The organism is Sporosarcina aquimarina (assembly GCF_019748715.1).
GTDB classification, from domain to species: Bacteria; Bacillota; Bacilli; order Bacillales_A; family Planococcaceae; genus Sporosarcina; species Sporosarcina newyorkensis.
In genome coordinates, this window is record NZ_JACLBZ010000010.1 from 1 (window position 1) to 57671 (window position 57671).

At 38.6% G+C, this 57671-nt stretch carries 47 protein-coding genes and 1 pseudogene (1 of these 48 running past the window's edge); 36 read left to right on the forward strand and 12 right to left on the reverse strand.

Translation table 11 applies throughout. The features are described from left to right. The first annotated feature begins 438 nt into the window (after positions 1-438). The 3 genes from H7J92_RS05065 to H7J92_RS05075 all read left to right on the forward strand — a co-directional run bounded on the left by H7J92_RS05065 (position 439) and on the right by H7J92_RS05075 (position 4553). A complete protein-coding gene (locus tag H7J92_RS05065) occupies positions 439-1362 on the forward strand; it encodes a hypothetical protein (RefSeq protein ID WP_246602558.1) in 924 nt (307 codons plus the stop codon). 741 nt (positions 1363-2103) lie between these two features. Then, on the forward strand, positions 2104-3558 hold the full coding sequence (locus H7J92_RS05070) for an AAA family ATPase (RefSeq protein ID WP_221835694.1): 1455 nt from the start codon (positions 2104-2106) through the stop codon (positions 3556-3558). Beyond that, a complete protein-coding gene (locus tag H7J92_RS05075) occupies positions 3549-4553 on the forward strand; it encodes a DUF4435 domain-containing protein (RefSeq protein ID WP_221835696.1) in 1005 nt (334 codons plus the stop codon). The genes H7J92_RS05070 and H7J92_RS05075 overlap by 10 nt, the downstream gene beginning before the upstream one ends. Before the next feature lie 531 nt (positions 4554-5084). Here H7J92_RS05075 and H7J92_RS05080 read toward each other — a convergent pair. From H7J92_RS05080 to H7J92_RS05090, 3 genes are all read right to left on the reverse strand, one after another. Then, complete coding sequence (locus tag H7J92_RS05080) at positions 5085-6257, reverse strand: site-specific integrase (protein WP_221835698.1); 1173 nt, start codon at positions 6255-6257, stop codon at positions 5085-5087. A 329-nt stretch (positions 6258-6586) separates the two neighbouring features. After that, positions 6587-7753, reverse strand: coding sequence for a site-specific integrase (locus H7J92_RS05085; protein WP_221835700.1), 1167 nt, complete (start codon positions 7751-7753; stop codon positions 6587-6589). Positions 7754-7777: 24 nt separating this feature from the next. Further along, a complete protein-coding gene (locus H7J92_RS05090) occupies positions 7778-8047 on the reverse strand; it encodes a helix-turn-helix domain-containing protein (protein ID WP_221835702.1) in 270 nt (89 codons plus the stop codon). Between the two features lie 774 nt (positions 8048-8821). Here H7J92_RS05090 and H7J92_RS05095 point away from each other — a divergent pair. The 7 genes from H7J92_RS05095 (at position 8822) to H7J92_RS05125 (ending at position 18773) form a co-directional block, all read left to right on the forward strand. Continuing rightward, positions 8822-9808, forward strand: coding sequence for a hypothetical protein (locus tag H7J92_RS05095; RefSeq protein WP_221835704.1), 987 nt, complete (start codon positions 8822-8824; stop codon positions 9806-9808). A gap of 123 nt (positions 9809-9931) precedes the next feature. Continuing rightward, positions 9932-10678, forward strand: a complete 747-nt coding sequence (locus H7J92_RS05100; RefSeq protein WP_221835709.1) for a Fic family protein — start codon at positions 9932-9934, stop codon at positions 10676-10678. 1073 nt (positions 10679-11751) lie between these two features. Further along, a complete protein-coding gene (locus tag H7J92_RS05105; protein WP_221835711.1) occupies positions 11752-13761 on the forward strand; it encodes a type I restriction-modification system subunit M in 2010 nt (669 codons plus the stop codon). Further along, entirely contained in the window at positions 13758-15089 is a 1332-nt protein-coding gene (locus H7J92_RS05110; RefSeq protein WP_221835713.1) for a restriction endonuclease subunit S, read from the forward strand. Before H7J92_RS05105 ends, H7J92_RS05110 begins: the two co-directional genes overlap by 4 nt. 13 nt (positions 15090-15102) lie before the next feature. Then, the gene (locus tag H7J92_RS05115) at positions 15103-18087 is read left to right on the forward strand and encodes a type I restriction endonuclease subunit R (protein ID WP_221835715.1); all 2985 of its coding nucleotides are present in this window, start codon (positions 15103-15105) and stop codon (positions 18085-18087) included. A gap of 131 nt (positions 18088-18218) precedes the next feature. Then, positions 18219-18521 (forward strand): tyrosine-type recombinase/integrase, encoded by a 303-nt coding sequence (locus H7J92_RS05120; RefSeq protein WP_221835717.1) that lies wholly within the window; start codon positions 18219-18221, stop codon positions 18519-18521. Between the two features lie 78 nt (positions 18522-18599). Continuing rightward, positions 18600-18773 (forward strand): hypothetical protein, encoded by a 174-nt coding sequence (locus tag H7J92_RS05125; RefSeq protein ID WP_221835719.1) that lies wholly within the window; start codon positions 18600-18602, stop codon positions 18771-18773. A 231-nt stretch (positions 18774-19004) separates the two neighbouring features. Here the strand turns inward: H7J92_RS05125 and H7J92_RS05130 are convergent, their stop codons facing one another. Beyond that, a complete protein-coding gene (locus tag H7J92_RS05130) occupies positions 19005-20675 on the reverse strand; it encodes a hypothetical protein (RefSeq protein ID WP_221835720.1) in 1671 nt (556 codons plus the stop codon). A gap of 722 nt (positions 20676-21397) precedes the next feature. Between H7J92_RS05130 and H7J92_RS05135 the strand changes: the two genes are divergently transcribed. The 7 genes from H7J92_RS05135 to H7J92_RS05165 all read left to right on the forward strand — a co-directional run bounded on the left by H7J92_RS05135 (position 21398) and on the right by H7J92_RS05165 (position 31186). Beyond that, positions 21398-23008, forward strand: coding sequence for an ATP-dependent nuclease (locus H7J92_RS05135; protein WP_221835722.1), 1611 nt, complete (start codon positions 21398-21400; stop codon positions 23006-23008). After that, a complete protein-coding gene (locus H7J92_RS17935) occupies positions 22990-24102 on the forward strand; it encodes a UvrD-helicase domain-containing protein (protein WP_221835724.1) in 1113 nt (370 codons plus the stop codon). Before H7J92_RS05135 ends, H7J92_RS17935 begins: the two co-directional genes overlap by 19 nt. Positions 24103-24334: 232 nt before the next feature. Next, the gene (locus tag H7J92_RS05145) at positions 24335-25180 is read left to right on the forward strand and encodes a hypothetical protein (protein ID WP_221835726.1); all 846 of its coding nucleotides are present in this window, start codon (positions 24335-24337) and stop codon (positions 25178-25180) included. 631 nt (positions 25181-25811) lie between these two features. Continuing rightward, entirely contained in the window at positions 25812-26735 is a 924-nt protein-coding gene (locus H7J92_RS05150) for a S66 peptidase family protein (RefSeq protein ID WP_221835728.1), read from the forward strand. Between the two features lie 177 nt (positions 26736-26912). Further along, the gene (locus tag H7J92_RS05155; protein ID WP_221835730.1) at positions 26913-27062 is read left to right on the forward strand and encodes a hypothetical protein; all 150 of its coding nucleotides are present in this window, start codon (positions 26913-26915) and stop codon (positions 27060-27062) included. A gap of 837 nt (positions 27063-27899) precedes the next feature. Further along, a complete protein-coding gene (locus H7J92_RS05160) occupies positions 27900-29378 on the forward strand; it encodes a purine-cytosine permease family protein (protein WP_221835732.1) in 1479 nt (492 codons plus the stop codon). A 644-nt stretch (positions 29379-30022) separates the two neighbouring features. Then, positions 30023-31186, forward strand: coding sequence for an S-layer homology domain-containing protein (locus H7J92_RS05165; protein ID WP_221835734.1), 1164 nt, complete (start codon positions 30023-30025; stop codon positions 31184-31186). A gap of 322 nt (positions 31187-31508) precedes the next feature. On the opposite strand, the gene H7J92_RS05170 is transcribed toward H7J92_RS05165, so the two are convergent. Together H7J92_RS05170 and H7J92_RS18035 are read right to left on the reverse strand one after the other, a co-directional pair. Next, positions 31509-31685 (reverse strand): hypothetical protein, encoded by a 177-nt coding sequence (locus tag H7J92_RS05170; protein ID WP_221835737.1) that lies wholly within the window; start codon positions 31683-31685, stop codon positions 31509-31511. 67 nt (positions 31686-31752) lie between these two features. Then, entirely contained in the window at positions 31753-31911 is a 159-nt protein-coding gene (locus H7J92_RS18035; protein ID WP_221835739.1) for a DnaA N-terminal domain-containing protein, read from the reverse strand. Positions 31912-32242: 331 nt separating this feature from the next. Between H7J92_RS18035 and H7J92_RS05180 the strand changes: the two genes are divergently transcribed. The 4 genes from H7J92_RS05180 (at position 32243) to H7J92_RS05195 (ending at position 35642) form a co-directional block, all read left to right on the forward strand. Then, positions 32243-32983, forward strand: coding sequence for a YwqG family protein (locus H7J92_RS05180; protein ID WP_221835741.1), 741 nt, complete (start codon positions 32243-32245; stop codon positions 32981-32983). A gap of 127 nt (positions 32984-33110) precedes the next feature. Continuing rightward, on the forward strand, positions 33111-33530 hold the full coding sequence (locus tag H7J92_RS05185) for a DUF6678 family protein (protein ID WP_221835743.1): 420 nt from the start codon (positions 33111-33113) through the stop codon (positions 33528-33530). A 129-nt stretch (positions 33531-33659) separates the two neighbouring features. Continuing rightward, on the forward strand, positions 33660-34334 hold the full coding sequence (locus tag H7J92_RS05190; protein ID WP_221835744.1) for a hypothetical protein: 675 nt from the start codon (positions 33660-33662) through the stop codon (positions 34332-34334). Positions 34335-34352: 18 nt separating this feature from the next. Then, complete coding sequence (locus tag H7J92_RS05195; RefSeq protein WP_221835746.1) at positions 34353-35642, forward strand: DUF1963 domain-containing protein; 1290 nt, start codon at positions 34353-34355, stop codon at positions 35640-35642. A 119-nt stretch (positions 35643-35761) separates the two neighbouring features. Here H7J92_RS05195 and H7J92_RS05200 read toward each other — a convergent pair. Continuing rightward, a pseudogene (locus tag H7J92_RS05200) lies at positions 35762-36778 on the reverse strand (SMI1/KNR4 family protein); the annotation flags it as partial. Positions 36779-36988: 210 nt separating this feature from the next. Between H7J92_RS05200 and H7J92_RS05205 the strand changes: the two are divergent. Then, on the forward strand, positions 36989-38050 hold the full coding sequence (locus H7J92_RS05205) for a suppressor of fused domain protein (protein ID WP_221835750.1): 1062 nt from the start codon (positions 36989-36991) through the stop codon (positions 38048-38050). Between the two features lie 81 nt (positions 38051-38131). Then, the gene (locus H7J92_RS05210) at positions 38132-38509 is read left to right on the forward strand and encodes a PH domain-containing protein (RefSeq protein WP_221835752.1); all 378 of its coding nucleotides are present in this window, start codon (positions 38132-38134) and stop codon (positions 38507-38509) included. Positions 38510-38704: 195 nt separating this feature from the next. On the opposite strand, the gene H7J92_RS05215 is transcribed toward H7J92_RS05210, so the two are convergent. Next, complete coding sequence (locus H7J92_RS05215) at positions 38705-39478, reverse strand: SDR family NAD(P)-dependent oxidoreductase (RefSeq protein ID WP_221835754.1); 774 nt, start codon at positions 39476-39478, stop codon at positions 38705-38707. Positions 39479-39964: 486 nt separating this feature from the next. On the opposite strand from H7J92_RS05215, the gene H7J92_RS05220 reads away from it, so the two are divergent. Beyond that, positions 39965-40513: a 5,10-methylene tetrahydromethanopterin reductase gene (locus tag H7J92_RS05220; protein ID WP_221835756.1), complete on the forward strand. Its 549-nt coding sequence runs from the start codon at positions 39965-39967 to the stop codon at positions 40511-40513. Between the two features lie 196 nt (positions 40514-40709). Here the strand turns inward: H7J92_RS05220 and H7J92_RS05225 are convergent, their stop codons facing one another. Together H7J92_RS05225 and H7J92_RS05230 are read right to left on the reverse strand one after the other, a co-directional pair. Next, on the reverse strand, positions 40710-41561 hold the full coding sequence (locus H7J92_RS05225; protein WP_221835758.1) for a DegV family protein: 852 nt from the start codon (positions 41559-41561) through the stop codon (positions 40710-40712). A gap of 690 nt (positions 41562-42251) precedes the next feature. Next, entirely contained in the window at positions 42252-42887 is a 636-nt protein-coding gene (locus H7J92_RS05230; protein WP_221835759.1) for a 2OG-Fe(II) oxygenase, read from the reverse strand. Between the two features lie 390 nt (positions 42888-43277). Between H7J92_RS05230 and H7J92_RS05235 the strand changes: the two genes are divergently transcribed. Together H7J92_RS05235 and H7J92_RS05240 are read left to right on the forward strand one after the other, a co-directional pair. Further along, positions 43278-43541 (forward strand): hypothetical protein, encoded by a 264-nt coding sequence (locus H7J92_RS05235; protein ID WP_221835761.1) that lies wholly within the window; start codon positions 43278-43280, stop codon positions 43539-43541. Positions 43542-43780: 239 nt separating this feature from the next. Beyond that, complete coding sequence (locus H7J92_RS05240) at positions 43781-45163, forward strand: vWA domain-containing protein (RefSeq protein WP_078817976.1); 1383 nt, start codon at positions 43781-43783, stop codon at positions 45161-45163. A 579-nt stretch (positions 45164-45742) separates the two neighbouring features. Here H7J92_RS05240 and H7J92_RS05245 read toward each other — a convergent pair. Next, the gene (locus tag H7J92_RS05245) at positions 45743-46342 is read right to left on the reverse strand and encodes a TetR/AcrR family transcriptional regulator (RefSeq protein WP_078817977.1); all 600 of its coding nucleotides are present in this window, start codon (positions 46340-46342) and stop codon (positions 45743-45745) included. 83 nt (positions 46343-46425) lie between these two features. Here H7J92_RS05245 and H7J92_RS05250 point away from each other — a divergent pair, with 83 nt between their 5' ends. From H7J92_RS05250 to H7J92_RS05280, 7 genes are read left to right on the forward strand one after another with little or no spacing between them, the layout of a single operon-like run. Then, positions 46426-47127 (forward strand): CoA transferase subunit A, encoded by a 702-nt coding sequence (locus tag H7J92_RS05250; RefSeq protein ID WP_078817978.1) that lies wholly within the window; start codon positions 46426-46428, stop codon positions 47125-47127. Beyond that, positions 47114-47746, forward strand: a complete 633-nt coding sequence (locus H7J92_RS05255; protein WP_425441348.1) for a 3-oxoacid CoA-transferase subunit B — start codon at positions 47114-47116, stop codon at positions 47744-47746. Before H7J92_RS05250 ends, H7J92_RS05255 begins: the two co-directional genes overlap by 14 nt. A 22-nt stretch (positions 47747-47768) precedes the next feature. After that, the gene (locus H7J92_RS05260) at positions 47769-49079 is read left to right on the forward strand and encodes a GntP family permease (protein ID WP_221835763.1); all 1311 of its coding nucleotides are present in this window, start codon (positions 47769-47771) and stop codon (positions 49077-49079) included. A gap of 19 nt (positions 49080-49098) precedes the next feature. Further along, positions 49099-50055, forward strand: coding sequence for a 3-hydroxyacyl-CoA dehydrogenase family protein (locus H7J92_RS05265; protein ID WP_221835765.1), 957 nt, complete (start codon positions 49099-49101; stop codon positions 50053-50055). Beyond that, positions 50048-50794, forward strand: a complete 747-nt coding sequence (locus H7J92_RS05270) for a 3-hydroxybutyrate dehydrogenase (protein ID WP_078817982.1) — start codon at positions 50048-50050, stop codon at positions 50792-50794. Before H7J92_RS05265 ends, H7J92_RS05270 begins: the two co-directional genes overlap by 8 nt. A 19-nt stretch (positions 50795-50813) precedes the next feature. Then, on the forward strand, positions 50814-51998 hold the full coding sequence (locus tag H7J92_RS05275; protein WP_221835768.1) for a thiolase family protein: 1185 nt from the start codon (positions 50814-50816) through the stop codon (positions 51996-51998). A 38-nt stretch (positions 51999-52036) separates the two neighbouring features. Continuing rightward, complete coding sequence (locus H7J92_RS05280) at positions 52037-53365, forward strand: MFS transporter (protein ID WP_221835769.1); 1329 nt, start codon at positions 52037-52039, stop codon at positions 53363-53365. A 344-nt stretch (positions 53366-53709) separates the two neighbouring features. Here H7J92_RS05280 and H7J92_RS05285 read toward each other — a convergent pair whose 3' ends face one another. Continuing rightward, complete coding sequence (locus H7J92_RS05285) at positions 53710-54777, reverse strand: PTS sugar transporter subunit IIC (protein ID WP_221835771.1); 1068 nt, start codon at positions 54775-54777, stop codon at positions 53710-53712. Positions 54778-55624: 847 nt separating this feature from the next. Between H7J92_RS05285 and H7J92_RS05290 the strand changes: the two genes are divergently transcribed. The 3 genes in view from H7J92_RS05290 to H7J92_RS05300 are tightly spaced (at most 26 nt apart) and all read left to right on the forward strand, a layout consistent with a single transcriptional unit that may run on beyond the window. Further along, positions 55625-57202, forward strand: a complete 1578-nt coding sequence (locus H7J92_RS05290; protein WP_221835773.1) for a BCCT family transporter — start codon at positions 55625-55627, stop codon at positions 57200-57202. A 26-nt stretch (positions 57203-57228) separates the two neighbouring features. Further along, a complete protein-coding gene (locus H7J92_RS05295; RefSeq protein WP_176132560.1) occupies positions 57229-57378 on the forward strand; it encodes a hypothetical protein in 150 nt (49 codons plus the stop codon). After that, on the forward strand, positions 57365-57671 hold the 5' end (the start) of the coding sequence (locus tag H7J92_RS05300) for an alpha/beta hydrolase fold domain-containing protein (RefSeq protein ID WP_078817987.1). The gene runs 665 nt beyond the window's last position; only the first 307 of its 972 coding nucleotides appear in the window; it begins with the start codon at positions 57365-57367; its stop codon lies off the right edge, out of view. The genes H7J92_RS05295 and H7J92_RS05300 overlap by 14 nt, the downstream gene beginning before the upstream one ends.

Consider the following 57671-nt stretch of genomic DNA (forward strand, 5'->3'; position numbering starts at 1 on the left):
AAGTTTTGTTCAGTTTAGTGTTGACAATCCAAAGTACGTTTGTAGCGGGTGCTTACCTTCTAACATAATTGGTAAACGAAAGGACTAGGGGAATATGAAAAATCTTATTCGAAAGAGAAAGGGAATAACGGTTGTAGATTCGATAATGGGGAGTGGTAAAACGAGTTGGGCAATTCAATACATCAATCAAAGTTCGCCCTCGACAAAATTTATATTTATTACACCATATCTTACAGAAATTGAACGGATTATAGAAAAGACAACTAAGTTTTTGTACAGCCAAGCCAGAATGGAAAGCAAAATAAACTTGCTTCACTAAAACAGGCAATTGCAAATGGAGAAAACATTGTTTCTACACATGCTTTGTTCAAAAGGTGTGATTCAGAACTCATTCAGTTAATCGAAGCAGAAGACTATACTTTAATTTTAGATGAGGTATTGGACACGATTGATGAAATTAAGATATCCAAGGATGATATTAAGATTCTGCTGAATTCGTCTGATAATGAAGGTAACCCTATAATATCAGTTGGAAGTAAGGGGAGAGTGAAATGGAATAACCATGAGTATGATTCAGGTAACTACCAAACAATTCGTAATCTTGCTAAAGCGGGGAATTTAGTTCTGTTTGAAGATAGTAAATTATATTGGTTATTCCCAACAGACTTATTTAAAGCATTTAGTGATGTTTTCATTTTAACCTATATGTTTGAAGGTCAAATTCAATGCTACTACTATCGCTTGTTCAATATGAAGTTTATATACCGATCTATTGTAAATGATGCATATCTTGGCTACCATCTAACTGAATATCGTGGCAGAGTCGGTGAAGATCGGCAACGAATCAAATCACTAATAAATATCTACTATTCCTCTCTTAGCGACAATAGAGATATAAACAAGATTGGCGAAAAACATAACGCTTTCAGTAAAAGTTACCTGGCGGTGCATCTGAAAAATAGGCACTTTAAAGAGATGATAAAGAAAAACAGTTATAATTTTTACCGCCACAAAATGAATTGTTCGACAAAGCAGGTTATTTGGACAACCTTTAAGGATAATCAAAAGAGTTTAGCACCTATGGGATTAAAGAAGAGTTTTGTGCCTTTAAATGCAAGGGCAACAAATGAATACGCAGCGGCTACAACTTGTATTTATTTAGCTAACAGATACATGAACCCTATGATAAAACGATTTTTTCAATCACACGGTATTAAGGTAGATGAAGATTTATTTGCATTGGCGGAATTACTACAATGGTTGTTCCGTAGTGCTATCCGAAATGATGAAGAGATTGCTGTTTACATTCCATCTGAAAGAATGAGAACTTTATTAGAAATGTACCTAAATAACGAAATTTAGTTGCATAAAAAAACTAGCAAATAACTTTACAAACCTTGATATAACAACGTTTATAAAGCTTTTCCTTAAAGAAAGAAAAAAGATATACTATACACATTCCGAGGGATAACAACCTATCCCTCTCCATGTGATAGTGCTTGTATAGTAAAGATACTATATTGGCCATCTATAGTGGGAGTGAAACGACCACATGCGTAGCGTAGCGGAGTATGGAGAAAGGGGTAATCGAATGCAATTCAATAGTGATGTAGTGGATAGCAGACTTAGGTTAGCTATGAAGAATCAATCAAATATCGAAGGGAAACGAGTAAGTAAAGATGAAATAATAGTGATAGCTTTGAGGGATCTTATGGTAAAGCAAGAGAAGGTGATGAATAATCGCTATGCAAACTTGTGCAAGTAGAAAGTCAGAGGGTAAGGGTATACCATGGGGGGCGGGGGCTTATGCTGTCATCTACAGATGAAAGCACAATGTAGACGATAGCTTCAAAACTATTTAAGCACAAGCTTTGGCTAGATAGAAATATTGAATTGAACTACATTGTTTTAAAAAGTAATAAAATCGTATATTAGATAGCGTTCGTAGTAAAAGGAATTTATAAATTCCTCATAAAAAAATTCTATCTAATCTTTAAATTACATTGCTTTTTATTAGGTGACAGTTCATTTGAGGGTATGAAAGAACCACATTGATTATTTAGTTATATTGTTGTATCTTTAGTTAAGGGGAGTTGAGGTAATATGTATAATAAGTTGAGGTTTTTCACTATAGAGGGGTTATTTGGGAACTTGGAAGTTAACTTAAGTTTTGATGAGGTAGAAAATATTTATATTGGTGAGAATGGAATAGGTAAAACTACAATATTGTCATCAATCTTTTATACACTAAAAGGTAAATTTTTAGAACTAAGTAAAATTGAATTTAATTCCATTATAGTTGAATTTACTGATGGGAACACATATGGATTTACAAAAGATGATATTGAACAATACATTAATTACAATAAAAATAATAGAAGACGTATTAGCCCAAAGGCCGAAATGAAGATTGAAGAAATTTGTAAAGATAAGATAGAGATCTTGTTGAAATTAAAGGAAGAACTTTCGTTTGAAGAAGTTCGGAAGAATGAAATATTTATTAGCATAAGAGATGAAATTAACCAGGAATTAAGAATTCCTAGAATGCCAGCTGAAAGGGAACTTATTGATTACTTGAATAGAATTGATTTTAGTTCAAAACCTATTTTTATGCTGGTGGAAAGACTTAAAAGTTTTAATAAGGAAAATGAACTTTTATATTTTCCAACCTTTAGAAGAATAGAAGAGGATTTAAATAAATTATTAGCATTTTCATCTGAGGAAGAAGAAATAAAATACTCATATAGAGAAGTTGAAAGAAAGGACGATCTTTCAAGGTATGGCGAACTAATAAAATTTGGCATGGTGGATGTAGAAAATACTATTAAAGAATTATTAGAAAAGATTAGAGAAACTTCAATAAATAGTTTTAATCAGATGACAGCTATTTTACTAAAACAATATGTAAGTAACGATCTTAATTCAAATAGCACGAATTCCCATAAAGATATAAACGTGAAAGACTTAGAAATCTCTTTAAATCGTGTTGGTAGCGAAATCGAACAGAGTTATAAAGATAGAATCATCGAATTGGTAAATAGCAGAGAAATATATTTGGATGAGAATAACTACTTATTTAACTTTATAAACAATTTACTCTCAAGTCATGAACAATTACGAACTATTGATAAAAGGATCGAACTATTTGTGGATGTTTGTAACTCATATTTGGTGAATAAAAAATATGAATTTGATGCTAGTAATGTCACATTAAAAATTGTCAATACTAATAATAACAAAGTTATTTCTTTAACAAATTTGTCTTCAGGTGAAAAACAAATAATTTCAACATTTTCTAAGATATACTTGGAATATGAAAAAAATTACATAATTCTATTTGATGAACCCGAACTATCTTTATCGATTGAATGGCAAGAAAAATTCATACCAGATATCATAAATTCGGGTAACTGTAATCAACTAATTTGTGTAACTCACTCTCCATTTATTTTTAAAGAAGATAGGCTTTTCGAATTGGCTAAGGAAATTCTTGATGAAATAAAACCAACAGACACAGATTCTTTTTTTGATACAGAGGTGGAACTAGAATGGCAATAAGTAAACTCAGTATGAAAGAATCTCTAGAAGACAAATCAGTTGCATGGATGCAATTCTCTAGACTTGATTTTAGGAACTTGCAAGCCATACATTGTTTTTTTGAAGGTGAAGATAGAAAGTATTATATAAATAGGATAGAAGATATATCTATGAAACCATTAGAAGAAATAATAGGATATGATTGTAAGGGGAAAAGAAACGTAATAAGACTATGGAAAAAGATTAAAAATAATGTAAAGTATCAAAGTGTACTTTCATGTTTTTTTGTAGATAAAGACTATGGATTAAATCCTGAGGACTATGATACTAGCGTTTACGAAACGCCTTGTTATTCTATAGAAAACCTTTACGTAACACGGGATACTATTAAGCAAATTTTAGTAAAAGAGTTTGGTATAAACGCTATAAATTCAGATTATAATAAAACACTTCAAGATTATGATAATAGATTAAATGAATTTAGAAATATACTTGCAGGCTTAAATACATTTATAATTTGTTTTCAAAAGTTATCCGCTTCTTTAGATTTAGAGAAATTTAAATTGGGTGATTTTATACACATAGATATTAGGGAAATTAAAGTTTTAAAAGAAATGTCATTTGAAAATATAAATGTCTATTACCACACAAAGTTAAGCAATGAATGTAAGCAAGGTAAAAAGTATTCAGAAGAAAATCTACAAAGTTATTTAGATGTGATTGGTTCAGTGGAAAGTATATTTAAGATGGAGTTTGAGGTAGTAAATAAAAATCTAGAAAAACTTAGCCATGGAAAATTAGAACTTTACTTTTTAAAGAAGATTCTAGAAAATTTAAAGTTGCTTAATGACAAAAAGAATTACTTTTCATTAAAAAGAGATAATATTAGTTTAGACACAAATTCTAAGAATCTTTTGTCCAATTTATCAAAATATGCATATACTCCAAAGTGCTTGGTGGAATTTTTGACTGTGTATCAAAGTACTGAATCAGAATCTTTAATTACTTCTAAATAGATTTAAAAATACTATTGATACTTTTCAAGGTCATGCAAATTGTAGATGAATGCTGAGTTGAAATAGAAGGTCACTTTTCACTTGGAACACTAGAAAGCGTTTAAGACTTTATTATTTAAACTAACCTATATTAAATAATATGTACCAAATTATTAGAATACAGATCACAATGATAAATAAAAATGAATATTTATGTAATCAAGATTTGAAGAGTAAAGGACTTTTATTCTAGGTAGCAATTATACGATATACTCTAAATACAGAAGGTTTTTGAACCAAGTTCGTGAATATGTAATACTCCCTAATGAGTAAAACCTTGATATATCAATATTTGCAAGAAAATATATTTTATTACTCAAGCCTTTGGACGTGGGTTCGACTCCCACCGTCTCCATAGTTTAATTTCATGGAGTTTCAATGAGTGTCAAAACCCTTGATAATCAAGGGTTTTTTCTTTTACCCTGTTTCATCTGATTTCATATAGTATCAATCGAACGTAGTCAAAAACGTAGTCAAAGCGTAGTCATTTATCTACATCTCAATGTAGTTAGCAAACTTCAATATTGCTTCTTCTTTTGCCTTCTTCGTTACATGGGCATAGATGTTCATTGTCGTCTGAACATCACTATGTCCTAGTCGATCTTGCACTTCTTTCAAAGTAGCTCCCGCTTCAAATAACAATGAACAATGGGTATGGCGTAAACCATGCGTAGTTATTGTACCGATGCTAAATTTCTTCTGCACATGTACAATCCATTTGCGGGTTTTCGTAGGCTGCAAATACTCATTATGCTCATTGCTGAATACTAGCTGCTTTGGTTGTAGCGTATTGAAGACAAGCTTTAAATAATCCTGCTTCTGCTTTTTCTTCCACTCTTTTAGCACAACCATTGTTTTGTCGTCCATTTTGATTGTGCGGGATACGCCAGTTTTAGTGGATTTTACATATAGCTGATTATCTTTGCCACGTGAAAGTGCCTTATTGATGCGTAGTTCGTTATTTGTGAAGTTGAGGTCATTCCATGTAAGAGCTAAGGCTTCACCTTTACGCATGCCGCTGAAAGCTAGCAATCGGAATAGAGCATAGGCCTTGAAGTTACTTTCTTTCTCCAGGCATGATAGGAAGTTAATCAACTGCTCACGAGTATAGAAGTTCTCCTTCTCATTTTCATCATTTGCTATAGCCTTCTTGAAAGCGTTGGCGGGCATATCTACGTGTGCAAAGGGATTTGTTTGTATATAGCCACGTTTAATTGCAAAGTCTATCACCTTCGCTGCATAGGCTTTTACCATGCGAAAATTTTTTAACTTCGCCGCCCACTCATCCACATGTTTCTGACATACATCGACATGTATCTTTTCAATTTTATATGAAGCCATTGCAGGTAGAATGTGATTTCTAAAAATGCCTGCTGTTTTTACAAATGTACTTTCCTCAACAGTCTTTTCATATTGTATTACCCATAGGTCGTAAACTTCTTGATACGATTCGGCTCGGACCGTTTGGTAAGTTCCGTTTGCAACATCCAGCTTAATACGGGCTAATGCTAATTCCGCCTCCTTACGTGTTTTAAAGCCCCGTTTTTTTGTGCGAATCTGTTTTCCTGTAAGCGGATCAATACCTAGATAAGCTGGAAACTCATATCGTAATTCACCATTTTTCAGCTTGTAGTTTTTGATCGGTGATACTTTTTTCTTTGCCACAATAATTCCTCCCGTATCTTTTGCGGGGGCAAGATATAAAGAGGAGAGGGGTTACCTCTCTAATGACATTATAAACGACACGAAAGATAAATCCTCTCCATTTGGATAGTTAAAAATTATTAATGGCATTGTAGGTCAAGAAGACTGTCTAAAAAAAGTACATTTTTAGAATGAATTTTGTTCAAAATTAAAACCCAAGAATGCTTATATAGCAGCATTCTTGGGTTTTATTAATTCTATTCAGGCTGAGGATTTTTCGAACAGCCCCTATTTCTTTTGATTTATTACAACTATCAACTATTTGCATTCCAACTTAGTCAAAATTGAACCTAACTGTTGACATATCTTGCGAAATCCTCAACAGCTGCAACTTTTGCCTCCGTTGTTACATGTGTGTATACATTCATTGTTGTCCGAATATCGCTATGACCTAAACGCTCCTTTATTTCATTTGGTTTAACACCAGCTGCTGCGAGTAAAGTGCTGTGCGTATGACGTAAACCATGAGTTGTGATGCGACGTAGGTGGTATTTGTCTTGCACTCGTAGAATCCATGCTCTTGTATTAGAAGGCTGAATATATTTATTTTTAGTATTACTAAAAATTAGCTGTCCATGCTTTGATGTATCAAACCCTAAAATATCATAGTCCTTCTTTTGTATTTTATTCCACATTGCCAAAATTTTCATCGTGTCTTTGTCCATTTTAATAGTACGCGACTCTTCTGTTTTTGTAGGTTTTACGTACAGACGGTTGTCTTCTCCATGTGCAAGGGCCTTATTAATTCGAATCTCATTTGTGTTGAAATTCAAATCATTCCATCTAAGTGCTAGTGCCTCTCCTTTACGCATACCACTATAGGCTAGCAGTCGAAATAGTGCATACGATTTATAGTTAGTCTCATTTTCTAAGCACGATAAAAAATCAACTAGTTGTTCTTTTGTATAATAATTTTCTTCCTTGTCCTCAAAATCCCCAATGTTTTTCTTAATCACTGGCATGTCCACCAGTGCAAATGGATTTGCCTTGATATATTCGCGTTTGAGAGCGAAATCCATCACTCTAGCAGCATAGTCTTTGACTGTTCGAAAACTCTTTAGCTTAACTGCCCATTCATTAACATGTTGCTGGCACACATCTATATTTATCATATCAACTTTATATGCACCCATTGCTGGTAAAATATGATTTTTGAAAATTCGCTTCGTTTTGACAAAAGTGCTTTCTGCTACCGTTTTCTCGTACTGTATGATCCACAAATCATATAGGTTCTGATATGTCTCGGCGTGTTGCTTTTGAAATGTACCTTTAGCGATTTGCAATTTGATGCGTGCTAATGCCAATTCTGCTTCTTTAATAGTTTTAAATCCTCGTCGAGTTGTTCGCTTTTGTTTACCTGTCAATTGATTTACCCCAATATATACTTGAAACTTGTATCTCTTTTGTTCATTAGCAAGTGTATAGCTTTCAATGCCTAATCTTGTTTTCTTTGCCATTATGTTTCCTCCCTATCTCGTAAATTAATAACTATTACTCTCCAAAAACTTATCGATTTCTTTTCGTGATACACGTTGAACGCCATCCACCTGTGAAACTTTTAATCCCAGTACACGAAATTTCCTAAATGTATTATGTGAGACTCCGGCATACTTGGCACCATCTGCAAGTGACATCCATTCCCTAGTCGGTAAATCAGGTTTGGATGAATGAAGTGCTCTGTGTATCGCATTTTCAATAAATTCCTCGATTCGCTCCGCTTGTTCGATTATCAAAGTATTTTTTATGCTCATTAGAGCTCCCCCCTTATATCTTTTGAATTTGGCTATCTGGATGGGCTTAGACTTAACTGCAATCGATCATGCATCCACAGCAAATCAGGTAAAGCGATCGAGCAAGTAATCGAATCTTCTCTAGCCCGATCCTTTTAACCTCCTGATAAGCATTATTCGGAAATGCAAGTCCCTTAAGTGTGAAAAATGGACGAACCCCGTCTGACCCCTAGATCTCCATGAAAATCAAGCACTTCAATTCCCGCAAAACTAGCATACAAGAAGAGATTTGTTTTGTGTGTCTATTTTGGACGAACCCCGTCTGACCCCTAGATCTCCATGAAAATCAAGCACTTCAATTCCCTCAAGGCTAGCATACAAGAAGAGATTTGTTTTGTGTGTCTATTTTGGACGAACCCCGTCTGACCTCTTGATCTCTATGAAAGTAATGCTCTTCAACTCCCGCAAAGCTAGCATACAAGAATAGATTAGCCTTGCGTGCTCGTTATGGAAGAACCCCGTCCTACCTCTCCAAGTCCGCTGTAATAACGTTGTGCTAGAGTTGTTACTTCTCTAACCCCATTCATCGACCTACTACTTCCGATTAAAATGATTTCATCTGCATAAAAGGATAGCAATTGGAGTGATGTCGATTGCCGTTTATTCATAGCGAATGATTTAGGCGTTATCTGATTTCGAGAAGTAATAAATATAGGTCGGATAATCAAAGGGAGAAGCCACTTAGTCCAGTAATGACAAGGCTTAGAGGGAAATTAAGATAAGGAGATGAAGTATATGGTTCATACATTTCGCTTGGTTTTTAAATTGTGGAGAAAGCATGTTTGGTTTTTGCGTAATGCGTATGACATTGACGCGATGGAAGTAGGCAAGTATTTTGGCGACACTTTTAATGGAGTCACCCTTACCGTATATCGTAGACCGAATAAACAGGCCCTGTATCTTAGCCTGATTGTCGATGCACCATTGATGTTAGACAAGGGAGAAATAACTGAGGGTGATCTTCTAGAAATTGAGGGGAGGTTGATGGAGATTCTTACTGTCATGTTTGGAGATCAAAAACTGTATCATCAACATCAGTTAATGAGAATTGATTATCGCTTCGATTCTATCATTGAAGAAGCGTCTGTTCGGAAGGCATATGTTGATCTCTATAATAAATCGTATCGCAAAAAAGCTAGACGACTAAAGAAATCAGGAAGAATAAATGTTCAGGGATTCTACGAGGAATACGAAACGGGGGTAGAACACAAAAATGGTTCAGTAGAAACTGCAGTATATGATAAAATGGCCGAACGGAGAGCTAAAAAAAAGCCAATCAAGGCTTATGAGAAAGATGTTCTTCGTTTTGAAGTAAGATTAAAAGAAAAATTTATGTCGTATCAAAAAGGGGAATATGAAGTTCCCCGTGAACTCAAAGTCTACTTTTCCAAGGAGAAATACCGACAAATGATGTATCAATACATCCTTGGAACTTATTTAACAAAGGATTTCGTACGTTACTCATTGGCAGTGGGTTATGTAGAGAGGAGTCAATTTGGAAAACAGGTGCAGAAGGCGATCACAAAGTTTCTGAGAACCGTTTCTCGGGGCGACCTTTCAAGTCCGCAAAACTCCATGGCTGCTGCGACATTTAACAGAAGGTTAGCAGAATGCACGGAGTTAGGATTCCATCCAATAACTATACCAAATTCATGGAAGCATTTACCTGACTTTCTTGAGAATCCATTGTCAGTATTGGAAAGTATCATTAATAGCAGCTAACAACGAACATAAAGACAGGAATACCTTGTACATTCCGATGTCTGCCCATCGTTCTTCCTTTGCAAGTGATAGTATGTATTACATATGGGCCTGTTAGCAAATGATAAATGGGAGATGAAGATTATGGGGCATCTAATCGAAAATATGACACCAGAGTATCTGGAGGACGTTATGGTGCGTTTAGCTCATCATTCATGTGCGATTGAGGGAAACACTATTACGCTATCAAAAACGGTATCAATTTTACTCAATGGTACTTTACCGGGTAGCGGTAACATCACGAGAAGAGAGTTTTTTGAGGTCGATAATCATCAACTAGCATTTGAATATGTTATAAGTTCAATATTAAATAATGAACAACTATCATTCTCTATTATAAGGAACATACATGAAAAACTAACGGATCGCTTGCAATACGATAAGGGGCAATTTAAAAAAGTGGAAAATCACATAAAAGGGGCAGAATTTTCTACTGTTCCTCCGGACCAAGTGCCACAATTAATGGATAAATTATTAAGGAATTTGTATTATCGTTTAAAAAATGCTACTACGGATGATGATTTATTGAAGGCCATATTAGAAATGTATATTCAATTCGAAAAAATTCATCCTTTTTCGGATGGAAACGCAAGGGCGGGGAGAATGATCATGAACTACTCCCTGCTAGAGAATGATTTGCCACCCTTAATCATAAAAAATCATGAAAAAGATGCATATTTACAAGTTTTGAAGGAGTCACAAATGAAAGAATTTCCGGAAGAAAAAGATATTGAAAATTTTGTTGTGTTTGCAAAGCCAATTTTAGAAGAAGAAAGAAAAAGAATGTTGTCTTTCTCGAACAAGATCCAAACATATAATAGATATATTTGAATCAATAATAGAAAAATCATGAAAAAAAACCAAAGGTCAAGGAAGGTCAGTTTTTGAAGAAGAAAGTCCCTGTACGCCCACAGCCTCAAGGGTTTAAGCGAGTCTGCAACTTTATGATGCAATGTACCTATAAGGGATTCCGGGTTTCGTTCTTTAGCTACTTTCTTTAAGGAAAAAGCAGATAAGAAGCCCGGCTTCGGTGAGACACTTATAGAAATATGAATTCCTTGGATGGAGGAATTTGCTTCTTTTAGAGGTTGGGCTGTCTGCCAACTGACCGAGTACATGTGCTTCTTAATAAAACCCCTCTTAATGTTGCAAGGATGGGGACGGTTCGCTTTCAATAAGGGGTTTGTAAGGGCTGATAACTCTTAGTGGTTACATAGCGTTTTCATGTGTAATTTAGGAGTTGTTAGGTGTATCATTGCCTTTCTATTGGCTGTTGTTAATCGTGGTGGCTCTTTTGTTTCCAAGAAAACAATGAAAAGAGGGCGTGTTGCCCCGATTAAATTTATACCCCTGTTTCCGCATTCTGCTTGTCGCGGGATGCTTGTGGGTATCGTATAATTTTGACCATACTCCTGTTGTTCAGGACGGTACCAACGGCCTCCTGTACGTTTTAGCTATTGCTTACGCACGCAATGCGTCAGGTCTTGCTAGCAATTGATCTTTACCAAAACTATTCGGAAAGCATTTTGGTCATACATTTCTTGGAAACACTTTCTTGAATTATTTGCAAATCCGTTGGCTTCTTTGGACAGAGACCTTAGTCGCAACTTAAGACTTGACCTTTCCTAAAAATGAAATGAGTCCAGCGACGTTTGGAAATCGGCTCAAATATTTTGACACAATGAAGATGCATCCAGTTACAATACCTCAATCAAAAATGCATATAGAATCTTTTCTTCCAAATTTATTTGATATATAAATCTGGAAGTTTTTTGTGAAGAAATCTTTAAATGTCCAAAAACTTGTTAACCGTATCGCCCTTCACCAATATATGTAAAACTTGCAATCCGGGAATTTGCTATACTTAGTACATAAACAAATTAGCAGCTGAAAAGGAGATATATATGAATAATTTTCAATCGAAAGTCAGTTTCATTTGGTCAATCGCGGAGTTATTAAGAGGACCGTTCAAACCAGAAGATTATGGCAAAGTCGTTTTGCCATTAGCTGTACTTCGCCGTTTTGATAGCGTACTTGTTGATACAAAAGAAGCAGTGCTTGCAAGTCATGAAAAGTTTAAGCACCTTCCTGAAGAATCAAAAGATGAACTGCTGAACCGTGTGGCAGAACAGAAATTGCACAATACGAGTAATTTTGACTTCCAAAAGTTGTTAAGTGACTCAGATAACATCGCGGACAACCTTCGCGACTATATTAATGGATTTTCAATCATAGCACGTGACATCATTCAGTATTTCGATTTTGACAAACAAATTGAGAAGATGGAGCGAAATGACCTGCTTTATTTAGTCGTTAAAAGATTCAGTGAAATTGACTTGCATCCAAGAGAAGTTTCCAATACTGAAATGGGCTATATCTTTGAAGAATTGATTCGACGTTTCTCTGAAAACGCTGAAGCAGGGGATCACTACACCCCCCGTGAAGTGGTAAGGCTGATGGTCAATCTGTTGTTCATGGATGATGAAGACATTTTGACGAAGCAAGGTATCACACAGACGTTATACGACAGCTGTGCGGGTACGGGTGGGATGGGTTCTGTTGCTCAGGAGTTTTTGAAAGAGTTGAATCCAACTGCAGACCTAGAGTTTTTTGCTCAAGAAATAAACGAAGAATCGTATGCGATCTGTAAAGCGGACATCTTAATCAAAGGCGAAGAAGCAAAGAACATTCGGTTTGGAAACACACTTTCAAACGATGCTTTCCCGAACATGAAATTTGATTATATGATTACGAATCCGCCTTACGGGGTGGAATGGAAACCGGCACAAAAGAAAGTAGAAGAGGAATACGAAAATCAAGGATACGATGGTCGATTCGGGGCAGGGCTGCCTAGAATTAGTGATGGTCAACTTCTGTTCTTACAACACCTTGTTTCAAAAATGAAGCCCATCACTGAAGAAGATGCAAAAGGTTCACGCATCGCAATCATTATGAACGGCTCACCACTCTTTACAGGAGATGCAGGTAGTGGAGAAAGTGAGATTCGACGATACTTATTCGAACATGATTTGGTAGAAGGCATTGTTGCGATGCCCCCTGATCTCTTTTACAACACAGGGATTTCAACTTATGTATGGATCTTAACGAATGCCAAAAAACCTCATAGACAGGGGAAGGTGCAACTCATTAATGCGGTCGATTTCTGGCATCCGATGAGAAAAAGTATGGGGAGCAAACGGAAAAAGATTTCAGAACAACAAATCAATGAGATTGTTCAATTGTATGGGGATGTCAAACCTAATGAGAACGTGAAGTGGTTTGACAATGAAGACTTTGGTTTTAATAAAATCGTCGTAGAACGTCCACTGCGATTGAACTTTAAAATAGACGAAGAGCGACTCACTGAGTTGCACAATCAAACCGCTTTCGCTAACTTAGCAAAGTCACGCAAAAAAGGTGAAGCAGCATTGAAGGAAATTGAAGCAGGCGAACAACAACAAAAAGCGATTTTTGAGGCTTTAAAATCGCTGGAAGATAACAAGCTATACAAGAATCGTCAAGAGTTTATAGACCTTCTGAAAAAGAAATTCAAAGAAACAGGTCTGGCAATACCAGCTACTTTGCTTAAAGCGATTCTAAATGCTTTGTCCGAAAAAGATGAAACAGCCGATGTTTGTACAACTGCAAAAGGCGAACCTGAACCAGACACCGATTTACGTGATACGGAGAGCGTTCCATTAAAAGAGGATATCTATGACTATTTCCAGCGTGAAGTATTGCCGCACGTACTAGATGCATGGATTGACGATTCAAAAACTAAAGTGGGCTATGAAATCCCTTTTACACGTCATTTTTATCAATACACTTCGATCAGAAGCTCTGTGGAAATTAAAGAAGAGATCCGGTTGTTGGAAGAGAGCATTTTGGAGAAATTGAAGAAGGTGATGGGATGAATGTGTCCGTAGATAAAAAGTGTGGGGAATCTGAAGTTAGTGTTTCTTGGTTAGGAGGTCTACCCTCAAGTTGGAAAGTGAGTAAGGTAAAATATCAGACAAAAATTAATGAGCGAGTTTTATCAGAAACCACTTCCCCTGATTTTGAAATGAAATATATTGATATTGGAAGTGTTGATTCAACGGGGAATATTAAAGAAATAGAAACTCTTCGTTTTGAAAATGCACCTAGTCGAGCTAGAAGAATTATCAGAAGTGGGGATACCTTAGTTTCGACAGTTAGAACCTATCTAAAAGCAATTACCGCAGTAAGAAAGGCCCCGTCAAATCTAATAGCGTCAACTGGTTTTGCTGTACTAACTCCACGAGAAACAATTGACTCTATCTATTTAGCATATTTAATGCAATCAGCACCATACGTTGACGAAATAGTCAGTCGTTCTACGGGGGTTAGTTATCCAGCCATAAACGCTAGTGAAATTGGTAACTTGGAATGTATTTTACCATCATTAGACACTCAGAGAGATATTGTGAATTACCTAGACGCAAGAAGTTCTGAAATTGACTCCCTAATCACCGACAAAGAAAAGCTCATTGCCTTGCTCGAAGAAAAACTACAATCTGTCATTACCGAAGCTGTTATAAAAGGATTGAATCCTAGTGTGAAAATGAAGGATTCTGGTGTGGATTGGATTGGTGAGATACCGGAGCATTGGAATGAAAAGAAGATTGCGTGGATATTTGAAATCATTGGAAGTGGGGGAACTCCTTTATCCACAAACTCTTCATATTATGATGGTGATGTAGCGTGGTTGAATACTGGCGACTTAAATGATGGCTATGTAGGAGCTACTTCAAAAAATGTAACACAATTAGCTTTAAAAGACTATTCGACTTTAAAGAAGTTTCCTTCCAACTCATTGGTAGTAGCAATGTATGGTGCAACTATTGGAAAGTTAGGTATTACAGAAATAGAAACTACTACAAATCAAGCATGCTGTGTTTTGGCAAAACCAATAGATTCTGATTTGAAGTTTATTTTTTATTGGTTCCTTGCAAATCGAAAAGAAATAATAAATCTTTCTTATGGTGGTGGTCAACCAAATATTAGTCAGGGTATTATTAAGTCTTTGAAAATCTCTTTACCCCCTATGGAAGAACAAGTTGAGATTACAAACTATTTGAACGATAGATATTCAGAAATAACTTCAATCAAGCTAGAATTGAAAGAACAAATCCAAAAACTCAAAGAATACCGCCAATCGCTCATCTACGAAGCAGTCACAGGAAAAATTGACGTGCGTGAGTATATAGAAAGAAACGAATAAGGAGGGGAGTACAATGGGTATTGATACGACCGAAAAAGGGTTTGAAGCCAACATTGAAAGCAGCTTAACCATGTCAGGTTTTATCCCAAGAACATTAACAGGACCTGTATCAGATGCGTTCAAAGAAACAGCGATTGATGTCGATATCTTGTTCCAATTTCTCGAAGCAACGCAGCCTAAAGCCCTTGAGAGGCTAGAAAAGGTCTATAAGGAGCAGTACAAGGCGAAAATTGTTGAGAGGCTGACGAGAGAGTTAGACAGGCGGGGTGTCATTGATTGTTTACGTCATGACATTAAGGATTATGGTGTAACTTTGAAATTGGCATACAACAAACCACCAAGCACCATGAATCAGATGCTTCAAGACTTGTATAGTAAAAATATCTTCACAGTGAGCAGGCAAGTGTATTACAGTAAAAAGAACAACAATAGCCTAGATATGGTGCTATTTTTAAATGGTTTGCCGATTGTCGTTATGGAATTGAAAAATCAGCTAACAAGCCAAAACGTTGAGCACTCGAAAAAGCAATTTATGAATGATCGCGATCCCCGTGAACTCCTTTTTCAATTTAAAAAGCGTGCAGTTGTCTTTTTCGCAGTTGACACGGACGAAGTGTACATGACGACGCAATTGAATAAAGAAAAGACGTTCTTTCTACCTTTTAATAAAGGCAACGATGGTGGTCGTGGCAATCCAATTGCATACAACGACTATCGGACATCTTATCTTTGGAAAGATGTGTTGCAGAAAGACAGCTTGCTCGATATTCTTTTCCGTTTTGTATTCATTAAAAAAGAAGATTTACAAGACAGCACAGGTGAAATTGTCGATAAGCGTGAAACGGTCATTTTCCCCCGTTATCACCAATTGGACGTTGTGCGTAAAATTGAAGCGGATGTTGCTGAAAAAGGTGTGGGTATGAATTACCTCGCCATGCACTCCGCTGGCTCTGGAAAAACGAACAGTATCGCATGGCTGGCACATCGCTTGTCAAAGCTACATAACGAAGCCAACGAACCGCTGTACACTAGTATTATCGTCATTACAGACCGCCGTGTACTCGACAAACAGCTACAAGATGCCGTTTACCAATTAGAGCACAAAGCAGGGTTAGTAGAACGGATTGATACCGACTCAGAGCAACTAGCGAAAGCGATTTCTGGTGGAACACGTATCATCATTACGACACTTCAGAAGTTCCCGTTCATCATCGACAAAGTAGGAGCATTTGCGAGAGGAACGTATGGCATCATTATTGACGAAGCCCATAGCTCGCAAGGAGGAAAGGCTTCTACGTCATTGACGAACGTTTTATCCAATAAGACACTCGAAGAAGCACTTGAAGAAGATCGTGTCGCTGAAGAGGCAGTGGAAGATACGGAAGAAAAGATATTAGAGACGATTGCGAAAAGTGGCAAACAAGATAACATCTCCTACTTTGCTTTCACTGCAACGCCCAAGCAAAAGACAATTGAGCGATTTGGTACATCTGATGAGAGTGGAAAGCCACATCCGTTTCATCTCTATTCAATGAGGCAAGCCATTGAAGAAGGGTTCATTCTTGATGTACTCAATAACTATACAACGTACCAAACATTTTACAAAGTAGCAAAAAGTATAGAAGACGACCCCGAATTCGCCAAGAGTAAGGCGACGAAAGAGATTGCGAGGTTTGTTTCCCTACATCCACACAACATCTCTCAAAAAACGGAAATCATCATAGAACATTATAGACAAGTGACTAGACACAAGATAGGTGGTCGTGCCAAGGCAATGGTTGTCACTTCCAGCCGACTGCATGCCGTTCGCTATAAACAGGCCTTTGACCGCTATATCATGGCAAAAGGCTACACCGACTTGAATACACTCGTTGCGTTTTCGGGAATGGTTGAAGATGGGGGTCTATCGTTTACGGAGCCTGAGTTGAATCAGTTCGGTGAAAAGGAATTACCTGAAAAGTTCCATTCAGACGAGTACCAAGTGTTGATTGTAGCTGAAAAATACCAAACAGGATTCGACGAGCCATTGCTGCATACGATGTACGTAGACAAGCCACTCTCTGGTATAAAAGCCGTTCAAACCTTGTCTAGGCTGAACAGAACGACAAGAGGAAAGAACGACACGTTTGTTTTAGACTTTGTGAATGATGCAGAAGACATTCAAGCCGCATTTCAGAATTACTATGAGACGACGGGAATTGAAAGCGTAACAGATCCGAACCTTTTGTATGACTTGCAAAACGAGTTGGATGGCTGTCAGGTATATAACGGTGAAGAAATCAACCAAGTATGTGAGCTAGAATTCAGTGGCAAAAAGAAGTCCGACAAAGCACAAGAAAAGCTCAATGCAATTCTCGATCATGCAGTTGACCGCTTCAACAAAGAACTGACGGATGAAGTGAAAGAAGACTTTAAAGGTGCAGCGACCAAGTTCATCCGAACGTATTCTTTCGTGTTACAAATCGGTCCATTTGCCGACATTGATTTGCATAAGCTGTACGTCTACTTGAATTACTTGCTTAAGAAACTTCCGCGAACAGAAGGTTCTCGCATCTACTTAGCGGATGATGTTGCACTCGAATACTATCGCAATGAAAAAGTATTTGAAGGCAGCATCTCACTGGAAGTACAAGGTGGGGCAGAACTACCACCTGTTTCACATGGAAAAGGGAGCAAGCCTGAAGAAGAAACCGAGAAATTATCGTCCATCATCGACAGACTGAACGAACGATTCGGCACAGAATTCACAGAAACTGACCTTCTTAACAAAGAACAACTCGCACTAGACATGATCCATAATGAAGAGTTGGTACAAAAAGCACAAAACAACACCAAGGAGAATTTCAAGTTCTCGTATGAGAAGGTATTTATGGACTTCGTTATTTCAAGATACTCGAAGAATGAAGATTTCTTCATGAAAATACTGGAGAACCCGGATTTGAAAGAGTATATTATGACGGATATGTTTGAAGAGGTTTACGAGGGATTGAGACAGTGATTCATTTCCCTTGATATTGTCGAATTTTATAGGTCTTGAAAGAAATTGAAGAGAAATGGAGAGTAAATGGATTATGCTGGCTATGCCAAAGGAAGTGTTGCCTAATTTGATATCTCTAAAGGGTACGATAAGTGGAAAATCCTTATTTCCGGAGCCGTAAAGGGACGAATCAAGCGATTAGTCGGGTCCAGGCTTGGACAATAATTAGTGATGCAGCGAAAGAGTTAGGCCTTGAAAACATCGGAACGCATTCCCTTCGAAAGACGTTTGGTTATCATCAGATCAAACGAGGAACGAATATTACGCTCTTAATGAAGATGTTTAACCATAGTTCCGAAAGTGTTACGTTACGGTATAAAGGCATCCACACAGGACGATATGGATGCAGCTGTTCAGGCCCTGGATCTTTAACTACTAAAGGTTCTAAGAACTAATGTTATGTAACCTAGTGTGCATGGCGGATGCAATGTCGTTTGCAATCGAATCGCTGTTTTGAGGATGGAGATGAGAATATGTTTGAAATTATGGTGAAACTTAAAAAGGGTTGGATGGATTTATCTGGGGTATCAGATCTAGAGTTGTTTGAAGCATTATCTGACTGGTCGAGCGGAAAAAAAGAAATTATTAAAATCAAAAGTTTTTTGTTTAACTCTGAAGATATTGTGAGCATTACAGTCAGCAGATAACGTCACAGTCCGTAAAAAAAATGCAGTAATGCTAAGAATGTTATTAAATCACTTGGAGATTATGGCTACTTATTAGGGCAATGATGTTTGTTGTTGTAATAATTTGTTGAGTAATGAGGATATAAAGAAGCACGTACCCGATGTAAGGGTTGACGTGCACCCCAAAAGTTAGAGTTCAAAATCTAACTTTTGGGGGTCACTACAGGTATGTGCTTTTTTTCTGCGTTGAGACTAAAACACAGCCGTACCAAATTTTCTTAGATGGAGTTTCCGGTAGATGGTATTTGAGCCAAAGAAATGAAAGAAAAAGCAATCATCGGTTAGATGATTGCTTTTTTTTAGACTCGTTCTGTACTCAGAAAAGGCATGAAGTAGCTTTCCAATGTCCTTGAGGATGATATTAACGAATTCATCAATGTTTTCATCAGAAGTTGATTTGGGAAAATTGTTAATTCCGTAATCAATCAGCAATTTTCTTTCATTTACTTCAACGATTGGAGCACCAAATTCAATATCAAGAAGCCTCAATTTAATTTTCCTGAAATCTGATAGTGCTGTTTTTTTATCAGGTGAACAGATCTGAATGTATGATTCCATACTTCTATCCGTTCGTAAATTAAGTTGTATTTCTATTTCTCTTAGACCAACTGATAATCTTATGGAATTATCACCTTCTTTTATTTGGACACTCCTTATACTGCTGTATGCCCAAAGTTCTTCTCTCATTTTTGGAATAAGCTTGTTCATTAAAACATTACTATATGAATTATGTTCTTCAAAAGAGCCGATAAAACTATCTTCCATTGTTGATAGTTCTTTTCTTACTGTAAAAATAGGATTTACAAAGGTTGTTTGCATAATTTCTTCGTACGCTTCCATTTCACTCATACTATCTAATCGACTCAGTTCATCTAAGAACTTCTGGTCGAAATCAACAAATAGTATTTTTATACTTTTGTTGGAGCCGCTAATCAGGTCCTCTAATTCTTTGTAATACCGACTATTGACTTTAGAGGCAGCCCAAATTATAACACCTTCATTGAGAGTGTCAGCGATACTCTTGACTTGTCGGAAATGTTCGTCATCCATTGTATTGATTTGGGCTTCAAGGTATACCCCGACATTATGAATTTCATCAACTCCGTAAATATCAATTCGCCTGCTGCTTCCATTACCTAAGTTTAATTGCCTTTCGCAATTGATTGTACGAAAACCATTCGAATAGAACATTTTCAGAACTTCTGGTTTTGATGATAGGATCATGTTTAAGATTTCCTCCCGGTTGGAGTTTATTGTTTTTTTACGCTTTCTTATAGCGTCATCCTCTCCATTAACACTTTTGTCCTCAATAGGTTTATATTCTTTTGCGAGAATAGAAGAGACGTTTATTTCCAGACTCAGCACCATTTTGAGAAACGTTTCCAAATGAATATCGTTGCTCCCCTCTCCATACCTAGAGTTGATGAGTTTGGTAATAGTTCCTGTTGTGATGTTGAGTGGTGCTTTGAAGCTTCTTGTTACGAGACCTTTTTTCTTCATTTTGGAATCAATTTCTTCTCCTAACCTGATTAAGAATATGTTTATGTCAATAGGATCTGTTGGATTTTCATTTTGACATAGAACACTTAGGGCTTTGTTTTTGCTTTCTTCTCGATTAAAGTACGAAGGAAGTTTAATAACATTTTTGTGATGCAAAATTAGCAGATGCTTAAGCATGGGATTGGAAGAGTTTGTCCCATTCAACCAACGCCTAATATAGCCCTCACTCAAACCACATTGTTCGGCAAATTTCGGAACACTTAAATTTCTTACCTCATATGAAGTAATTACGTCTTTTGCAATCTTCGCTACCACTTCTTTCGAAAAAATATTAATCTTTTCCAAATTATATTCTGGGTTCATTAATTCCACTTCTCCTTTTGAATGCTGTATTTTTGGTACAGGGCATTCTAATTAGTGCAACGGTGAATTAATCGGAATTAAACGTTCTACCTTGTCAAACCCCCACGAATGACATCATTAGCGTTAAAATGTGAAACAAAAAAAGGAAGAAGGACAACACAAGTGTGTGTCGCCCTTCTTCCTTTTGGATTTATCATATTTAATAATAGGAAATACATTGATAGGGAGTTTGTAAATTGAATTTAATACTCAGTCAATTTATAAATCCTGTTAATTATCAGACGGATTACCTATGTATATGTTAGACTTAATGTGTAGAATTGGTAATATTCAAATATTTCATTGTGTAGAGATTTTTTGAATGACAAAGAAAATGAAAACGAAATTACAATTGGAAAGGGAGTTTATCCAACAACTTAAGCAAAATGGCTATGTACTTGTTGCTATTTCAGATAATGACGTACTGAAACGCAAACTTTCGTACCTAAATAAACAGGTTTAACGCAGATAAACAGAAGGGAAATTCTTTGTTTTATAAAGAATTTGAAAGACCGCTACGTAAAATTGAAGGCAAGGATCTATTTGAATGGTGAGGAAAATTGTTAATAAATTATTTCTGATAAAATCAAATAAAGAAGATACTAATTGTGGAGGAAAATTTTATATGCTCCAAAATAAGGAAGGTCAGTCACTTCACTTTGAAAAGAATAGGAGATAAGCTAATGACTTCGAATATATACATAAAAGAACTGAAAATTAAGGGGTATAAGCGGTTCGCGGAGTTTTCTATGAAGTTTAATGAGGAGATTAATGTCATTATTGGTGAAAATGAGTCAGGGAAAAGTACAATTCTAGAGGCTTTAGAAATTGTACTAAATCAAACTATATTTAATTATGGAAGTGGTATCTTTGAACAATATTTTACGATAGAAAATGTAAGGAAATTTCAAAAGAATCCAGTGTTTGAAAATTTACCGGAAATAGAGATAGAAGTATTTTTTAATGACAGTAATGATATCAAGATGGGTTATTTCAATGGATACCATTCATCATCTAAAGATGAAAGTAAAAATGGTATTAGATTCAGATATTCATTTGATGAAAGTTTCAAACAGCTATTTGAAGAGATGTCTTTTGAAGTGGATTCGGAAAATATTTTTATTCCAACGGACTATTATAATGCAAATTGGGAAACATTTGCAGGTCGTAAGTACAACCGTCGAAAAGTCCCTATTAAAAATTTGACAATAGATAATTCTGTACAAAAGAATAATCTATTCGACTCTTATACGAAAAGGGTTTACAACAATAAAGTTGAAACCGTAGAACGCAATGAGCTCTCCCACAACTTGAAAAGTAATTTAAACCAATTTTTAATTGAAAATGAGCATCTACTACGCATAGGGGATCATAGTTTAGGGTTTGACGAAAGAAAGTCTTATTTTGAACAGCTAATAGATTTGAAGAGTAATGGGGTTTCCCTACAGAATATGGGGAAAGGACGTGAAAATCTTATTAAGACTGAAATTGCATTAGATAGAGTATGTGAATTGATACTATTGGAAGAGCCAGAAAATCATTTGAGCTATCTCAATACGAGAAAGTTAATATCAGAAATACAGGAGAAAAAAGACGGTGTTCAGATTATATTAACGACCCATAGTCCTTTAATCGTTAGTAGGATGAATTTACAAAACACATTGTTGATTAATGAAAATCAATGTCATACTTTGAAGGATATCCCTGAAGAAACAGCAAACTTTTTTAAAAGAACAGATAATATGAATATATTAAACTTTATACTTTCTAAAAAAGTGATAATCGTTGAAGGACATAGTGAATATATATTATTGCCTACTTTAGTTAAAAACTCACTTAAAACTACTTTGGATAAAGAAGGAATAGAGGTGATATCTGGAGCAGGTCTAACATATATGCATTATATTGAAGTATCAAAAGTTGTGAAAAATAACTTACTTGTTATTACAGATAATGACAAAAAGCAAGACACAATAGAAAAGATTAAAAGCTTAAATCAAGAATTTTTAGAGTCAACTAACCTTATAAATTTAGTTTGTGATTCGGATATAAAAATGTTTACCTTTGAAGTATGTTTGTATAAAGGAAACAAAGAGACTTTGAAAACTATATCTAAGCATAAGCCGGGAACGACAGCTATCTATGAAAAAGAAACTTATGATCAACCACTTGCATATATGTTGAAAAATAAAACAGAGGCAGCAATGAGTATCACGGAAGATGAGGAATACAAGGATAAGATATTGCTCCCCCAATATATAAAGGAGGGTGTATTGTGGCTAACTCAAAGCTAATACTTGCCTCAGCAGGATCCGGGAAAACATATTATATCGCGAATCATTTAATTGAAAACAAAAGAAATATTGTTATCACTTATACTAACCAAAATGTTGGAAACTTAAAAAAGGAAATCAGGTGCCGTTTTGGTTATATTCCTGAGAAAACAGAAGTTCTAACCTTTACAAGTTTTGTATACAGGTGGTTAATAAAACCGTTTGAACCTATATTGGAAGTAGGTGGTCAGCCTCTTGGTGTGATATCCACTGGTATAGATATCATTACTAATCCAGAGCCACAGCGAAAGGACGGAAAACCTAACTGGAGGTATAAGAAACAAGATAATTCTAGGCATTACTTCACGAGTAGCGATAAGTATTATGCCGATCATCTCGTAAAATTATATTCCCTTCAATCAAAAGCAATTAAAAATAAAATTAAGTCTAGATTAGCAAATTTTTGGGATATGATTTATATTGATGAGCTGCAAGATTTTATAGGAAGTGACTTCAAGTTATTAGTTGAACTTGTTAAAGAGAAGTCTTTGAAATTACTTGCTGTAGGTGACTTTTATCAACATTCTGTATCGAAGACAGACTTTACGGCGACAAGCCCATTTCAAAGAAATAAGAAGGATATTACGAAAGAAGATTACGTTAGCTTATTTGGAAAAAGAATTGAAGTCGATGAGACTACATTGAAAAAGTCGAGAAGAGTTTCAAAGCAAGTCTGTGAATTTATTAATAAGAAGCTTGAAATTGATATTACTTCACGCAGCTCAGAAGTGGGAAGTATAGAAATGTTGACTGAATCTGATAGAATTCGGGATGTGATTCAATCCAATGATGTTGTTAAACTTGTATACAATAATAAAAAGAAATACGGTTGGGAGAATATTAATACTTGGTCATATTGTAAGGGGGATACTTATAAAAACACTTGTATTGTTTTAACAAGTGCATTTGAAAATATTACGGATTCAAGTTTTACCATAGAAGGTTACTCATCCACGCAAATTAATAAACTTTATGTTGCTTTAACACGTGCAACAAATAAAGTTTACTTTGTTAAGCCTAAAGATTTGGAAAAGGTGTGTTTTGAAAAGTCATAATGCAGAGTAATACAATGAGAAAAAACATAATGTTGTAATTGACCTGAAGCCCCAGTGAGGTCACGCCAAGAAGCCAGCAACAATATGGGCTGACTGTGAAAAAGCACATTCCATGTAGAATTGTAGTGCCCCAGAGATGTGAAATTGAATCAAGCATTTAAAGAAAGTATTACTAAAATAACAAATATCAAAAGTTGTTCTGAAACTCTTATAGAATTGGTAGGTAGTTAATATGTATATAGATACACGAGCTCAAGAAACGATGCAACAATCAATATGTAAATCTTTAGAAATAACTATTGAGGAACTGGATAATCTATTTTTTGAAGCAAAAAAAGCCTCGGTGAAAGAATATTCTATGGATATGGATAAGTTTAATATTATTATAAATGAATTTATTGATTCCAAAGTGTTAAATCAAACTATTGAACAAATATTGTTTTTTCATTTAGGTCGTAGGCTAAACATTGCTAATGATTGTGCTGAAGGAAAGAATTTATTTGAATTATTATCAAATGAAAGTGCAGTTAGTGTATTTTTGAAAAATCATGCGGTAACATTTCAAGTCAATACCACGCATCTAGAATTATTCTATAAGGGGAAATTAATATCTCTAGATGACGCAGCAAAAGAACATGTTCCTTATTTAAGATGGCGTATGGGACATAATTCTAATCGCGTAGATTATTGCTTTAATGGTTTTATGCTTAGGGATTTACTAGTCAGAAATGATTATGCACGTTCATTATTTTCCGCACCTGAGTTTATAGGTGTTTTATCAAATTTCCTGGGAAATCGAGATATAGTAACTGATTACGTTGAAAATAGTAAATATTACTGTTATGAATATCTTGTTCCAATTGATAAAGTGTTTTTTGATGATGCAGAGGAATTATCAAAGGAAGGAAAGCAACGGTATTTACTGAACAAAGTGTTATGCAGATTATTTGAATATACAACTAAAGATAAGAATATGTTTGACCATGATAATCCGGTTTTAAGGTTGGCCGATAATGAAAAAATGGCGGAACAGTATTTTATTAAAAAAGAAGAAATAACATGGGAGATGCTAAGATAGATATTTTAAAATGCATATGGATTTGTTCACGCTAACGTAAGGTTCAAATATTGTCTAAAGACATCAATTATATCGACTTGAGCCATATTGAGGTTGTTGATTGGAGTTGGCGTAATTTTTGGGTGTCTGTGTTGTAGACTAATGTAAAGGTTTAGTTATTAGTGTCTGTTTGAATTAAGTTTTGATCTGGATGTGGGTGAATACACGCACGTGTCATTATTTATCTACCGTCAGCACTCCTCACATGTGGGGTATGTAATTTGGTAGACGTTAAAAATGTAGCATTAGACTAAAGTCTTTTGCATAATTTGAGTTGTTAAATGTTAGGTTTATTAAAGTAATAAATTGCCCCCGCAAAATGTAATTTACTTGAACGTAGTCAAAAACGTAGTCAAATAATTGCAAGAATGAAAATAACCACCCGCAAACGCTGGCGTTAAAGCACTTTCAGGAGATCGTGGTTCGACTCCCGCCGTCTCCATATAGATGTATATGGATCTCCCCCCGTATGAATCGCTGGGGGATTTTTTGTGCGCGCGTTGCCAGGTCCCAAAGCAAATCCCCAAACATATGCTAATACATGAGAATAAATTGTGTGTATTACTTACAAGGGGAGAGGAGCTATTGGGTCATGGCCACGAAACCGCAGCAATTACAAAGGGGCGATACTGTAGGGATTGTAACGCTTGGAAGTCCGTTGGCGGCTAATCGCATTACGGAAGGGATTCGGATGTTACAAAGTATGGGATTTAAAGTGGTTGTGGGAGAACATGTTTATTCTGCTTATGGCTTTCTTGCGGCAACTCCCCGGCAAATGGCTTCGGATCTAATGAAGATGTTTACAAATCCGGAAGTGAAGTGGATTTTACCTGCCCGGGGTGGAGTCGGGGTGGAAAGTATTTTACCATTCCTTGATTTTACCGTCATTAAACAAAATCCTAAAATTGTTTCGGGGTACAGTGACATCACGATTTTATTAAATGTGTTGTTTGAATATGCTGACCTCATCGGTTTTCAAAGTTTGTTATTGTTAGACTTTAATCCACAAACCCCTTCGTATAATTTCAATCAATTCTTTACGGCGACATCGACTGTCACTGCGCCATGGCAAATTACCAACCCGCCTGGAGTTCCACTTATCGGAGTAGTTCCGGGAAATGTCACCGGGCCGATTGTAGGTGGAAATCTCACTTCATTCGTAGGTACCTTAGGCACATCCTATGAAATCAATACGGAAGGCAGAATCCTTCTTTTGGAAGAAACACATGAACCGATCAATACGGTGTATCGTTATTTGAACCACTTAGCGATGGCACGGAAGTTTGAAGATTGTGCGGGGATCATTATGGGACAATGTACGAACTGTGAACCAGCCTACGGGAAAAGCTATGCGGATGTGATCAATGAATTTCTGGTTCCACTTGGAAAACCTTTAATGACCAACTTGGCAACCGCACACGGCCGTTATAAAGCCACCGTACCTATTGGAGCCAGTGTAAAAATGGATACGGTGAATCGAACGTTGACGGTGATGGAGCCGGTGGTTAAGGTGTAGTCGAAAATGAGGCCAGTGGAGATGGGAATCGGCATGGTATACAATTAATTATCCGGTTTTACTGATGTATGCAAGGATTGGGAGTATACTAGTAAAGTAAGGATGTCTACTTCAATAAAATAGAATTCAGAAATTTGTAAATGGTCTATAAGGACGATAAGAATAGTAGGTGAAAAAATGGGGAAGTATCAATTGGATAGCAAAGGTCAGGCGGCTGTAGCAAAGTATCATGAAAAAAACAAGCCTGCCCAATTTGATAAAAAGCAGCAGGTTGAAAAAATACGTGCGGAGTATTTGAAAAAAAATCAGAAACAAACAGGTAAATAATATGACGCTGAGGCAGCAGTATCTTTTGACGCTGTTTCGGTTGCCACTGTTTCTATATGAGAGTATAGGTGTATTATAAGAGAATCAGGGATATTGTATGAGAGGAATCTCTTGTGCAATATTCCTTCTTTATGGTCGAATTATTTTGAATGATGAAATAAATAGATTGACGTACTCAAAGAAAATGTGATCAGCATCGGCCACAGTCTAAAGAAGCCTTCAAAGAACACAAGATTTGTTTCCCGCACCGGAACGTTTTTCATGGGAATTATAAAAGTAAACGAAAGCAGCCCGATACTTTTTCGGGCTGTTTCATTTCAGCCGTCAAAGCGTCCAAATTTCTAACCGATCAAAGAATGCAAAACAAACAAATCTCTACTTATTTATCAACAAATATGTACAATAAAAAAGGCTCATTATCGCCAAATTGCTAGAGTATTTATCGGTGTTAAATAGGTGGAAATAAGACCGTTTAGGCATACCAGACAATAAACCGCGAAAATACGATAGCAAAAGCTCTCGCATCACTTTTTATCTCCTGAAAATGAAGTATAATGTCGGATTTTATCGATATAGGACTTTGGATAGACTTTGTGGGGAAGTCTCCAACCTACCACCAGATTATGTTAATATAGAGATAAGAGTGAGGGAAAACGCTGCTGAAAGAGAGCGGAGAAATTCACTGCTTTTTTATTTTGTCTTTGGTCAATCAACTGCATGTAAAAGTCTACCTAGCCTGCAATTGCTTTTCCCCAACTTATTTTGAAGCCCCCTCCTAAATACTTAAGCACCGCGACAAAGAATAATTACAATCGAATATGGAAAGGATTTGGTACAATGCGATCTGATATTACTGCAGATCACAAGTTACAAGAAAGAGATCTTCAGAAGAAAGAACCACGTCAGGATAAAACTGTGCGTGAAAAAGACCTACAACAGGATACAAATCCACGTCAAGAAGAAACTACAGGTGATTACTCATTTGAACGGGTTCCACGCGAGGAACGGCAAATGGGCTGGTTAAGTATCACCAACATCACATTCGGCATCGCAACTGCGATCTTCTATTTCCAGATGGGAAGCGTTATGGCACTACAGTTTGGAGCGGTGAATGCCCTTATCTCAGCAGGGTACGCAATTGTAGTCGCAGGCATCCTAGGAAGCTTCATTGTTTATTTGTCTGCTAAATCCGGTATGAATGTTAACTTATTATCCCGCGGAGGATTTGGTTATGTTGGAGCCGGATTAACCTCACTTATTTACGCGTCTAATTTTATTATGTATTGTGCCTTTGAGGGTATGATTCTAGTTGCTGCTGTTCATGCTTATTTTCCTGCTATTCCTGTTTGGCTGTTAATCATAGTCTTCGGATCGGTGATTATCCCATTGAACTGGTTCGGCATTAAGCAACTGGACAAACTACAAAAATGGTCCTTGCCGATCTTCTTTATCTTTTTAATTGCAGCGATCGTTATGACATTCACCCATTCGTCACCATTTGACGGGGCTTTATGGACATTCTTGCCTGAAGGCGTTAAAGTCGGCGGCACTGCACTATTGTTATGTATCGGAATGCAGCACGGTATTATGGGGCTAACTGCATTGATTGCATCGGACTATGCGCGCTTTTTAAAACCAAAAGATTTGAAAGTTGGTTCCATTGCAATCGGTTTCATTCCGCAGATTTTCTGCTATGGTGTAATGGGCGGTCTTGGCATTTGGTTCGGAGTTACATTTGGCGAATCAAATCCGGGCGTATACATCGTTATTCTATTAGGGCTTGGCGGTGTACTGTTTACACTGCTTACACAAGTTCGAATTAATGTTACCAATATTTACAGCAGTTCGTTATCCTTATCGAACTTCTTTGAAAACACATTTGGTTTTACGCCGGGGCGTCGTTTCTGGGTAGTTGTTGGGGGGGTCACTGCGATGATTCTCATGTTGGGCGGGATCATTGACCATCTTGACACGGCAATGACATTCCAAGGCGTTGCGCTCATGAGCTGGGCGGCCGTACTAGTGACAGATGCGCTTGTGCTAAGAAAAGGGCTGAAAGTCGCTCCACGTTTTTATGAATCCAGACAAGAAAATCTTTTTAAGTGGAACCCAGTCGGCGTTGTATCGCTAGTTGTTCCGACGATTATTGGTACCATTGCAGCGCTCGGTTTTATGGGCACATTCCTTCAAAGTACTGCGGCATTTTTCGCAGCCCTTTTGGCAGCGGCTATGACGATTATTCTTGGAATGACGACAAAAGGACGCTATTATGCGAAGAGAGAAGTAAACGATGTTCCGAAAGAGGATTGGATTTAATCTGCTGTATGTGTGAGTTCGTTAATGCTAGATCTTTTACAAAGAATAGCATCTTATCTCCGATGGTTGACAGCAAACATAGTCAAAGATTAGTTAGGGGTAAGAAAACCACTCGTAAATTTTGACATCAAAGCATTGTTAAGAGAAGGTGGTTGGACTCACGCTAAGTCCACAAAACATTTTCAGAGAACGTCATAAACTTTGTTATATCAAGGTATATGGCGTTTTTTTAATGGTGTGAAACTTCACCTGGATTTTATTAATTGTAGGATTTGCACTGTTAATAAAGGGAGCTGACTTATTTGTTGACGGTTCCTCCAATGTCGCGAGACTCGATGTTCCGGGCTTTTATAATGCCTGGCCTACTCATGGCTTGAACTTTAATATCTGCACAGGCTTGAAGTCGTCCTCCATGGTGAGTACGGCTTCTTTTTCTTAAGAAAAGTGTGAACGTTGTGGAAGGGAGTTTAATGAATAAAATAGATAGACTCATATCGATGAAAGATAACGTCGACCGGTTGCGTCCTTTTTCCGAAGCCACATTGCGAGGGCCCGAAGTATTTCCTCATATTTTGAAACTTTTTTAGTAAATTCCCGTCTGTAGGCTGCTTAGAGAATTGGATAGTTTAGAAAGGATGAACGAAATGAAGAAGTTGTTTGCAGTAATTGGTGCATTCTTACTGGCGTGCAGTTTGCCATTGTCAGGGGCTGCTGCCGGTAAGCAAGTGTTTTCTGATGTGCCGCCGTCGAAGCATTTTGCGGAGGCGGTGAATGAGCTGGCGGCGCGTAATATCATAGGGGGTTATCCGGACGGTACGTTCAAACCGGGGAATTCGATTACGCGGGGACAAGCTGCGGCGATTATTGCGAAGATGATAGGTCTGGACACATCGAATGTAAAAGGTCAGAAATTCAAAGATGTACCAGCATCGCATGGTTTTTATAAAGCAATTGTGAAAATGGCGGAGGAAGGAATTATCGGCGGTTATCCGGACGGCAGTTTTAAACCGAATGAGCCGATTAAGCGTAAAAATATGGCAGCCATTCTTGTAAAAGCATTTGATTTGCCTCGTAGTGCGGATGTGAAAAATCCGTTCAAAGGAGAAGTCGGCATTACGAATGACGTCCTTGTTATTTACAAGCTCGGTATTACTTCGGGTACGTCCCCTACAACATTCAGCCCAAACGCATCGATTACGAGAGGGCAGGCTGCGAAAATGCTTGCGGCGACGGAGCAGGTAATGATGAAGAGTGCCGTGACGGTAAAAGCGGGCGATTTAGGATGGGATACAATTGAATCGGTTATCGCGGGTGAAATAAATCCAGGTGTATTCCGAGCAGTAGAAGTCAAAGGGAAAAAAGACGGCACGCAAGATGAAGTTCAACTATTTCCAATTAAAGAGGGAAAAAGTGGAATTGCCATTGCGGGAAGGAAAGCGGATAATGAATGGGAGATTCAAAAATATTATGTCCATGTGAAAAAAGAGGGCAGCGAACTACGTTTGACGTTAGAAAAGACGGATGAATCACTGCCGACAATGGCGTCGCTCAATACGAAATATAAAACGGTACAAAATATAGCTCTCGCCAAGGTAGACGGAGAGAATATCTCGGACAACGTAAAGATAGAAAAAACAGAATATAATTTTACGTATATTATGATCGAAAAGCCGGGTGAGTATATCGCGACGATCCGCTTTGCGAATGGTGAAGAAGTGCGGTACAGTTTATCAGCGTTTGAAATGGATGACAGCTTTTTCTATGGTACATCGGCGATCGAACTAGGACCGGCTGATTTTTTTGAATAAGTATAATGGGTGCTGGGTCTACAAGCAAACTTAATTACGGAGAAACGATGTCTGACAGTACGAAAATGTTCAAATTAGGATAGTATAAGCGAGAGGGATTAGGTTGAAATACACCTAGTTCCTTTTTTGTTTGAATGAGATATTTTACGCTTACGCTGAATCAATCTAAATATGAAAAACTGGAGAGATGGGGGATGCCTATCTCTTTTAATTATTGGTTCGATTAAATGAGCTTGTTGTATTAGGATTCAATCGCATTTTTAACGTCATTTTTGTTAACTTAGAGCCTGGATGCTACAAGGGCAGCTTAAGTTGCGATAAGTTATTTCTGCTTATTCGAATGTCTAGGATGAGGGACATCCTCTGTCCCGCATAAATTTTCATCTTTAAAGATGTCTGTTTTACTTGTCAAAGCTCCCAATGTTTCGCTGAAATTATCAATCATATAGTTGAATGCGTCCATGTCCAACCTTTTGTCCTTACTCTTATCAGTGGTCATTCTATCCCTTTCTGTTTCGGAACCGTTCCTATAAAAAAGCAGGAGTGATATGATGACCCTGCTCATTTTAGTTTTTTATATAATCGCTCGCGGTTATAACTTCGACTGTTCCAATAGCGCTGTTAAAGGATAGAGATTCTGCGGATATTTCCTTAATAAGATCTGCGTAGTGAGTGGCTATCCAGTCGCTTGCGAAAGAGTTAGGAGCTATAATCTTTATGTTCAAATCATCTTGTTTTTATAAAAACTGCACTCATTCTTAGCTGTTTTTTTCGTATCCGTTATCATGAGTTCCTCATTTCATTTTAACATCATTTGTCGATGAGTTAGTATATATATTATGTAATTAGAATTGAACATAAATGGCAGAAAATAGTGTCACAAAGACGACGGTTTTTGGTACTGTAAGAATGGAAATAAGCCCTGAAGAGAGAAAAAATGGCCCTCACACAAGCGAGGGAACTATTAAATGGATTGAGGTGCTTTGTTTTTGTGTTCCAAAAATATGAGCTCTATCGGTTAAGTAAAGAATCACTTATTAGAATGGAGGATTCACATTGATAAAATACGAAATTCCAAAACTTTTGAAAGAACATGAAAACCTAATTAAAGGCACTTTTAGGTATAGTAACGAGATAATTTTTAAACGTGAAGAAACAAAACCTTGGGATAGCAAATTAGGTGGGTGTCCCTATTTGGAAAACAGTGAAGATTATCCAACCGATCAAGTTGGAAAGCCTATGTTGTTTTTAGCACAAATCAATCTGGCGGATATTGGAGATCTGGATGAATTACCGAAAAAGGGATTACTGCAATTTTTTGTTGCAAATGATGATATGTTTGGTTTGGAAGAACCGATTCTAGTAAAATACATTGAAGATTTTGAAGAAAATGAAGGACAGTTAGTAAAGAAACATCCTTATGAAGATGAAGAATATAACCAAAGTCTTCCTTTTTCACACAGCGGCAAAATGTATTTTACATCAAGGGAGATGCCTATGTCTTCCTCATTAGATCTATTTCGAGAAATTTTTATGAAGAAGCTATCAGAAGAAGAATATGAGAAACTGAGTGATGATTGCTATAGTAGCGATAGCAGAGTTGGCGGTTATCCCTACTTTGTTCAGAATGACTATATCGGTTTTGACGATGACGATTTTCTTTTATTGCAACTGGATATCGATGAGGAATGCGGCATTATGTTTGGGGATTCTGGGAACTGTGTTTTCTCTATTCCAAAGGACGCTTTGAAAAATAGGGATTTTTCAAAAGTAGTGTATGATTGGCAGTGTTGCTAGTGAGATTCCAGTACGATGATCCGTTCTGGAGCTTATAGAAAAGTCCTAAGAAATGTATGAGTATTTTATAAACGAATTTTTCACAACTATGACGTCAACATATCACTTATCGAATTGAGGTTTCCCTATGATACCAAATCAAAATAAAATGAGAGTAATGGAGACCATTGCTGAAAGAAATTTAATTTCTCTCATGAATGATACAAAGTGGCGAAAACTCCAAGATGCAGTTATCAATACGTTGCGATTTCCGACACCATACCAAGGCAAGTATTTGTTAGATGATCTAGTATATCCTGAAGAATTTGAAAAGGATGTTTGGTATTGGGGAGATTGGATAGAGGGTATTGTACCATTTTACAATGTGGAGTGGATTCGAGTCCGGCCAAGATATTTGAAACATCGTGGTCGTCTAGTTTCACCAGAAATCATTGATATTACAGATGACTATGTAAATATTTTAAAAGAATTATCAATTCCCTATCGACTGGATCATGATACATATTATATTTACGGTTACATATCAGATACAAGCATACTAACATGATGGAGCCTCTCGGAATGGTTAAGGCAAAAAGTGAAACGGAATCAGTGCTGTAGTCCAATATGGAACCTGATTAATTTGGATGACTATCTATAATGGTTTATTCTGACGAGCGATAGAGGAGAGGTACATATGGATAAACAGTCTTATGCAAGGTATTTGCTTCAATTGATGGATGAAGAGGTGGATTCCGATGAATCAGATATTGAGGAAGCCCGTTTCTATGGGTATTTCCAAATGTATATGCCGGATGGAAAAGGCATAGAGGCTACTTTTGAACCTCTTGAAGATGGGCATGCGTATTTGCAGAAGGTATTACAGATCTATGAAATGCTAGATCCGAATGTTTTTAGTGGGCCTGCAGTGCCGGGATATTTCACTAGTAAAGCTGGTAATGTACCCAATGAGGTGTTAGTAGATTATGGCAGGCAGTTTATTCAAGGTTTAAAGGATTTATTGTTGGAATGTTCCGGGAAAATGGATGTGGAAGGTTCAGTGGATTACCTGCTTGGAATCGAAGAGGTTAGAATTGTACCTCCTGGATCGATAGATGGAATTCGTCAGCAATACGATCCTGAAATATATGAGACGATTTTTGATATCATCAGCGAACAGACGGAGTATGATGAACCGATTGAAGTTTTGGACGAGGCGTATTACTCGATTGCCTGTGATTACTGGATTTCCTATTATCTTCAGTGGCACCGTTATAGATTGAATGGTGATCCATTCGCAGCATATTTTGAGCTGTACAGACGTGGGTACTCAGCGGTCTTCTCAGAAAATAAACTGTATATTGGTTCATAATTACGGAGGTTAATTGAAATGACGGAACGAATACCATGCAAGACGGAAGGTTGTAGCGCAACAATTCTGCCGAGCACCTCAGACAAAACAGGCGGTATCTGCATGCCTTGCCGACAAGAGCAAGAACGAAAAAAACAGCAAGCTTATATTGAACAGCACCGCAAAACGGTAAATCTTTATGATGGATTAACAGATCAAGTAGACATTCTCAAAGTGATGCATGCACCGAGAAAGTATGATCCGCTTATCCAATACGTTCCTTTTCCGTTAAGCATGGAGCAACTATACATATCTTTGTCAAACCAAGAAGCGGAACGGATGCTAAAATACACAATGGAGATATTAGCTGTTAACAATGAAAGTGAAGCGGAAGAAATTCTGTTATCTTTGGTGTGCTACCGGGATGATACTATATCAGATGCTTTGCCGGAGCTTATACAGCGCGGCTTGTTTCATAATCCGATTCTTTTTAAAGATGCACCGCAAGACATTCGAGATCAGCTTCTGGAGCGGGTGATATGGGATGAGGACAATCGGAATCATCTCCTTCTTGTACTCGGTTGGATCGGTGATGTTAAGGTAATAGACCAGTTTCGAGAATGGCAAATGCGGCAACCAACATGGACGGAGCAGTTGTATGTAACGCCTGAAACTTATGTTCTTGACGGGGGTTGGGAGCTTACTCCGAATGGGGAAAGGCGCGACTTAGTGAATCCATTATGTTATGCGATCAGGCAATCAGATCAACAGTATGCTGGTGTAACTGCAGAAACTCATGCCCGTTTTCTTGAAACGAGCCATTTAACATGCCCATGGTGCAATAGGAAGTTAAAGAGATTGATGGTCGCAGCTAACTCTCATCCGGCCTTGCAATATCTCGATCCACAGATGGAGAACTTACAGGTGATAACTTGTGACTTATGTGGGGGGTTTAGCACGATATACATGGAGCTGGATAATGATGGCGTGCCTATCTGGAGCCGCTATAATCAGGAACCTGATTACCTCCCGGATATAGATGACGTAAATAGCAGTAATGAACACCCGCCGAGTTTAGTCCTTTCACATGAGCCGCAATCACCGTATTATTCTGCAGTTTGGGCCATGTCACAATTGAATTCTCAGATTGGCGGTCATCCAAGCTGGGTTCAGGATCCCGAGTATCCGGTTTGTCCTTGTTGTGAACGAAGAATGCGGTTTATAGGGCAGATAGATTATGCTGATTTCGACGAATATGCTGAAGGCATATATTATATGTTTATTTGTCCAAAAGATAGGATTACAGCAACGGTATATCAGCAAAGCTGAATACCGTACTGGAGATGATTGGGGGGATATAGGTAAAACGGGTGATCCACTGAATACAGAAGAAGGGCACGCTTTAAAAGCGTGCCCTTTCCATTAGTAGGCATGAACATGATCTGCAATTAGGCTTCTTTTAACGTATTAATTACTTCCTCTGCATATGAATCGGTAAACCGAATCATCCCTTGATCCTGTACAATACACCCTTCCTTGATGCGATGGTCAAGCCAATCTGTAATGAAGGAAGGAGCATATCCGCCTTGGCCGAATTCATCTCCGAATACGATGATGTTCGGATAACCATCTACATATTGATCGCGATTAGTGTCTGGATATGACTTCGTATATAACCAAAACTGTACATCATACATGACATATGATAATTCATCTGCGTGAAAAGAAAAATGGCCTTTCTCTTCGACAATCCGTGTACATATGCTGCGGATTTTCTGTTCCACCTGTTCCACTTCGGTTACCCGAGAGCACAGTTCCTTTAGCAGAGGAGAAAATTTGCCGTGCGCTACTTTATCCAAGGCTTCTTCTTTGTCCTCTTCAGACGTATCGTATAGTTCATCGTTCACTAAGCCTTTGATAAACTTCTCAAAATTATCGGCAAGGAAGGTAATCTTATAATCATCTTCTTGATCGACATGAACAACTTCAGGTTCACCATCTGTACCGCACGCTCGATAGTCTAACATGACGACATCATGGCCGGCTGAAGGACAATCACAGATCACCACGCCGATGTCAGGATACTCCCATTCCTCAATCATAAAGGGACTACCGAGACTCCCGCACAGTGAATAGCTTTTCTCGCGGCCAATTCCCATAATCCCTGTAATGGCTATATGATCCTCTGCCCAGGAGGTTGGTTCCTCTGTTGGAAAGTTGGTGTTCTTTGGCACTCCGCCATTCTGATACTTCATCAAATGAATATATGAGGATGGAAGTTTGTAACCAAGCTCTTTCTCGATTGAATCAATTAGTTCATCCGTAGGTGGCTCAGATTGATAAGATTCTTTTGCATACTCGCTGTTCTCCCAAAAATCGGCTAAAAACATATCTGAAAAAAGATGTTCGTCTGCTTCCTGCCCCTCATTCAATTGATCTATACGCTTTTTATCCATTTCTACCTCCCAATGAACTATATAATAACTTCATATGTATATGGTAACCCCAATATTTTTAATAGTAGCATTTTGATATGAAGGATTCCAGAATTATCCGGCTAATGTATATACAAAGCCGATGATTTAGGACCCATAGTCTTTTATATATTCTTCATTTATTATTATAATTAATAGATCGGAAGAGTGAGAGATACTATACGAGTTGGAGGGAAACTAATGACTGAAGAAATAAACACAACAGGATGGGATGCAATTGAAGATGCGGTAACGAAGCTATACGGGGAACAGGAACCGAAGCATTATGGTACCGCAATTTCTTATATGCTTGGTGGACAAGATCCATTAGATGGCCTTAGTGCTTATAAGGCGGAAACACCTTCTCCGCACTGGCATATTGTAACTTTTGGTTTTTCGGAACTGTATGAGAAGGAGTCGAGGGATACCGAATGTAGCGGCTATGGGTTTGAGCTTTCTTTTCGGGTGGCCCGTAGTAAGGATGAGGAAGAGCCTCCGGCATGGGCATTGAACCTACTTCAAAACATGGGAAGATATGTGTTTAACAGCAATAATATTTTCGTTTCAGGTGATTACTTAGATGCGAATGGTCCAATTTGCTTGGGAGCCGATACACAGCTAACCGCCCTTGCTTTTATACGAGATCCAGAACTTGATACACTGCATACGCCGAATGGACGCGTTGAGTTCCTTCAAATGGTTGGGGTCACAGAGGATGAGCTGGAGGCTATGAAAATATGGAATACACGAGGGTTACTTGAAGCAGGAAAAGCAGAAATTCCGGGTTATATTACAGATTTATCCCGAACATCTATGCTGCGAGTTCCTGCTGTTCAGGAAAGTGTTCAACTAGGAATAGATCGTGACGGTTCGAGCACCGGGTTTTTATATGTAGATCAACTAGCTTGGGTACCCGGTAAGAATGGTTTGTTCAAAAAGAAACCGGCTGTGCTCACACTAGGAGCGAAACAAGCTGATACGGTTGGAAAGCTGCTGCGCGGTCGGCTGCTTAAGGGGAAAGATTTGAGTTTAGTGAGCAAAGAAATAAGCGTAACATTGGAGCCTGCTTTAACGACTGAAATCAAAACAGGTGAGGGTACGGTTCATTTACAACTTGACGAAGCGGTTGTTAACGAGCTCATGAACAAGCTTCTCCCAAAAGAAGGAGAAATTCGTTTGTCTTCTTATAAAGACATAATCATACAAGTCGTTAAAACGAATATTCTGGATCAAGATGGAAAAGTGGTTTCAACCATTGGCTAAACATCGTCTTTACCTACATCTACCATTGAAATTGTGAAGTGGTACTTTTATTTTTGAAGATAAACAAAATGGAGGAGTTTTATGGGGTTATTTGATTCGCTAGTAGGAAACGCATCGACTTTGGATGTTGAAAAAGTAGAGAAAGAGCTGGGATCCATTTTAATTGAGGAGGAGAAGGTGAAGGCAGCGTTTAAAGTGGTCCGGGACCTCATGATGTTTACTGAGAAGCGGCTGATTCTTGTTGATAAGCAGGGGATGACGGGAAAAAAGGTTGAATATCATTCAATTCCATATAAAAGCATTTCCCATTTTTCCGTTGAAACGGCTGGGGCGTTTGATTTGGATGCGGAGCTTAAAATTTGGATTTCCAGTGCGACGGAACCGCTGGTGAATAAGCAGTTCAAGAAGGACTCCAGCATTTACGACATTCAAAAGATTTTAGCGGCTGTTTGTTTATAAGTATCGGTTTTTAAGTAGATATTCGGATATTATTGGCTAATAAACGCTTTAAAATTAGGCTATTCACGAAATAAATAGGAATACTTAAATAATCGTAATGTTAATTGTGCATGGAGCTGGTACTACATTTAAAAATGGATCAAGCCTCATGCCTGATCCATTCTCTGTATAAAAAACGTTTAAAAGCTATGTGAATTATTGTTGCATTTTACCTGCAGTATAACCGCCATCCACTGCAAGTGTTACACCGCTAATTGATTTTGCAAGGTCTGAGCATAGAAATACAACAGCATTTGCTTGATCTTCTGCGGTGGACATTCTTCCTGCTGGAAGTGATGCAAGTACGCCTTGGTATTGTTCTGGCGAAGTTTTAGACCAACTTTCAATTGCAGGTGTGATGGTGGCGCCAGGTGCGATAGAATTAATGGTAATCCCTTTTTGACCGTATTCCAAAGCAACTGATTTAGTTAAACCGGCAATAGCATGTTTAGATGCAGTGTAAGGAGCCATGTTTGGTGAACCTTCAATACCAGCACCTGATGCCGTATTGACAATCGCACCGCCACCCGTTTTCAGCATAGCATTTACTTCGTGCTTGATGCAGTAAAATGTTCCATACAGATTTACTTTTAGTGTAATATCCCAATCTTTGGAATCCATTTCTCCAATTGGCTTTAATCCCTTGTTAATCCCTGCATTGTTATGTGCAAAATCTAGCTTGCCAAATGTCTCAACCGTTTTATTCACGAGTGCGATTACCTGCTCCTCATCACTTACGTCACATTTGAGAAATGCTGCTTCACCGCCGTTATCTTTGATAATTTGTACGGTTTCTTGTCCTACTTCTTCACTTACGTCAGATATCATGACCTTTGCGCCCGCTTTTGCTAAGGCAATTGCAGTTGCTCTGCCAATTCCTGAGCCTGATCCTGTGACTAATCCTGCTTTTCCCTTCATAATTCCTACCATGAAAGACACTCCTTTTTTATAAATACATCTATTTGTTTACTAATGAACAATATACGCCCAAATTCTAGCCAAATCAAAAATTTAGTTTAACGTCTAATTATATTAGTAGCATGTACGGTTGAAATACATTCATGATTGCTTTAAGTACAGGGGGCCTATCAAACAAATTGGACACTATTCTGAAATGTATACATCCCCATTTTTGATAAAAGTGTGAAGAAGAAAATGGATAGATTGACGTAACCGAAAGAAAAAGTCGATCAGCATTGGCCTCACTGTAAAGAGACCATCAAAGAGATTTTTTCACATAGGAGCTTTTTTTAAATAGACATAATTACAGTTTGATAGAAAGACACAGGGGGTATTATTAAATAACAGGCAGCAAATAGCATCTGAATAACCACTTTTATTCCCCCAGCCAGTTCTAGCAACCGTAACTGTCTCATAAACTTCCAAGTAGACAACCATTACGAAAGGATGATTCCAATGAAAAAAACACTATTCGCAATCATTATCTTAATACTCGGCTTTTCCTACACTGCGCCTGCCGGTACGGCTTCAGCAGCAGAGAACAGCGGCCTTTCTCCAAACGACGGCTTAATCCTGACCTATTCACCTTCATTCAACGAGCCTTCGAAAGAAACGTTTCACGTGAAGAAAGAAGAGACATTTACGTATTTATACAATAAAAAGAGTCGACACTATCCGGAGTTGGCCAACTTAGTATATATTGAAGACGATTTCGGGTTGTCGGCAAGTTTAGGGTATTCGGATTTTGTTTTTGTAAGTGCACCTTATCCGCTAAAGCAAGGCTCCACTTTTATGCAAAGCGATCACTTTGATGACTATAAAGTTCTTGTTGAAAATACGGCAAAGACTGTAAAAGTAAAAGCCGGTACTTTTAAAAACACGGTGATCCTGAAATATCCGGACGGTTCCCGGGTGTATCTCGCAAAAGGAATCGGCATTATTAAAATCACTGATGCAGCGGGAAAAGTGACGACTGAACTCGCTGCTGTAAAATCGAGGAAGTAATTTTTAATTCACAGGATTTACTTTTGCTCATTACTGGAATAGATAATTCCTATAAAAAATCCCGTCATTCATACTGGACTGACGGGATTTCCTCTGGTTTAAGAGTATCTGTTCAAGTATTTAAAGTTTCCTGTACGAAAAACTATCTTGTTTGTATAGTAATTAACAGTATTTCACACACAGTTACTTTTCACCGTCAAACTTCTATTCCTGCAATTCCAAATCCTCCAGGACCAGAATGTGTAGAGATCATAGCGCCTGCTTCAATCCAAATACTATTTTCGAATCCTTTTTCAAGTGCAATTTCATTGATCCGTTGTTTGATAGTTTCACTTAATCCGATGGAGTATATAAAATATATTTGTTGTCTATCAATCTCGTATTGCTGTAGATAATCCAGGAATAACTTTTCAGCAACTTTGTTCATCTTTCCATGATATTTTTTAGTTGAGACAAGCTTGCCATCTACTAATTCAATACATGGCTTTATTTTCAGCAAAGCACCTCCCAGATAAGCCATATTGCTGACTCGTCCGCCGGCTCTTAAAAAATCTAAGCTGCCGGGTAGGAAGGCGAGTCTTGTTTTAGGCACCTTTGATTCGATTTTTTCCAGCAAGTGAACAGGATCCATCTCGGGAGCTTTCTCCAGCAAAGTAACCGCATACATGACAACTGCAGTTAATCCGCCTGTTACATTTAACGCATCAATTAAAAAAATATCATTTAGATCTTCCGCAGCCAGTAACGCGTTTTGAAAGGAGACAGATGCCTTTGACGTATACCCGATATGGATGATGATACTATCAGGAAATTCCGTTTTGATTTTTTTGAAAAACTCTTGATACTCATGGACATTAGTGGCAGATGTAGAAGGTATCTTTTTTGTACGATCATAAAATTCATAAATTTCTTGAACGGGTAGATGACCATCTAAATAGTCCTGTCCATCCATAATTACATGCATGGGTATTACTTGTACATCATGTTTCTTTGCTAAAGATTCCGGCAAATCGGCCCCGCTCTCAGTCGTTAAAATGATTCTTCTCACTGGACATCGCCTCCAACTTTCATTCTATTAATACAGTTTATGAGTTGAGATGCCTTTGTAAGAAGCAATCGTGACCTTTGTGTTTGTTTTAATGGTCGTGCATGTTTAAATAAACACAATTGCTTGATACACAGGCATTGATCATTAATTATTCATTGAAGAAATGTATGTATGACCGAAGAGAAAAGATATTCAACAATCTGCAAGTATGATAGATTAAAAACATTAATTATACAACAAAAGCAGTTGGATGGCACTCTCTTAAAAAAGGGAGTGTTTATATATGGTGACATACGAATCAATGAATATGCTATTTCAATTCGGTATATTCTTAGCCACGGCGCTAACAAAAAGAAGTAACCGCCCATTACCTTTGGCCGAGGTTTTCAATGGGGGGTTACTCTTTTGAGTAAAAACATCTTTAATTGTTAGGTAGGTCATCCGCTCTTCATACAGTGTGCAACTGTGATTGGCTGGACGTTTCATAGACGTTCAGCATTTTTTATTATATGTTGATCATACCACAGCAATACAAAAATAAAACTAAAACTAAAACGTTTAGTGCCCCATACAAGTGTGGGGTGCCTGTGTGAAAAACAAACACGACAATTTAGATATTCATGTTAGTTCGAGCGATCACGAATGTTTAAACTAACCCAATTGTTTGGTGCACAGGCATGCAAATTAATTTCACGTTACCCTTTGTTTCCTCATCCACTGCGTCGCGACCCACTTCTCACCTTCTACAACGGGTGCTCCGCCGTGTAAAGTTAAATCATTCAGCATCTGGTCGCTATAGAAATACTCGAAGTAGACAGCCATCCCTTTGCGAGGCGAGACAGAAAATTTTAGTTGAGGGAAGAATGTTTCTCCCCCTTGTTCTACGTCATTTAAGTACATCACAAGTGTGCTAATTCGATTGTTTGTAACCTTACTTTCAGCTGAAAAGAAATCATGATGCGCTCTGTACTGTTGACCAGGCGTATACCGAAGGATCTGAAGTCCTTCTCCGTGTTCAATCGGGATATTCATAACTGCTGAAACTCGTTTTTTAACTCTTGCGACAATTAGGTTTTCACTGTCCTCTATAAACATACTGCTGCTCGTTCGCAACTCATTTTCTTCACGTGTTGTTCCGATTTTTGAACGTTTTACTTTATCTGCAGCCAATCGGATCAGTTCATCGCACTCTTCATCACTTAACACATTCCCTAAAACCACGATCAATGGCTCTTCTATTCTAGCGACTATGTCAATCTCTCTATCCGTCATAATTTTTTTGCCAACATGATGAAATATCGTTTGTTCTTTATTCTCCGCTATCATCTTCGACACCTCTTAAACTGTTTGATTTTCAAAACAAGTGCGTATTTAGGCAATGGGTTTACAGCTCATAACGGATACTTTGTAAGATTTACACTTCCTTTTGGAATTAATTTCAATTTATTGTAGCACGCTAGATCAGATATCGTAAAATTTGAAAGTATCGAGAGTAGTAGATAGTACTCTCCATACTTTGTTCGGTAGTTTTGGTTCCGCTAAATCAAGGCATAAATTCGAACCTATCAAGTTAATTGAATTAAGCTAATTTAATTCACCTTTGATTTCATTGGTAAATACATATAAAATGAACTTCTGTACTTCTATACTTCTATGATTTACAGAAGAAGTACATACGAAAGGACAAAAGAATAAATGTTTTAGTGGAGGGTCTTTATGAATTATAAAATTAGTAACAAGCAAGTATTCGAACAAGCACAGGTGCGTTCGGTTTCAGATGTGCCGTTTACGGAAGACGAACTTCAAAACGGTATGTTGTTAGCGATAGCTAAGGAAGACGCTACGCTGGCGCTGTATTTGATAGAGGTAGACGGTCAGAAGAAATTTGAGGTTCGGTGGGATGATTCGCACGAGACTTTCACCGGCTGGTATTCCGCCTGGGAAAACTTTACATGGTGTCTAAATATCGCAGGCAACTGATTTTTTAGATATTTGTGTGCAAAACTACTCATCTATCTACTTTAAATAAAAGACTCCGCTGGTTTTTGCAAACTGGCGGAGTTTTTGTGCTTTTAATTGGAGGATTCTTTATATGTAGGTATTTTGTTCATGGACTTTTCGCACCGCGCCATAAGAATGATTTTGTAAATACGGTCTTTTCTCACCTGAAGTTTTCGCTATAATCAAATTAAAATGGGAATGACAAAGGAGATCAAGCGATGAAAAAGCTGTTATATGGGTTGTTTTGTTCACTTGTAATGCTGGCAGGCTGCTCGGCTAAAGAAGAGCCGAAAGTACAGGCGGATATACAGGAGCAAACACAGGAAGAGGAACAATCGCAAACGGTTGAGACAGAGGCAGACGCTTTTGAACCGACAGAGCCCGAGTACTATGAAGTGGACGGTGTAGATCGCGAGTTATTGGATGTAGAGAAGGATTTGCTTCGGAAACCGGGTATTTATGGTGGAGAGAACTATGACGAAGAAAAAGTGAATGAAGCGATTGATCAGTGGCCGGAAGGGTTGACAGTGGAGCAGTATTTAAATGAAATGCTGAACTTGGTGGGGGAAGACTATTATGACGGAATGAAGACCTTACTGACGTTTGATACATCAGTGGAAGTCGATCATACGAAACCTGATGAACAAGTGAACCAGCCGACATTGAAGACAGCTCACTATGCAATCTTGATTGACGCGAGCGGCAGCATGAGAGCGATGGCGGGCGGTAAGACCCGAATGGATTCTGCAAAGGATGCGGTCCTAGATTTTGCGAAACAGATCCCGGAAGATGCGACCATGTCGATGCGAGTGTACGGTCATAAAGGTTCGGGTAATCAGGCAGATAAGCAACTTTCATGCACAAGTACAGAGAATTTCTATAGCGGAAAGTTTGAAGAGCCGGCATTTCGAGAGGCTCTCGGAAAAGTACAACCTGCTGGCTGGACACCAATCGGGCTTGCACTAGAAACGGTGAAAGAAGATATTCCTGCAGATGCAGAAGAAGTAGTCGTTTACGTGGTAAGTGACGGTATCGAAACATGCGGAGGAGATCCTGTGAAGGCTGCTGGAGATCTTGTGGCTGGGAATATACAAACGGTCGTTAATATTATCGGCTATGATGTGGATAATGAAGGGCAGACATTACTGAAGAAGGTGGCAGATGCAGGGAACGGAGAATTTATTTATGTCAATTCAGAAAAAGAATTGAGGAAGTATATGAGAGCACAATACGAAGAGATTCAGAAGCAATGGTGGGAGTGGAAAGAGACCAGCCAGAAAGATGCATGGGATCAAAAAGAGAATCTCAAGGAACTTTCTTTTGATACAAAAGAAACACTTCAGAAACAATCAGTGCAGGAAAAGGAACGATTAAAGAAAGCGCGTGCTTATTTAAAAACGAAGTATAAAGACTCGGATGCTGTAATCAAGTTGTCGAATTATTTAATTGAAGATCAGCACAGAAAATATAATTATATTACGCAGAAGGGCCATGAACTTTATAATGAAAGTATTAAAAACGGCCATGAAACGTACAATCAAGTGATAAAAGAAGGTCATGAGAAACATAATGAGGCGGCTAGGAAGAAGCATCAGCAATAGGTAATTGTTGTACACTCCGGAAATCAGAGGACATTTGATTTCTGGAGTGTTTTTTCGCTTGAAGGCAGAAAAGGTATAGACGTAACGTCCTGAATTTGTTTATATGACGCTAATGATTAAATTTATCTGAGTTCAGCAAAAAACTTTATTTCAATAAATCAGTTTGAAGTGCCTATGCAAGAAACAAACATGATCGTTTAAACAAATGTGGATATTTAAACTAACACAATTGTTTAGTGCAGAGGGACCTATTTAAATATAAAAAATGAAATACATGTACAGTATGGGTAATGAGGGTTAGTAGTCAGTTATGCACATAGGCGCTGAAGTAGAAAAGTTTTTATACGTAGATTTGGGTTCTACTGGACCTTGTCATTCAGTCGGTCAAACAAAAATACCAGACATCAACACGATATAAAAGTGCTAATTGTTCTGGTTTTTTTCTGTTTGATTAAATTTACTGTGCGAGGGCGCAGTTAAAGGCATCTGTGTTTGAAGTGTTTTTGATCGTTCAAAAGCAGCGGATTTTAAACAAAATGAAGTACCTTTCGTGCAGAAGTCTGTTTCATTAGCATTTCATCACCGAAGCCCTGCTATAATCTGCCCAATAAGCGGTCTCCCCAACTCCTCCAATTCAGTATTGTCCAACTGCAGCCCCCAAAAATAAATAGCTCCCATAAAGCTTTGTACAATAGATTGGAAAAAGTCGTGTGTGGAGCTGATGTTTTGAATTGATTCATCTTGTTTTCCATCCGTAATAATTTGTCGGAGGATAGTGTATAATTTCCGGTCTTCGTTTGTGAAAAAGGTGTGTTCGTTGCTGATAACTGCTGCGGAGTAGATCACGCGCATTAAGTCTTTTCCTAGTTCTTTTTCGATACAGCGCAGTACAGCAAGAAAAAAAGCTTCCAGACGTTCGATGGCGGAAGAATACTTTTGCTCAATATCTTCATAGATATGTATATAGTGTTCGTCCATCTCCATAAAGCGCATCATAAAAATGCTTGATTTGGAAGGGAAGTGCTGATAAAAGGAGCCTTTAGATGTGTTGCTTTCTTTTACGATTCGATCTACTGATATTTTGTCGTAGCCGTATTTTTTAAATAGATCGAGCGCAATATTCATAATATGAAGCTGTGTTTGAATACCTTTAGCTGTTTTGTTTTCGGTTACATCCACAATGCATCCCTCTTTTTGATTTTTTTAAGAATAGTTTGACTTTTCCGTTAATTCTATTATATCATTAGACTACAGTCTAGTCTATGGGGGTGCGGAAATTGGAGAAATTAAAAACGGTTGATGAGCTCGAGCCATTGTTCAAGGATAGGATGCGCCTGCTTGTCGGGGGGTTTGGTATTTCGGGAACGCCGCTGACAGTGCTGCATGCGCTGCCGGGTTTTAAGGCCGGTGACTATGAAGTTGTCAGCAATAACCTTGGAGATTACGGTAAAGGACTGCACAAAGTGTTTGAAGCAGGAAAAATTGCGAAGGCAATCGGCTCGTTTTTTACGATCAATAAAGAAGCAGTAACGGCTTGGTCTAAAGGGGAGCTTGCGATTGATCTGCTGCCGCAAGGAACGCTGGCGGAGGCGATTCGCTGCGGGGGTGCCGGGATTGGCGGTTTTTACACACCTACTGCGGTCGGGACGAAACTCGCTGAAGGAAAAGAAGTCCGCGAAATTGACGGCGTCCGTTATTTATTTGAAAAGGCGATAAAAGGTGATCTTGCGCTTATTAAAGCAGCAAAGGCAGATAAGGCCGGCAATTTGATTTACCACACAACGGCGAGAAATTTTAATCCTGTTATGGCTACCGCTGCCGCAACAGTCATTGCTGAAGTCGATGAAATTGTCGAAATCGGCGAATTACGCCCAGAAGAAATAATCACTCCTCATATTTATGTAGATTACGTAGTGAAAAGCAAATATGTCAAAAAGGGAGATGATTACGTTGAAGTTAACTAAAAGGGATGTCATTGCGAAGCGTATTGCGCAAGAGCTGAAAGACGGGGATTCCGTGAATCTTGGTGTTGGCATTCCAACACTTGTTGCGAAATATATAGGAGACAAAAAAGTATATTTGCAGAGTGAGAACGGCTTACTTGGAATAGGGCCTCCGCCGAATGAAGATGAATTGGATATCGATTTAATCGATGCGGGGAAAAATCCTGTCTCGATTATGCCTGACGCGTCGTATTTTGATAGCGCTTTCTCATTTGGAATGATCAGAGGACATCATATTGACGTGGCGGTTTTAGGGACGTTAGAAGTGGATCGTTACGGTGAGATTGCCAACTGGTCTGTGCCGAATCAGCCGATTTTGGGAGTAGGCGGTGCAATGGATTTAGTTGCGGGTGCAAAGAAAGTAATTGTGGCCAGTACACTTTTCACGAAAGACGGATCGCCTAAATTAGTGGAATCGCTGACTCTTGATTCTAGCGGCGAGCGACTAGTCAATCAATTCGTAACGGAGTATGCAAGCTTCACTTTCGAAGATGGAAAGATCTTTGCGGATGATATATACGGTGATATGACATTTGAAGAGCTGCAAGACAAAATTGGTTTACCGTTAACACAAAAATAAACGAATAGTAGGGGGAAAGCGGATGTGGAGTTTACTTACGATTGCCATTTCGTTAATTCTTTTAATCGTTTTAGCATTAAGGGGATATAGTATCATTATCATCGCTCCCGTTGTCAGTTTATTTGTAATGGTAACAAACGGATTTTCTATTTTAGATGCCTTCCAAGATACATACATGACCGGGTTTATCGGCTATGTACAAAAGTATTTCTTGATATTCTTATTTGCATCCATGTTTGGAAAGCTTATGGATGACAGCGGCGCGGCTCGTCGAATCGCTCATCTACTATTGAAAGTGGTCGGAAAAGACAGTAAGTTCAATGTGTTGGTCGCAATTATGGCCATATGTGCATTTTTAACATATGGCGGCGTCAGTTTATTCGTAGTCATTTTTGCAGTGCTGCCAATTGCCAAGCCATTATTCAAAGAACTGGATATTCCATGGCATCTATTTATGGCACCATTCTTTGCGGGGATTGCAACGTTTACGATGACGATGCTGCCGGGAACGCCTTCTGTACAAAACATCATTCCGACAAAGTATTTAGGAACAACTGTTACAGCAGCGCCTTTGCTCGGGATCATCGCAGCGGTGACCGTCATTGCAGTTAACTTATGGTATATAAAGTTTGCGTTAAAACGTTCAGAACAGCGCAACGAAACGTATGAGGGGATGACGAATCCAGATAAAGGCAGATCTAAAGGAATTGAAGATATTTACGAAGGTCGCGCATTGCCGAATATTGTAGTGAGTTTAATTCCTCCCATTGCTTTACTAGTTACATTGAATATATTTAAAGTGGACATTATTTACACGCTGATGGGCGCGGTAGTACTGGCGGCTTTATTATTCTGGAAGTATATTGACATTAAGAGAGACACCTTTAATGAAGGTGCGGTATCCGCTGTACTGCCGATTGTCAATACGAGTGCAGACGTCGGATACGGCTCTGTTATTGCGATTACGACAGGCTTTGGAATTTTTAATGAAGCGATGACAGAAATTCCGGGCAGTCCGTTACTATCACTTTTCATCGCAACGACAGCACTTGCGGGAATTACAGGATCTTCAAGTGGGGGGTTGGCGATTGCAATGGAAGCGCTGTCATCGTCGTATTTAAATTTAGGATTGAAACCGGAAGTAATGCACAGAATCATGGCAGTCGCCTCGGGCGGGCTGGATTCGTTGCCACATAACGGGGCAGTTATTACCGTGTTAGTTGCTTCAAAATTAACACATAAAGACGCCTATAAACATATTTTCGCCGTTTCAGTTATAGCACCTTTACTTGCAAGTATCCCAATGTTGATCGCAGCAATTTTATTATATTGATGTCTGAGGAGGCAGTGAAATGATTCAAAAGGTGGGCATTATCGGATCAGGAACGATGGGGTTTGGCATAGCGTTTCAATTCATCATAAATGGTATGCCGGTTGTTTTACAAGATGTGAAAGAAGAATCTTTGGAACTGGCAAAAGAAAAACTACAGACATATTTAACTATTTTCCGAGAAGAAGGCATGCCTTTTAACGATTCAGATGAAATCATTAAAAACCGCTTAACATGCACTGTAGAAATAGAAGACATTGCGGATTGTGACTTAGTTATTGAATCAGCAACTGAAAATTTGAAGTTAAAACAAAAAATCTTCAAGCAACTGGATGAAATTTGCGCAGTGCATACGATTTTAACTTCCAATACTTCGAGCTTAAGCATGTCGGACATCATCCGCGATGTAGAAAAACATAAAGAACGCGTGATGTTAACACATTTTTTCAATCCGGCGCATATTGTTCCGTTAGTCGAACTTCTAAAAGGTCCGGATACGAAGCAAAAGACGTACGATGAAGTAAATGCGTTTATGAAAAAAATGGGGAAAGTGACGATTGAAGTCCGCCGGGAAGTACCGGGCCTTGTTGCGAACCGCATTCAAACTGCGTTAGCGCGTGAAGCGTTGTCTTTGCTCGAAGACGGTGTAGTTTCGGAGGAGGATTTAGAAAGTGCGATTTTTGCAGGGCCGGGATTCCGTTTTGCATCAAGCGGTGTGTTGAAGATTATGGATTTTGGAGGATTGGATGTATGGGACATTGTAATGGGGCAATTACAACCGAAAATAGAATCGGATGTGCGGACGTTCCCTATTATTAAGGACAAAATCGATCAGGGAAATCTGGGCGTCAAATCATCGAAAGGATTCTTTGAATATCCAGGAATGGGGCTGGACGAATACGTCATAGAGCGTGATCGTTCGTTAATCCAGCAGCTCCAAACGTTTAATAAAAGAGAGAAGGCGATCGATCATGCGTAATATTTTAGTGACAGGTGCCGGTGGCGGTTTAGGAGCTGCGATGGTGAAGAAGTTTGTTGAAGAAGGGGATTATGTGTATGCGGCAGATTTGAAATTGGAAGCCGCGCAGGCAGTGGCTGATTTATATCCCGAAAAAACTGAAGCGGTTGAGCTCAATGTTGCGATCTCAACTTCAGTTCAGCGAGTCATCGATAAAATTTGTAAAGACAAAGAGCTGCATGTTCTCGTCAATAATGCGGGCTTGCAATACCGTGCGAAAATAGAGGATTTCCCAGAAGAACAATGGGACTTGCTGCAGAATGTGATGCTGAAAGGACCATTCTTGCTGACCAAATATGTGTTCCCATATATGAAAAAACAACAGCACGGACGCATTGTTAATATTTCATCGATCCACGGTGAAATGGCATCACCTGAAAAAGCGGCCTATGTCGCAGCGAAGCACGGCGTCATCGGTTTGACTCGCGTTGCGGCTTTGGAAGGGGCCATGCACGGAATTACTGTTAATGCAGTGTTGCCGGGTGCTGTGAAAACACCATTAATTGTAAAACAATTACAAGAGCTTGAAGAAAGTAAAGGCATGTCAGAATTGGACGCACTGAACGAAATCGTCTATCCGAAACAAGCGATGCAGCGTTTTATCACAGCCGAAGAAATTGCGGACAGTGTGTATTTTATATCATCTAAACACGCAACAGCGATAACAGGTGAAACATTAAGCGTTTCAGGCGGCATGTAAATAGAAGGAGGAATTGTTTATGTCAGTTTATATCGTCAACGGCAGCAGAACTGCATTCGGAAGTTTCGGCGGTGCGTTTGTCAATACAACAGATATTGATCTTGGCGTTGCAGTCGTGAAGGAAGCATTGAAGCGTTCAGGAGTAGAAGCAGAACAAATAGATGAAATCGTCCTCGGCAATATTATTCAAACGACGAAATCTTCGGCGTATTTAGCCCGCCATATCGGCTTGAAAAGCGGGATGTCCGAAGAAAGTACTGCACTTATGGTGAATCGGCTGTGCGGCTCAGGATTGCAGTCAATTATTACAGCAGCTCAAGAAATCGAACTTGGAAACGCGGAGGCGACAGTGGCCGGTGGCACAGAAAATATGAGCCAAGCCCCTCAAGTACTGCGTGGCACACGTTTCGGTTCTCCTGCTAAAGCGCCGGTTGTGGAAGATATGCTGTGGGCGACGTTGTACGATGAAGTGGCAGGCTGCGGAATGGGCATGACGGCGGAAAATATTGCAGAGAAATACGAGATTTCACGCGAAAGACAAGATGAATTTGCCCGCATTTCACATGAACGTGCAGCAGAAGCGCGCCGTTCAGGTCGTTTTGCAGAAGAAATTGTGCCAGTAGCGGTGAAAACACGCAAAGGTACGGTGGAAGTTTCGCAGGACGAACATATCCGCGAAGAGACTTCGATGGAAACTTTGGCGAAGTTAGGACCGGCGTTTAAGGAAGATGGATCTGTCACAGCAGGAAATGCAAGTGGTATTAACGACGGTGCCGCGGCTGTTGTGCTCGTGTCAGAAGACTTTTTAAAAGAGCACCAGTTACGGCCGCTAGCCAAAATTGCTGCCTACGCAACAGCTGGCGTAGACCCGGCATTGATGGGAATGGGTCCGGCTCCGGCAATTCGCAAAGTATTAAAAAAAGCCAATTTGACATTAAATGATATCGATTTGTTTGAACTAAACGAAGCTTTCGCCGCACAGTCATTAGGTGTCATAGAAGAACTCGGACTTGTTCAGGAAAAAGTCAATGTGAACGGAGGCGCGATAGCGCTTGGACATCCAGTTGGTGCAAGCGGTACGCGCATTACGTATTCACTTGCGCTAGAAATGCAGAAACACGGTGTGAAATACGGGATTGCGAGCCTATGCATTGGCGGCGGACAAGGGATTGCTGTGTTATTGGAGAATGCAGCGATTCAATAAATGGATTGCAGGAAAAGACCTGCAGAGGAGGAGAATGAATGACCCCTACTAAGAAAGAGATCGAGAAGAAGACAGTCAGGAAAACGATGATGCGCATTCTTCCTTTTATCTTGCTGTTGTATATAATTGCTTATTTAGACAGAGTGAATTTAGGTTATGCCGCCTTACAAATGAATGCTGAACTAGCATTGACTGCAGAAGTTTTCGGTCTGCTTTCAGGCATTTTCTTTATTGGATACTTCTTTTTTGAAGTGCCGAGCAATATGATTATGAATAAAGTAGGGGCGCGGATGTGGATTGCCCGGATTATGATCACATGGGGAATTGTTGTCATTCTGACGGGGTTTGTTCAAGGGACGACTCACTTGTATATGGCGCGTTTTCTATTGGGCGTCGCAGAAGCAGGATTTTTCCCCGGCATTATTTTATATTTGACGTATTGGTTCAGAGCGCGGGAACGGGGAAAAGCAACCGCTGTCCTTTTATTGGCATTGCCGATTGGTGGACTGATCGGCGCTCCAGTGTCGACATGGATTCTCGATAATATCAGTTGGTATGGTATGTCGGGTTGGAGATGGATGTTCATTTTAGAAGGTTTGCCTGCTATTATTCTAGGAATTGTTGTTGTGTTTTATCTAACAAATAAGCCCGCAAATGCCAAATGGCTGACAGATGAAGAAAAAGAGTGGCTGGAAGGAGAACTGAACGCAGAACGTTTGCAAAGCGCTCAAGTGAACAAAGTTTCTAAGATAGATATGCTGAAAGATTCAAAGGTCTGGAAACTGTCACTCCTCTATTTTACTGGTTATACCGCAGTTTACGGGCTATCATTCTGGCTGCCGACTATCATTAAATCTTTATCAGCCGCTGGCACGACCAATATGGAAATCGGCTGGCTAGCGATGATTCCGGCGTTCGTCGGAATACCTGTGATTCTATTTGTCGGCTGGAATGCGGATAGAACCAATTCGTATAAAACACACTTACTAGTATGTTTCATCATTGGGATTTTTGGGTTCATCGGCTGCGGTTTATCTGAAAGCGTTTCAACGGTCGTCCTCATGCTGGCGATTACTTCCGCTGGACTATATGGATTTACAGGGTGTTTCTTTGCATATATGACATTCTTTTTCAGCGAATCCACTGCACCGGTTGGCATTGCAATTGTAAATTCGTTCGCGGCATTAGGCGGATTTGTAGGACCTATGATTCTCGGCATGTTAGATCTTACGTCAGGAATGTTTGTGCTCTCTGCACTTTTGGCAATCGGTATTATTACGTTGATGACATTGAAATTAGTGTCAAAGAAAGAGGGAATAACGATTTCGGGAGTTCAGGCAGAAACAAGAGGGGTTCCGGAAGCTTGAATAAGAATTTTGCTTTCTTTCTATTAAATGTGGGCAAGAAATGAGCACTGGCATATTAAGACATATAGGAAGAACAAAACTTTCAGATCATCAAGAGGAGACGAATAAAAGCAGGTGGCTGAATCCTTTCGACAAAGGCTTCAGCTTTTTTAGTGTGCCGAGCAGTTGTCAAAAGTACCTGGTCTTCTTTCAATTATTTTTACTCGTCTTTCTGATTTAAAGTAATAAAATAGTAGACACAACTACATATTACGGATGGACGGTTGGCACTCCCTGAAGAAAAGGGGCAGGCACATTGCTCTCGAGAACTGAAAAAAGAAGACAGGGGCCTATCCCCCGTCTCCTCATGTTAAAGCAACAACCTTTTTTTCCTTCTTTGCCTCATCAATCTTTTCATCCGCTATATTAAGCTCATGCACACGCCGAATTTTGAAGTTTTTAAACATCAGCGATCCTATATAACCCCAGAGGGCACCAACACCTGCGCATAGAAGCGCAATGAGAGTTACTTTTACCGGGTCGTTAAATCCATACATAACCGCAAATCCTGCAATTGGCGTTGCTGTGCCTGTTGCGTTATTAATCAGTCCTGATAATGCGATGATGATACCAGCTGACGCGCCGCCTAGGAAGTTTGTCACATAGACCGGAATCGGATTGGCAGAAATAATGTCTACTTGTGATAACGGTTCAATCGCAACAGAGATGGTCGTTTTTCGATCACCGAATTTCATGCGATGGAAAAAGACATAGTTCATAAAGGAAGAGCCGAACACCGCTAGTGCACCGATTGCCATTGGAACACCTGTCAATCCGAGCATCGCGGTTAAAGCCATAGAACTTAGCGGTGCTGTAGCGACAACCGTAATGACGCCACCTAAAATAATCCCCATTATAATCGGGTTTGCATCTGTCGATTGTGTAATAATGCCGCCAATATTAAGCAAGGTGGCATCGACTATCGGATCAGCCCATACCCCAAGTAGCCGAACGAGCGGCGCGGCAAGGATGATGGTCACAATCAAATCGAGGCCATCAGGTACTTTTGTTTCAATTTTTTTCACTACAAAAGACATGAGATATCCCGCGATAAATCCAGGCAAGAGCCCAAGACCTGCACTCGAAGCCCCCATCATTAAAGCATATACAGGAGAAACGCCCATGGCCAGTGCTACAAGGGAAGCAGCTGCGACACCGCCCATACTACCCGCCGCGTCACCAACTTCACCTAGAAATGTAATATGTAATAAATCGCCGCCGACATAGCGTTGAAACGCCTCAACCAAAAATGTAGCAATCGCCGCACTTGCCAATGCCCCCATCGCTTTCATCCCTCTAGGAGCTTTATAACTGAAAAGTGTAAAACAAGCTAAAACAATTAGTAAAAGCACGGTGCCTTTAATAATCTCCATGATGTAATCGCCTCTTTAACTAATTTGTATACGTTCTTATTTTACAGAAAGATTAGATTATTTCTTTCTGGGATTTTATATTTATTTAAGTTACGAATAAATCATAACGCCAATTACGTATGTTTTCAATAGGTTTTTAGTGGACGTGAGGTCTTTCGTCTTAGTACTGAGTATCAGGTGCCTTCCACATTCAGTCCGAATAAGGCTATTACAAGAGGGCAGGCGACGAAAATGATCAAAGGTACTGAAGATGTAAAGCCGAATAATATCGTGATGAGAGGACGGGCAAATGTTGGACATGTATTTTGACAGGTATCGATATCGCTGTGAAGCAGATCGGTTTAATAATAAATGTATGGGTGAGGGTATCTGTGATGCCGGATCATTAAGAACTATTTGCTGACCATCATAGATGGTTTTGCGATTGAGACCTATAATTAACACCTTGTGCTGAAAGTGTCCACTTCCTTGACAAGCTACGTCTATAAAAACGATTTGGGATCAGAAGTTTTTTTTATGTTTCATAGATAATAGAGAGGATTTGCTATGACGTAATAAAGAGACTCTTTTGCAACATTAAATTCTGAATGTTGTCTTGCACAGATGCCTAAAGTGCGACATCGTCCATAGTTTTCCGAGAAAATATTGAGTCATTTTTAAACGATTCGCTTACTTTGTCGATTCAAATTAGACTCAAGTATAATGTTGTTTTTTATACATAATGGTAAACAGGTTTATTTTATCAGTCTTTTCGTAATGGCACGAATATTGCATTAATAATTAATGGAGGCGCTTTCAAATTATTAGATATACCCGACAAAAAAACACATGATCAGGAGATGAGAATATGACATCAAAGTATGTCGACCGAGGAAATATTATAAAAGTCCGTAGTTCAAGAAAGCCTAAAGTCTTTACACCTATTTTTATCATCTCAGCATCGATTACTGCATTTTTTTCGATTTTTTCATTAGTAAACCCTGTTGCACTTGCAAAAGTTATGACGTTTATACAGACGATATTTGCTACGCAGTATGGATGGATGGCTATGTTAATACCCATTCTTTGTATGGGATTTTTAGTTGCAATAGGAGTTTCCAAATATGGGAAAATTGTAATTGGTGGTCAGGACGCAAAGCCGGATTATAATATTTTTTCGTGGCTTGCAATGTTATTCACTTCATCTATCGGAATAGGAATCATTTACTTTGGAGTGAATGAGCCACTCTATGCGTACTATTTATCACCCAGCAGTACAGAGGCTCCAAATCAAATGGTAGCAGCACGGGAAGCGATGGGTACCGCTCTCTATCATTGGGGTATTTCGGTTTGGGCAATATTTAGTGTGGCGGGGCTAATTATGGCTTACTTTGTATCAAAACATAAAATACGATATTTACCTGGAGATGTTATTGAGAAGAGTTTTGGAAATCGTAAGTGGGTGCCATTAACCAAAAACATTATGAATGTTTTGGCTGTTGTATGTTCAGCAATGACAATTGCTGCCACGATCGGACTGGGAAGTGTGCAAATATCTACGGGGATTAATCAAGTGGGCAATCTTAATGCATCACTGACTGGGATCCTGCCTTATATCGTATTATTTATTCTATTATCTGTATGTATTTTTGCTGCAACTACCAAGAAAGCCGGTAAGGGAATGCAGGTGTTGGGCGATTGGAATGTCTATTTAGCGATAGCTATTTTAATCTTTGGTATGTTATTTGGACCAACACGCTATATTATAAATCAGGCTGTCCAATTAACCGGAACATATATCGCACAGCTTATACCAAGAAACTTTGACATGTTTTTATTTAGTAACGACCTGACGTATTCGACGACATGGGATGTCGCAAATAATATGTGGTGGATTTCATGGACCCCATTTATGGGTGTCTTCATAGCATCCATTTCAAAAGGACGGACAGTTCGACAATTCGCTTTTGCCACAATGACCATCCCTGTACTATTTATGCTATTATGGCATTCTACTTTCGGCGGGATTGCTTTACTGGATGCAGTTTTAGGTACTGGTGATATCGCGAAAAATGCAATGGAGAGTCCAGAAGTTACGTTTTTCGCCATTTTAGCGACTATGCCTTGGAGTAAGTTAACGTTTATTGCCACAATTATCCTGCTGATCATGTTCATTTCAACAACTGTAACGAGTGCAGCCTTGTCATTAGCAAGAATGACTGATTATGAAGGGAAAGAAGCGTCTCGCGTTCGAAGCTCTGTATGGGTCATTCTTATGGGGATTATCGCCTTAACGGGTATATTCGCTACTACGCTTGGCGGCAATGATGCGTTAAATGCAGTAAAGTCTTTAGCTACAACCTTATCTTATCCGTATATATTTTTCTTTATAATAATGATGACTGGATTTATTAAACAACTAATGAAAGATAAGCCTCAAGTATAAATTTCAAGTAAGGGAGATGTACGTTAATGGAGATCTATTATTTACAGGGTTGGGCTCTTTTCGCAGAAAAAATATTGCAAGTCGGAATGTTGCTTTTTATTATCTGGAATGTAAAACTATTAATCCTCGAAAAGAATACTAGTACAAAGGGAGAAGGCGTAAATGGAAACGAATAAATTAAATGCTGTAGCTAGGATGTCTCCTCCAATGCTTGAGACATTCTACAAACAAAATGAACTCGCGAAAGAAGCATTTTCAACAGATGTCACCTATACTGAAATGCGTGAAAATTATATAAATGAAAGAAAATATTGGAATGAGGGTGGACCTGAGCCAGAAAGAGTTCTTAATAAAGAAATAGATGGACCACACGGTTTACTGGACATTCGCTTCCATTACCCGAGGAAAAGAACTGGAAAAGGGGCCATTGTGTATATTCATGGCGGTGGATTCGTAGTAGGTAATCTGG

What these genes read in the sequence shown, in the direction of transcription:
- H7J92_RS05130 (WP_221835720.1), bottom strand. Translation starts at nt 20,675, where the DNA reads ATGAACCCAGAATATAATTTGGAAAAGATTAATATTTTTTCGAAAGAA.
- H7J92_RS05135 (WP_221835722.1), top strand. Translation starts at nt 21,398, where the DNA reads ATGACTTCGAATATATACATAAAAGAACTGAAAATTAAGGGGTATAAG.
- H7J92_RS05230 (WP_221835759.1), bottom strand. Translation starts at nt 42,887, where the DNA reads ATGATAGCGGAGAATAAAGAACAAACGATATTTCATCATGTTGGCAAA.
- H7J92_RS05125 (WP_221835719.1), top strand. Translation starts at nt 18,600, where the DNA reads ATGTTTGAAATTATGGTGAAACTTAAAAAGGGTTGGATGGATTTATCT.
- H7J92_RS05145 (WP_221835726.1), top strand. Translation starts at nt 24,335, where the DNA reads ATGTATATAGATACACGAGCTCAAGAAACGATGCAACAATCAATATGT.
- H7J92_RS05095 (WP_221835704.1), top strand. Translation starts at nt 8,822, where the DNA reads ATGGTTCATACATTTCGCTTGGTTTTTAAATTGTGGAGAAAGCATGTT.
- H7J92_RS05240 (WP_078817976.1), top strand. Translation starts at nt 43,781, where the DNA reads ATGAAAAAGCTGTTATATGGGTTGTTTTGTTCACTTGTAATGCTGGCA.
- H7J92_RS05295 (WP_176132560.1), top strand. Translation starts at nt 57,229, where the DNA reads ATGGAGATCTATTATTTACAGGGTTGGGCTCTTTTCGCAGAAAAAATA.
- H7J92_RS05190 (WP_221835744.1), top strand. Translation starts at nt 33,660, where the DNA reads ATGGATAAACAGTCTTATGCAAGGTATTTGCTTCAATTGATGGATGAA.
- H7J92_RS05150 (WP_221835728.1), top strand. Translation starts at nt 25,812, where the DNA reads ATGGCCACGAAACCGCAGCAATTACAAAGGGGCGATACTGTAGGGATT.
- H7J92_RS05085 (WP_221835700.1), bottom strand. Translation starts at nt 7,753, where the DNA reads ATGGCAAAGAAAACAAGATTAGGCATTGAAAGCTATACACTTGCTAAT.
- H7J92_RS05275 (WP_221835768.1), top strand. Translation starts at nt 50,814, where the DNA reads ATGTCAGTTTATATCGTCAACGGCAGCAGAACTGCATTCGGAAGTTTC.
- H7J92_RS05270 (WP_078817982.1), top strand. Translation starts at nt 50,048, where the DNA reads ATGCGTAATATTTTAGTGACAGGTGCCGGTGGCGGTTTAGGAGCTGCG.
- H7J92_RS05260 (WP_221835763.1), top strand. Translation starts at nt 47,769, where the DNA reads ATGTGGAGTTTACTTACGATTGCCATTTCGTTAATTCTTTTAATCGTT.
- H7J92_RS05070 (WP_221835694.1), top strand. Translation starts at nt 2,104, where the DNA reads ATGTATAATAAGTTGAGGTTTTTCACTATAGAGGGGTTATTTGGGAAC.
- H7J92_RS05115 (WP_221835715.1), top strand. Translation starts at nt 15,103, where the DNA reads ATGGGTATTGATACGACCGAAAAAGGGTTTGAAGCCAACATTGAAAGC.
- H7J92_RS05110 (WP_221835713.1), top strand. Translation starts at nt 13,758, where the DNA reads ATGAATGTGTCCGTAGATAAAAAGTGTGGGGAATCTGAAGTTAGTGTT.
- H7J92_RS05160 (WP_221835732.1), top strand. Translation starts at nt 27,900, where the DNA reads ATGCGATCTGATATTACTGCAGATCACAAGTTACAAGAAAGAGATCTT.
- H7J92_RS05205 (WP_221835750.1), top strand. Translation starts at nt 36,989, where the DNA reads ATGACTGAAGAAATAAACACAACAGGATGGGATGCAATTGAAGATGCG.
- H7J92_RS05105 (WP_221835711.1), top strand. Translation starts at nt 11,752, where the DNA reads ATGAATAATTTTCAATCGAAAGTCAGTTTCATTTGGTCAATCGCGGAG.
- H7J92_RS05265 (WP_221835765.1), top strand. Translation starts at nt 49,099, where the DNA reads ATGATTCAAAAGGTGGGCATTATCGGATCAGGAACGATGGGGTTTGGC.
- H7J92_RS05165 (WP_221835734.1), top strand. Translation starts at nt 30,023, where the DNA reads ATGAAGAAGTTGTTTGCAGTAATTGGTGCATTCTTACTGGCGTGCAGT.
- H7J92_RS05100 (WP_221835709.1), top strand. Translation starts at nt 9,932, where the DNA reads ATGGGGCATCTAATCGAAAATATGACACCAGAGTATCTGGAGGACGTT.
- H7J92_RS05290 (WP_221835773.1), top strand. Translation starts at nt 55,625, where the DNA reads ATGACATCAAAGTATGTCGACCGAGGAAATATTATAAAAGTCCGTAGT.
- H7J92_RS05075 (WP_221835696.1), top strand. Translation starts at nt 3,549, where the DNA reads ATGGCAATAAGTAAACTCAGTATGAAAGAATCTCTAGAAGACAAATCA.
- H7J92_RS05210 (WP_221835752.1), top strand. Translation starts at nt 38,132, where the DNA reads ATGGGGTTATTTGATTCGCTAGTAGGAAACGCATCGACTTTGGATGTT.
- H7J92_RS05215 (WP_221835754.1), bottom strand. Translation starts at nt 39,478, where the DNA reads ATGGTAGGAATTATGAAGGGAAAAGCAGGATTAGTCACAGGATCAGGC.
- H7J92_RS05090 (WP_221835702.1), bottom strand. Translation starts at nt 8,047, where the DNA reads ATGAGCATAAAAAATACTTTGATAATCGAACAAGCGGAGCGAATCGAG.
- H7J92_RS05280 (WP_221835769.1), top strand. Translation starts at nt 52,037, where the DNA reads ATGACCCCTACTAAGAAAGAGATCGAGAAGAAGACAGTCAGGAAAACG.
- H7J92_RS05155 (WP_221835730.1), top strand. Translation starts at nt 26,913, where the DNA reads ATGGGGAAGTATCAATTGGATAGCAAAGGTCAGGCGGCTGTAGCAAAG.
- H7J92_RS05250 (WP_078817978.1), top strand. Translation starts at nt 46,426, where the DNA reads ATGGGGGTGCGGAAATTGGAGAAATTAAAAACGGTTGATGAGCTCGAG.
- H7J92_RS05235 (WP_221835761.1), top strand. Translation starts at nt 43,278, where the DNA reads ATGAATTATAAAATTAGTAACAAGCAAGTATTCGAACAAGCACAGGTG.
- H7J92_RS05185 (WP_221835743.1), top strand. Translation starts at nt 33,111, where the DNA reads ATGATACCAAATCAAAATAAAATGAGAGTAATGGAGACCATTGCTGAA.
- H7J92_RS05220 (WP_221835756.1), top strand. Translation starts at nt 39,965, where the DNA reads ATGAAAAAAACACTATTCGCAATCATTATCTTAATACTCGGCTTTTCC.
- H7J92_RS05285 (WP_221835771.1), bottom strand. Translation starts at nt 54,777, where the DNA reads ATGGAGATTATTAAAGGCACCGTGCTTTTACTAATTGTTTTAGCTTGT.
- H7J92_RS05195 (WP_221835746.1), top strand. Translation starts at nt 34,353, where the DNA reads ATGACGGAACGAATACCATGCAAGACGGAAGGTTGTAGCGCAACAATT.
- H7J92_RS05170 (WP_221835737.1), bottom strand. Translation starts at nt 31,685, where the DNA reads ATGACCACTGATAAGAGTAAGGACAAAAGGTTGGACATGGACGCATTC.